This is a genomic window from Methanobrevibacter sp. (genome assembly GCF_045130115.1).
GTDB lineage: Archaea > Methanobacteriota > Methanobacteria > Methanobacteriales > Methanobacteriaceae > Methanocatella.
In genome coordinates this window covers 1-48,509 of record NZ_JBGUPC010000038.1, presented here as the reverse complement: position 1 = coordinate 48,509, position 48,509 = coordinate 1, and the positions used below count along the sequence as shown (strand labels likewise).

The window sequence follows — 48,509 nt, the reverse complement described above, 5'->3', positions numbered from 1 at the left end:
TTATCCAGTGTTGAATTACCGTCAACAGTGTGTCCGAATTCGTCAACTTCTTCCATGATGAGTGCATCAAGCTCTTCTTCTTCCTCTTCCTCTTCAACTTTTTCTCCTAGTAATTCCGCAAGTGCTCTTTTAGTAACTTTCGCTAAAACCTCTTGGTATTCAGGAACTCCAGTTTCTCCAAGTTTTGCAGCTTCTTCAATAATGACTGGAACATATTCTTCAAATACTTTAGAACGTTTTTCTTTTTCTTTTGCAGCTCTTTTAGCCCTAATATGTTTTTGTAGTTTACGGGCTAATTTCATGGTTGCCTGTCTGATTTCATGAACAATTTCTGGCTCTGGGGAGACACTCTGTTTACCTGTTGAAAGGTAAGGGACCTGAGTTGAGATAATATTAACGAATAATGTTAATGGAGTGTTGTCCATATCTTTAAGCCCATAACGTTTCCAATCAATACTTTTAAGAGCTTCTGTGATTGCACAACTTCCTGCATCGAATGTTAATGGAACTCTATTTGCAAATCTCATAATTTCGGATTTTCTTTGTTCATTGACAACCCTACCTGAATCTCCACCATATGCAAGACCTGCTTCTATGATGAATGAAACACCACCTGCATAGGTAACTGGTTTTCTTGTTATTGTGGCCACAAATTCAGGTTTTAATATTTGTTTCATACCTTTTTCAATTTGTTCTGATCCGATTGGTATAAGTCCGTCAGTAGGAGGGGCCATGAATTTCATTTTCTTAAAGCATTGAACAATAGCTTCTGCTTCTTGGAAAGTCATGTCTTTTGGACGTTTGTTCATGTCGATTCCAGTCATTTCTGCGATTTCATCAACTCTTTTTGCTGACATTCTTGACATTGATGAAGTTAACATGCTTTTGTATCTTCTGCTGTCAGTATTTTTCGCCATTGTCATTAAATCGTCAGCACTTACACCTTTAGGGTGTGGCAATACTTCTTTTGGTTGTACTGGAACAACATCTGCTGCTCTTTTGAAGATATATTTGTGTCCTGATGGGTCTCTGAATGTAATTTTAGCATGAGGATTTCCGATCATGGTTCTTCTGATGTATTCAAATGCACCTTGTTCTGCAAGTGAGTATGAAACATCTTTAAATTGTAATTCAATACATACTCCGGTACTTTCGGCAGGATAATCTTCACTTTCCATTAAAATTCCGCGGTTGTTTTCAACATCCATTTGGAATTTCATTTTTACTCCTTTAATTTCATCTCCTTCTTTGTAACATGAAATTACGTGAGCAGGTTTACCGGTGGTCATTTGTGATAATAGAACACAACCACTACAACCTAAACCTTGTTGTCCTCTTGATTGTATGTTTCTGAATTTTGATCCTGCAAACATCATACAGTATACCTGCATTACATAGTCTTCAGGAATGCCTGGTCCGTTATCCTTATGTCTTAAGATGTAATGTTCCTTGTCGACACGTTTTAATTCGATGTCGATGTCTGGCAATATTCCAGCTTCTTCACATGCATCAAAACTGTTTGTAATCAGTTCGTGGAAGACAATAGTCAATGAACGGATTTTTCCAGTAAATCCTAACATCTGTTTGTTCTTTCTAAAGAATTGGGACGGAGTCAATCTGTCGAAATCCACATCCCAATCAATTCCTTGTTGAGCCAAAATTTTTCCTCCTTCATAATTGGTATGGTTAAATGTATTATAGTTACTATATTTAAATAAAGTGAGAGAGCATTTGAAAAGTAATATTCATACCCTACCCTATCTATCTTATCTAAATTTATGGTAAAATAATAATTTAAAAAAATGTAAAAAATATAGTATTTACACTGCACTATCTATATATGTTGGTCACAGTATATAAAAGTTTTTAAGTATTAACATAATTTTTATAGGTAAGTATTATTTTAATTGATTCATGTTTGTAATATTTCTTTGATAAAAAAATGAGAAAAAAGTTAATGGTTCTAATGGTGATTATAGGATTAAAGAGTTATTTGATGAAATAATGATTATTTTCAATCCTGAAGCAGTGATATATGTTCATGATTATACGAAAAATAAGTGTTAGGAGTATTTAACTCCTAATAATCCTTCTCATCAAAGTCGATGCCGTCCTTGAACTCGATTTTATCGTCATTAATTCCGACAAGGTCTTTGAATTCTCTCATCTTCAGGTCTTCTTTTTTATGTTCTAAAAATCCGTAGACTGATTTGTGCCTTGATCCGTTAAGAATCATTTCAATGGCTTCCTTTGCAACCATGATGTTGTCCATTTCACCGATGAGTGAAACTGTTTTTCCATAGATTGCCATGTCAACTTCTGCCATTTCCATGATGATTTCACGTGTTTTTCCGTCTTTTCCAATAATCCTTCCTTTGTGTCTTGCAAGGGCCTTTTTGGATTTGCCGATGTATAATGGTAAACTGATCACTTCTAAATAAATGTCATCGCTAATGAGCTTGAGAGCAACTTCCGGATTGAATCCACGGGCTACCGCTTTAACAATATGATTTGCATTCCAGACTCCTAATGGGTCTTCCATGTCATCTCTAGGTGTAATATAGACTGTGCCTTCATCACTATCAATATCTAGGATGGTTCCAGTTGCTTTTTCAATGGATTTTTTAACGTTACCATTGCTTCCTATTAATGCCCCCACTCTATTTTGAGGTATTTTTAAATAATCTGTTTCTGGCATAAATATCACCTTATTAATATTATTTTATTTACCTTTAAATGTTTAAATGTTTTGATAGTTATGATTTTCGTTAAATTAAGTGGTCTTAAAGATAACATAACTTAAATAAGATAAAAAACTTATTTATATTTGATGGCGAATAATAAATTTTTAAACAATTCTAATGATAGGCATGCTGCGGTTACTGATGGCGTTTTTGCAATCGCCATGACCATTCTTGTTTTGGAATTTGCTGTTCCAACGATCAATGATATTTCATCAGGGATTGCTTTAAACCAATATTTCATTAATTATTTGGCGCCGTCCATTTTGATATATTTCGTAAGTTTTTATATTGTATATAATTTTTGGCAAAATACTGTAATCCTTTTTAATTTCAGTAAGATAAGCTATGGAATATTGATGTTGAACATGGTTACAATGGCCGCTGTCTGTTTGATACCATTTGGAACCGGATTTCTTTTCAAATTTTACCAATACACTAATGCAAACATATTCTTTTCATTATTGATATTGGGAATCAGTTTACTGTACCTAGTGTTATTCTTCTTTTTGGTTAGATTTAATTTTGCGGATTATTTCAAAAGCAAGGATTTAATAAAAACAGCCGTGCAGGATTCTTATGATGATGGAATTGAATTAACAAACTTGAAAATATATATAAGGGGTGTTACATTAACATTGTTCTATCTTTTGCTGGCTCCGGTCATAAGTTCATTGTTATCCCTTTTATTGGCATTCATATCTCCAATGGCCAGTATATTGTCTTTTTTATTGACTTTAATTATAGTATTCATAATTCGCACTAGACGTTTTACCAATGACAAATTGGTGGAAGTAGATTTAACTGATGATGAAAAGAAATTTCTTGAAAATATCCGAAGAAGTATCTATGGTGAATAATGCAGTCAAAATCTTGAATTGGTAAAAAACTTTTTGCATATTTCTAAAACTTTGGGTTCACATATTCCCAAACTTCTTCAAAGCTGGTTTTAACGCCAAGCTTGGTGTATTCACGAACAAGTGTGTTGATGTCTCGCTCAAGCAGTTCCTTTGAAATCGGATTGTCCAGAACCACGGACTGTGAAACGTCAATAATCACAGGTTTTTCATCCAAATTCAGGAGATTATAATTGGACAGGTCTCCATGAACGAGCTTTGCATCGTTTACAAATCGTTTTAAATCAACAAGCAAAAGGTTCCAGAATTCATCCGGATCTTGTGGAGGCTGGTTTCTGACAGGCTGTGCAGGGTTTCCATCCTCATCACCAATGAATTCGATTAGCAATACATTGTTTGCACTTGTTATAGGTTTTGGAACTCTGACTCCTGCATTTTCAAGTCTTGTCAGGTTTTTAAACTCCTTTGTCACCCAAGAGTAGATTATTTTTCTTTTGTTTTTAGTCTTGACATTGAATCTTGGGTCGCCCTTAAGGTAATAATCCATTTTTTTAAAATCAGATGTGGCTATCCTATAAATCTTGACCGCAACGAATTTTTCATCATCTGTGATTCCGGTTAAGACATTAGCCTCTTTACCGGTACTTATGGCACCGTTTAAAACATCAATGTATCCCTGATTAGCTAATTTGTATAATGTTTCTAGTGTGATTTTGTCAAAAACTTCATTTCCGGTTTTTCTCTCGGAACTGTCCTTTCTTCTTTTTTCGGAATGAATTTTTGCATGTTTGGCGTCTGCTTTAGCTATTTTTGGATCCATTATAATCAAAAAAATAAGTAAGTGAGACTACATTTTCAAGTAGCCTTTTCTTTCAAGCCAATTGGATTCTGTTTTGGTGTATCTCCAGATTACATCGGCTTTTTCATCAGATTGGAAATCCCATGGTTTTACTAAAATTACATCTCCTTCACGTATCCAAATACGTTTTTTCATTTTTCCAGGGATTCTAGTCATTCTGATATGGCCATCAGCGCAACGAACTTTTAATTTACCATGTCCCATAATTTGTTCAACTACTCCAGGTATTTCTCCTTTTTTAGGAGTTCTTACCCTTCTATACTCTTGTTGTTGGTTGTTGTTAGGCTTAGACAAATACTCTCCTCCAAAATAATAATATAATTTTATCCATTAGATTAAATTATTTATATTTATAGTAATATATTATATATTAATTTATTGGATTTTACTATATTGTGATATTATGGGAACAGAATTTTTAAAAATTAAGGAATGTGATGAAGCTATTGATATTATTCAGGAATTATTCGATGAAAATTTAAAGCCTCAAAGCGAAGAGATTGAAGTGAGTGAAGCTTACGGCAGAATCCTATTTGATGATGTTTATTCCAGAATGGATTTTCCGCCTTTCAACAAAGCCCTAAAGGATGGTTTTGCAGTCCTTTCAAGCGACAGTTTTGGAGCTTCAGAAGAATCTCCTAATACATTGGATGTCATTGACTTTTTGGAAGCTGGCGCCACCACCGATAAGAAGGTTGAAGAGGGAAAGTGCATTGAAATCAGTACCGGAGCTGCAATGCCTGAAGGTGCAGATGCTGTTGTCATGGTCGAATATGCCGAAAAAGGTGAAGGCGCTGTCAATCTTCTGACTACTGCAACTCCGTTTCAGGATGTTGCCAAAAAAGGTTCAGACATTGAAGAGGGAAAATTGATTCTTGAAAAGGGCGATTTCTTAAATCCCGGCAAAATTGGTGTCTTATTGTCACAGGGTTTTGAAACCATTGAAGTATTTAAAAAGCCTAGTGTAGGCATACTTTCATCCGGTAATGAAATAACTCTTCAGGGAGAGGACTTGGAATATGGTAAAATCTATGATGTGAACGGCGGAATGATTAAAAACGATGCGGTATCCTGCGGTGCAGATGCCCATTTTTTAGGTGTCATGAGAGATGACTATGATGAGGTCAAGCAAAAGATAACCGAATCATTAAAAGAAGTTGACGTATTGTTCTGTTCCGGCGGAACTTCAGCAGGTCTTGGAGATGTCCTGAAGCATGTTCTGGATGAATTGGGTGAAGTGCATATCCATGGAATTTCAGTTCAGCCTGGAAAACCGACAATAGTCGGAGTTATCGACGGCAAAATCGTAATTGGGCTTCCTGGAAATCCTGTGTCTGCACTGATGATATTCAACGCATTTGTAGCTGTGCCTTTAACAAGATTGGCTGGAATCGATAAGGACTTTGAGCTAAAAACCCATAAAGGTAAAATCACAAAAAGAATCCATTCACAGGTTGGAAGAATGCAATATCAATTGGTTAAGGTTGATGGGGACAATATACATCCGATATTCAAGGATTCCGGAGCGATATTTTCATTATCCACTGCGGATGGTTATGTGAAAATTCCAAAGTTGGTTGAACTTGTTGACGAAGGCGAAGAAGTCGAAGTATTTTTATTCAATTAATATTATAAATTTAATGTAGGTGTAATTATGGATTATGAAGTAAAAGTAATTCCAGAACAAAAGTTAGGAGTTATTAACTGTAAAACCCCAATTGGTGATTTAGATGTGTTTTTATCCATGCTGATGGATTGGGTTGATACTGAAGGAATTGAAACTGATGGAGAACCGTTTATCGTATATTTCTCACCAAGACATGAAGTGAATCAGGGTGATGTTGTTTATGATGTAAGTATTCCAATTAAAGATGATGCAGATGAAACAGACAGGATTCGCGTTGTCGACATGATTGAAAATAAGGTTTTGGCAGGCAAACATTTCGGCTCAACAGACAATATCATGGATACTTATGCTGGTTTGGTTGAAGTTGCCCAAGCGAACCATTATGACATTATTGGATCACCTAAGGAAGTTCTGATAAAAGGTGTCCACAACTGCGATGATGAAAAAGATTATATTACTGAGATTCAATTACCTATCATTGAAATGTAGGTGTTAACATGGCTAAAAAAGAAGTGGATATTGAAGAGGAAGTCCAAAGGCTTTCCCGCAAAACCAATGTGAATATTAAAAAAACAGAATATTCATTTTCAAAACAACTTGAAAGATTAGATAAAGAAGTAGACAAGGCTATAAATGATAAAATCAAGATGTTTGATGAAGATAAGCAAATGACTGAAAAATACTTGTCTATTGAATATAAACATGATACAATAGACAGATATAGAGAAAAATTGAAAAAAATCTAATTTTTCTCAATCTCTTTTTTTAACTATTGGCCAACAACCCTTAAATTATGCACCAATAATTTTGGAATGATGAATGACCCGTATTGTTTGATGTCGCTTTCAAGGCCTTCAACACTTTTCATGATTTCAAAAATGTTTCCTGAAATCATGGCTTTTGAAATAGGTTCGGTTAGCTCTCCATTTTCTATTTTGAATGCATTACTTGCTTCTACTGAGAAATCACCGGAAATAGGGTTTGCAGTGTGTGCTCCTAAAACGCTTGTTGTTAAAACGCCGCTGTCAATTTCACTCAAATTCTTCATTTCGCTGAACTTGAACTCAAGGTTTGTAGGACTGATCATAGGGGTTGAGAAATAGGAACCTCTAAGTCCGTTGGAGGTTGTTTTGACTCCTTCACAATTTGCAGTATATATATCATAAATAAATGAATTTAATTTCCCATCTTTTATCAAATCTGTTTTCTGTGATGCGCTTCCTTCACCATCGCATTTTGAGGAATACATTCCCTTTTCAAGCAATGGATTGTCAGTAATGGTCAATGACTCATTAGCTATTTCCTGACCGGTTTTGTCTTTTAGGATTGATCTTCCCCTGCGCACATTTTCACCATCAAAAGCGCCCAAAAATGTTTGAAGCAGTCCAACTGCAGCATAATAATCGAGCACAACGCTGTAGTCTCCAGTTTCTACAGGTTTTGTATTGAGTGAGCTTTTCGCCAAATCACAAACTTCATTTGCCAATTTTTCACCATCAATATCGAAAAATCTTGAGGATTGGGAGTTGTATGCAGTTGCAATCTTTCCGTCTTCCTGTATAATTACGGATAATCCTAAACCATATCCTGTTCCTTCATTTTCGATTGAAACTCCATTGGAATTCACAATCAGTGACCGTCCTTCGCTTGCACTGAAGCCGGAGCCTGTTACTTCACAACCGCTGTCATTTGCAATTGCTATTGTGTCCTTTAAAAATTCGACAGACTCATCAACACTCAGGTCACTGAATTTGCTGTCATAAACATTTTTGACTTCACTTACCTTTTCGACTTCTGCAAATGCATAGTTTTCATCGCTTTTGGTAAGTTTTGCATTTTCAATGGCTTTAAGGGCAGTTTGTGAAACTTGATTGATGTTTGATGTAAATGCAAAGCCCTGTTTGTTGTCCTTGATTACTCTTACTCCAAGGCCCAATTCAATTTCCTCTTTTGCAAAGTTCAATTCATCCTTGAGGGAATCCAGTTCGATTGTTCTTCCCTCATCAATGTAAATTTCGTAATCGTCACATTTGTTTTCAAGTGTCCTTTTAACGTCTTCCGCAATTTCATATATCATTTTATCACTATAGTGCAAATTTTTCAATGGCTTCGGCAACTCCATCGCCAAATAGGTTTTCACAGGTGTAGGTGCTTATCTCTTTTAGTTTGTCGTCCGCATTGCCGACAGCTATCTTATATCCTACCTCTCTTAGGAAGTCTTCGTCGTTTTGGCTGTCTCCAATTGCCATTACATTTTCCATATTTATTCCGTTTCTTTCACAAAGGTATCTAAGTGAAGTTCCCTTGTTGACACGTTTATCGGTAATGTGAAGCGCAAAGCCGCTGTCATAAATTTCAAGCTGGTCCAGGTATTCAAAGTCTTTCAGAGCATCCTCCAATTCTTCTCTTGGTATTGTCTTGTAGAATACTGTTTCAGTTAGCCTGTACATGTTGTCGTGGGATGCATGCTTGTCGAACTTTTCGCCTAACTTCTCTTTCAGATGATTTTCGGCTGATGTTACAAAGTCCCTTTCAACCATTGTTTCAACGGCATTGTTGTTTTCTCCTTCCTTAAAGACAACTCCTCCATTTTCACAGACAATTCCTCCGCTGCAGCCTATTAAAACTTCTGTTGCGTAGGCATAGTTAACAACGTTTCCAGTTACTATTATTGTCGGAATTCCTGCAGCTTCTGCCTTTCTTAAGGCTTTAATTGCTGAAATGCAGATTTGCCTTTTCTCGTCTGTTATTGTTCCGTCAATGTCCACGGCTATTGCTTCGATTGCCATTTTATCCCCTTGAATATCTGTGTGCAATGTTACATGTTCCTTCCTTACTTACCATGCATGCTCCGATTGGGTGAAGCGGATTGCATGCTTTTCTGAATAGCTTACAGTCTTCAGGTCTTGCAAGACCTCTTAAAATAGGTCCGCATATGCATCCTTTAGGAGCTTCATTAACATCCTTGACTTCTATGTCATATTTTTCACGGGCATTGAAGTCTGCAAATTCCTTTTTGACTTCAAGAATGGAATTAGGTATTTTAGGAAATCCTCTCCATTCCCTTGATGTAACGTCAAATACCTGGTCAATCATGTCTGTTGCTATTACGTTTCCCTCTTCCTTAACTGCTCTTTTGTATTCATTTTCTATTTTCGGTGTTTCGTTATGGATTTGTCTTAAAATCATGTAAACGGACATCAGTATGTCCAATGGGTTGAATCCGGCTACTGCCTGTGGAATTCCGTAATCTGTTGAGAAGTATTCGAAAGGTTTGGTTCCGATGATTGTGCAAACGTGTCCAGGTTGAATCAATGCATTCAATGTTGTTTCACCTGAATTTATCAAAAAGTCGATTGCAGGTGGAATCAGTCTGTGACATGACAATACTGAGAAGTTTTCGGGAGGTGTTGAGAGAAGTTCTGCAGCGGTTGTTGGTGCAGTTGTTTCAAAACCTGCTGAAATAAATGCGACATCATTGTCTACCTTTTCAGCTATTTCAATTGCCTTGTTGATACCATAAACAACTCTTACGTCTCCGCCTTCTGCCTTTGCATCTGCAAGGGATCTTTCTGAACCCGGAACCCTTAGCATGTCTCCAAATGTGGTTATTGTAACTCCCTTGTCAATGAGTTCCAATGCCTCATCGATTTCACGTGATGGAACCACACATACAGGACATCCCGGTCCTGCAATGATTTCAACTTCCTCAGGAAGCAGGCTTCTAATTCCATTTTCCATGATTGTGTGTTCGTGGGAACCGCACACGTGCATTATTTTAACGGGTGTTGCTAAGTCGTTAATTTTATCTATTAATTTTTTTGACATTTCTTTCATACTCATAATAACACCGAAGATTTAATATTATATCATTACTATATCTATTATTGTATTAATTAAATTTATTGATTTATAAGGGAGATTTATGTTTAACAATAATAAAATTTTAGTAGTTATTCCAGCAAGGGGAGGTTCAAAGGGCATTCCGCGTAAAAACATTCGTTTGCTTAATCATAAGCCCTTGATTTCCTATGCTATCAATATAGCCAAATCATCACAATACGTTGATGACATTGTGGTATCTACTGATGATTCTGAAATTGCATTGTTGTCAGAAAAGTTCGGAGCAAGTGTGATAAGGCGTTCTGAAGAATTGTCAGGCGATGATGTTCCGCTTGATCCGGTCATATACGATGCAATGGTTAAAAAAGAAAAGCAAGCTTTTGATGAGTATGACCTTGTAGTAACTCTTCAGCCGACTTCACCTTTACTGAAATCATCCACTTTGGATGCGGCAATTGAGAAATTTGAGGATTTTGCTGTTGACAGCGTGTTGTCAGTTGTGGATGACAGGCATTTGAGTTGGGGATATGATGAGAATCACCAAAGGTATTTTCCGAATTATATCGAGCGAAAAAACAGGCAGTACCTTCCAAAGGATTTCAGGGAAACTGGCGCAATTTTCATAACTCGCAGAAACTTTGTTCATGAGGATTCACGTTTGGGAACCAATCTTGACCTGATTGAGGTGTCCCGCCAGGAAAGCGTTGACATCGACAATTATGAGGACTGGTGGATTGCCGAGAATTACCTGCAGAAAAAGAAAGTTGCAATCGTTGTAAATGCCTACGATGAAATAGGAACCGGTCATGTTTACAGATGTCTTTCCATCGCTTCCAAACTTGTTTTCCATGATGTTCTTTTCTTGATGGATGAGCAGCGCCAGCTTGGAATTGACATTGTCAGCAACTATAATTATCCATTCAAGCTCTATGATGGCGAGGATGACCTGATAAAAATATTGAGGGAATACTCTCCGAATATAGTTGTCAATGATATTTTGGATACTTCCAGCGAGTATATCACTCAATTGAAAGAGGATGGTTATTTTGTAGTTAACTTTGAGGACTTGGGAACAGGTACTGAAGTGGCTGATGTGGTATTCGATGCATTGTACGAACATGATGTCAGTGAGAAGAATGTTTTCACAGGCCACAAATACTATATCCTGAAAGACGAGTTCTACTTCCAGCCCCAAAAAATCATCACTCAAAAGGTTGAAAATATCATGATTACCTTTGGAGGAACCGACCCGAACAATTTCACGGAAAAGGTCATAGATTCAATTTTGGCAACTAGCTATGACGGAAGGATTAACGTAATCCTGGGATTGGGATATGATGGCCTAGAGAGGTTAATCGATAAATATGAATCAAATAACTCCATTCAGATTTATAGGAATGTTTCAGACATCAGCGAATTCATGTTTAAGGCTGATTTGATATTCACTTCAGCTGGCAGAACAATGTATGAGGTCTGTTCACTTGGTGTTCCGACAATTTGCCTATGTCAGAATGAACGTGAGCTGACACATGTCTTTGCAAACGAGACAAACGGATTTATTAATATGGGGTTGGGTGTTGATGTTGGAAAACAGCAAATCATTGATCAATTTCTTAAGTTAGTAAACGATTATGAGTTACGTCTTGAAATGAATCAGAAGATGTTGGACGTTGATTTAAAGGATGGTTTTGAAAACATCTGGTCAATCATTCGTGAAGAATATAGGAAATTTGAACTAGAGAGGTTAAAACATGAAAATATTCAATAAATATCCATATTTGATTGCGGAAATTGGCGTTAATTTTTATGACATTGCCGAAAAGGAGGGAATGTCTGATATGGATGCTGCCAAATTCATGATTGATGAAGCAAAGGAATGTGGCGTAGATGCAGTTAAATTCCAATCATATAAAGCAGAAACAATTGCGTCAAGAAATTCTCCAGCATATTGGGATTTGTCCGAAGAGCCTACAACTTCCCAGTACGAATTGTTTAAAAAATTCGATAAGTTCGGTGTCGGAGAGTACAGGGAACTTGCAGAGTATTGCCAGCAGATTGGAATAAAGTTTTTGTCCACACCTTTCGACTTTGAATCTGTAGACTATTTGGATGAATTTATGGACGTTTACAAGATTTCTTCTTCTGATTTAACAAATATTCCTTTCATTAAATATATTGCAGGCAAGAATAAGCCTATTTTACTTTCAACAGGTGCAGCAACATTAAATGAAATAAAAGAGGCAGTCAATGCAATTGAAGAAGTTTCAACAGTGGACATTGCAATAATGCATTGTGTTTTGTCATACCCTACATTATATGAGGATGCAAATCTGTTGATGATTAAGGATTTGGCCGAAAATTTCCCGGATTATGAAATTGGTTATTCTGACCACACAAAACCTGACAAGGGCATGGCGGTTTTAACAACTGCTTATAATTATGGTGCTACAATTCTTGAAAAGCATTTTACACTGGATAAGACTTTGCAGGGCAATGATCATTACCATGCAATGGACCCTGATGATGTAATCAAATTCAGGCGGAATGTTAATTTCATATCTAAAATCAACGGTATGAAAAACAAGCAGCCATTGATTTGCGAATCCTCATCAAGGCGTCAGGCAAGAAGATCCATTGTTGCAGTTCGAGATATCAACATAGGAGATGTCATAACCTCAGATGATTTGACATTCAAGCGTCCGGGCACTGGAATTTATCCGTCAAAAATTGATGAAGTCATTGGGAAAACCGCCAAGGTTGATATTTCTGAAGATACATTACTTGATTTTGACATGTTTGAATAGATTGGTGTTTTAATGTCTGTTAGTGTTAGGGATATCTGTGAAGTTTTTTTTGCCCTTGAAGAGAAATATGATCTTAATTATCAGGAGATTCAAGGCTGTTATGCATGGCAATTAATCAGAATGCATCTTTATTATGACATTACTCGAAAAACAGAAATCTTTGGGGCTCCCCAGCAGAAAGCATTGTCACTTGCAGACAAATTTGCCACATTCTTACCGTTTTTCAAAAATTCATTGATGCACAACCCTTTCAGTGGAAAATATCAAAAGGACATTTTAATTTTTGACCATCCGCGCAAGGTAATTTTTAATGGACAATACTGTGATATCTACAGCAAGTTTTTGGTTGATTTTTTAAATGGAAGTTACTCTTTTGAAGTGTTGGAATCCCCTTATTTGAATCATCACTACACCAAAAAGCAGGATTACATTCGCTATACCGATGCAATTCAATTGGGGGCATATGTTCACAAGAAGTTCAATAAGGTCGAGTTCACCCAAAAAGAGGAAGAACTCATTTTAAAGGTTCAGAATGATTTGGAAAACGCTTTCAATATAAAGCTTAACATTTTATGGATGATGAGGACACATATCTTGAATTTCCAGTACGATTATAAGAAATACATTGATTTATTCAAAAAAAGAAAGCCTAAAATGGTTTTTGTAGTAGTGGCTTATGAAAATCATGCTATTGTGGCTGCGGCCAAACATTTGGGCATTGAAGTCATTGAGCTTCAGCACGGAACCATTACTCATTATCATTTGGGCTATTCCTATCCCGAAAAAACCAGATTGAATGGTGAAATTCCATATTTCCCAGATAAGATATTGTCCTTTGGCGAATACTGGATGAATGAGGACTTCTCACCAATTGCCATGGAAAATATCATTCCAGTAGGCTTTCCATATTTCGAATATCAGTCAAAGGATTTCATCGACCTTGAAGTCATCGACAATCAGGTTTTATTCATATCCCAGGGAGTAATTGGAAAATACCTGTCCAAGCTGGCATTTGAATTTGCAAAAAGTCATTCTGATTTAAAAATAATTTATAAGCTGCATCCCGGCGAATATGAAACCTGGAGGCAAAATTATCCGGAACTGGTTGAGGCTTCAGCTTTTGACAACTTTGAAGTCATTGACAATAGTGAAATTCCACTCTATAAGATGCTGGCGCAATCCAATTATCAGGTGGGTGCATTTTCAACAGCAATCTATGAGGGAATGATGTTCGGTTGCAAAACATTTATTTTGGATGTTCCGGGTGTTGAATATCTGGATGATTTGATTGAGAGGGGTTATGTTTTTAAAATCGAGGATGCTGATGATTTAAACGATAATCTTGAAAATTTCAAACCTACCGATTATGATAAAAATTTCTTTTTTAAGAATTTGGACAAAGAACTGTTGAAGAGAGTGGTTGACAATGGATGAATATGTCAAGTTCATCAAGAGAATGGGTGTAGTGGGAATTGCAAATATACTGATATCCCTCAGCGGGCTGATATTCATTCCAATTATCACAAAAAGTTTTTCAACAGCAGATTATGGTGTTTGGGCTCAGGTGAATACCTTTGTGTCACTTGTTCCAAATTTTGTTAATTTGGGCCTTCCATATACCATGGTTCGCTTTTTAGCGGCGGAAAAGGATAAGACGGTTATTAAGCAATCTTTTTATTCAATGATGTTGTTGGTTTTGGCGTCAACTGTAATTGTGTCTTTTGTATTCCTGATGTTTTCAAATCAAATCGCCAGTGCGTTATTTGATGGAAGCATGCAGATAATGTATATTGTTATAATAATGTCATTCTTCGCATGTTTGGATTTGATGCTTTTGAGCTATTTCCGGACATTTCAGCAGATTGTTCTTTACTCCACATTTTTAGTCTTGCAAACTTATATCGGTGTAGTGTTCAGTATTGTTTTGACTTGGATGCATCAGCCTATTGATGTGGTTGTTTTAGGACGTTTCTTTGGATTTTTCTTTGTATTTGTGGCAATGGCCATTTTGATTGTTCGGGAGTTGGGATTCACTACAAAACTCAAGAGCTTGAAGGATGAATTGAAATTTGCCATTCCGACAGTTCCGAATAACATATCATCATGGGTTGTTGATTCAAGCGACAAATTTGTAATAGGTATATTTCTTGGATCTGCTGCGGTTGGATGTTACTCTCCGGGATATGCATTGGGAAACATTATTCTGATGTTTTTGACTCCGTTTGCAGTTTTGCTTCCTGCAGTATTGCCAGAATATTATGAAAAGGGAGACATGGGTACTGTAGACACCTTTTTGACATATTCGATGAAATATTATCTGTTACTTACCATTCCTGCAACTGTGGGATTGAGTTTGCTTTCAAAACCTCTGCTTTACATATTAACTACTACAGTCATTGCAGACAATGGTTTCATGATTACTCCTTTGGTGGCATTGGGAGCGGTATTTATGGGAATTTATGGTATCGTTAACAATATCATTATTCTTGAGAAAAGGACAACAATCCTTGCACATATATGGATTGCAGTGGCTATTTTAAACATTGTCTTAAATATATTTTCTGTGCCATATATTGGAATTTATGGTGCGGGGCTTGCAACACTGGTCTGTTATTTCTTCGCATTTGCAGTTACCATATTTTATTGTAAAAAGTATGCCAGATTGCCGTTTGACTATAAATCAATTGCCAAGATATTAATCGCTTCAATAGTCATGGGTATATTTGTAACTTTTGCAAATCCTACAGGTATCATCAATATTTTAATTGTTGTTGGTGTGGCGGTGGTAATTTACTTTGCTGTGCTGTTACTGTTAAAGGGAATTGATAAAAAAGAGATTAATCTGATTAAAGGCATGATTTAGTGGAATCTTTTTTCTTTTTTTAGTTTTTCGTAATGGTCAATGTCCCTATACTTAAAGACTTCTGCAGGGTGTCCTCCTGCTATTGCATATTTTTCAACATCTTTGACCACAACGCTGCCTGCCTGGATTATTGCTCCCTCGCCAATCCTTACGCCCGGAAGTATTGTTACGCGATTTCCCAGCCATACGTTATCTTCAATAATCACGTCTTTTGAGATTATTGTGTCGTCATATGGTATTGCATTGCCCTTATCGTAATTGTGGATGCTTGTGATTATCATGCATTCTATGCCTGAATGGAAATTATCACCAATGGAAACATTACCATTTCCTTGAATTTTCATCCCATTAAAATTAACATTATTACCTAAAGTGGTATTTGGCGTAACGTAACTTTCACCATTTACCTTGAAGTTATTGCCATAGCTTTTTGCAACACTTTCACATCTATGTTGATAAAATTTTTTCTTAATTTTGCTAAGAATCATGGTATCTAAAAAAAAGAAATTAAATTTCTGCAGAACAATCTGCAGAATATTTGCTGAGTAAAACAGCGCATTTGTCAATAGTTTCTTGATCTAATTTAATTGTGCTATTTTTGATTTTATATAATAGCTCTTCAATAAATAGGTCTTCATCAGTCAAAGGCATATTTATTACAACAACTTCATTATTAATAAAACCAACTAGCGGTTCAACAAAGCAATTTTTGATATTATTATCATTTAAGAAGTTAATTAAATCTTCACCTAAAGACAATGATTTTTGTTTGATTTTATCATCTTGAGAAAATTTAGCTTGTTTTGTAGTGTATCTAAATCTTCTTTTGTTTCCATCTATCGGAATCTCTTCAATTTTGTCTTCATCTAATTCAGTAGATCCAATCAGACTTAAATTTTCATTTTCTGCTTCTAATCTTAGTTTAGGATTGTATTTCTGTGAAAGAAGAGCATAGATTCCAGTCGGACCTACAACTAAGTGGTTTATGCTTGAAGAAGATGTAGGAGTTTTTAAATTGTAGAATACATAGTAATCATTAGAAAGGGTTAATAAGTGTTCTCTAATAATTCTTGTTCTTTCTTCTACCTGTTTGTCATCTCTTGACTTATATAGTCCATAACAAAGCATTATGACTCCAATAAATATTGCAACAATACCTATACCACTATTGATGAGTAGAATTTCAATAATACTTATTACGAAAATACCTATACCTACAATTAGAATGATTGAATTGGTATCCATATTATTGATGTCAAATCCGATATCCGGCTCATAAAGGGAATTCTTCTCAGGCACCACTTCACCATTGTCAGGTTCTGCAATGCTTATTTTTTCCAGGAAGCTTCCAGATGATTTTTTAGAATATTCACTATCTTTTGGATAGTAATCATTCATGCTTTTGAAAAATTCAGTTTTGAGGAAATTCTTCAAAATATTGTAGTCATTTGTTTTTGGAATAGCAAATTCCTTACCAAATTTAGATAAAACTTCATCAGGAATTGTAGTTCTTGCAGTTTTAGCATTACTTGCTTCTTGTTCTTCGAGTTCCAGTTCTCTTTTCTCGTCATCTGCAATCTTTTGCATATGTTCTTCTGAAAAGAAATTTCCGAGCCTATCAGTAAATGATTTAAAAGAACGATCAGGTTCCTCATTTGTTAATTCTTCAGGTGTTTGGTTTTCAGTGTTAGAGTTTTGTCTAATGGTTTTTAACTCTTCTTGTCTTTCTTCAAGATACTTATCCAATTCCTTATTCATCTCGTCATCTAAATATCTTAAAGGACCTCCACAACTATCACATTCATAATCAAGTATGCTATCGCTACTTCTTATCTTATATTTTAATCCACAGTCTTGGCATTGCACAATATAGGAATTATCATATTTTAATGTAGTAGTATATGAAGAATTTTCGTTAGTTTCCTCATTAGAATAATCTTCTAAATATTCTAAGTCACCTGCACATGAAGAACACTCAAATGTTGTGATATCGTCATCATCATCGAGTTGGTATTTTGCACCACAGTTCTTACAGCATACAACTTTCATAATATCCCTTAAAATTGCTTTATGATATTAGTTATAAATTTTTTTTATTATATATGTTTCTAATAATTATTGATGCATTCATAGTAAATGTCTTCAATTTGCTTTGAAACTTTATTCCAATCATACTTTTCTTCGATTAACTTTCTTCCATTCTTTCCAAACTTGTTACATAATTCTTCATCATTTAATAATGTTTCAATACAATTGGATAAGTCATTTTCATCAAATTCGCAAACAAGGCCCACATTATCTTTTACCCATGTTTGTATATGATTGTTTTTTGTTAAAATCAACGGTTTAAAACAAGCCATGGCCTCAAGGCCGCTTGTGGTAAATGATTCATATCTTGAAGGCATGATAAAAATGTCACAATCAACCAATGCTTCAATTTTGTCATTTCCGGTTAAAACTCCCGGAAATATTATTTTATCTTTTAAATTAAGCTCGTCAATTAATTTTTCAAGTTCTTCTTTAAAACCATAATCTCCTCCGACAATGGCCAATTTGACATTATCGTCAGATATCCTGCTGAAGCTTTTAACCAATAAATCAAGTCCTTTTATTTCATGAATTCTTCCTAAAAACAGGATTAATTTCTCTTCACTGGCAATATTGTGTTTTGATTTGAACTTGCCTTTGTCCGGCAACTGTTCATATTCGGCCATATTAATTCCCAATGGGACAATTTCAATTTTGTCTTTGGACACTCCCATTTTCAGATATTGTTCTTTTTCGACTTCAGTCAGTGCAAAAACCCTGGATGCGTCATGCAATATGTTGAATCCCCAAAGATTATCAAAAACTTCCTTTAATTTTTCCTTTTGAAAAAAGGGGAGAACTGATCCATGAGCTTGTAGAACATATGGAACATTATTCTTTTGAGCATATCTGTGGGTTGCAATCGCTAAGGATTGCCTGTGCTCATGAATGTGGATTATATCGAAATCAGAGATTGTCTTTTTAAGGTAGTTGATTAAGCTGAGAGGTGTGTCAATGGTCATTTTGTTTTTAAATGAGTTTGACAAATTTTTAAAATAAAAAACCTTGATGCCCTCAACATCCACATTGTAATTGTTCTCAAATTTTAATCTTTTATCGCAGCTATCTGTGGTATAAACACAAACGTTGTGTCCATTTTCCACTTGCTTTTTTGCAATTTGATAAGATGCATTCACAACCCCTCCGTGTGAAAAACAGGGAGCGAATGAAGGCACGACATGTAAAATATTCATTTTAAACACTTTTTTCGTATATGTAAACATTATTTATATTCTTTATTTCAGTATAATTTGTCAGATTATTCTGGATTCGGTCGGAGATATAGTAAGTAACGTTGCTTGCATCAATCGTTTCGGTGTCATAGCTTTTTATTGGCAGGACATTTTCTCCTAACCACCAATTGTATGCTCTTACATTGTAAGTGCCGATTGAAATGTTTTTATAATCCGGATTATTGGTAATTATGTAATCTGAAACATCTTCTATTGTTTTAAATTTATTTGTTTCGTCAAAAGTGTATGTAAATGCGAAAGCTTGAATGATGAACAATGCAATCAGTATGATAGGGATTATATTTTCATTGATTTTGATGCGCTTATTTATTGTATCGATTGAAAGTAGGATAAAGTAGATTATGGCCGGAAATACTGGCAGTATGTATCTGTTTACTTTGATTGTGTAATAACTGAAGAATATTATGTTGGAAAATATCCATGCGAGCATGAAGTATTCCGCTTTATTTTCGCTATCCTTGCCCATGAAATAAATGCCCAGCAGAACCAGCAATGTTGTAATTACAGAGCTTATTCTGGTAAAACTCACTATTGCAGCTATAAAGAATACTAATGGAATGATGTCCTTTTTTTGAGGGGATCGTTTGTTATCATATAGCCACAAGCCTATTCCAATAATCATTATTCCGATAATTCCCCAAGCTAGCGGCGTAGGATTGTCTAAAACAGGATTTCCATCAATTACTGTATGTGAATTTGAGATGAAATTGATGAAATTTGTCAGATAGTAGCTTACATCAGTATTATATGCAGGGTCAGTTTGTGATCCCTGGGCGCCGCTGACTCCTGATGAAATCTGGTTCCCCGCACCAAAAGTCCCTCCTCCCAAAGTTATTATCGATGCCATGATAATGGATGTTAAAATCACACCAATAGCAATTCCTTTTAGGATATATTTCAAATCCTTTCTATCGATTTTGAATCCTTTCTGATAAACGTAATAAAGTGCAAGTGCAGGCAATGTCAATAAGATGGTGTATCTTGTAAAGATTCCTAATATGACGAATAATATTGCAAGCTGATAGTATTTTGGATTGTCATCTATTGCAATGACTGTAAATAATGCTGTCCAAATGGTCATGGATACGGCAGGAATGTCTAAAGTCCCGTTTGCCAGCCAGGTCAGGTAAAGAGTTAATGAACAGTAAATTATAGTTCCTGTCAAGCTTAAATTTTCATTGAAATATCGTTTAAGCAGAATATAAAAACCAATGTTTCCGAATACGGCAAATGCTCCTGTTACTATATAAATGGCCTGCAGGTCTACAAATCCCAAACGGAAGAATATTGATGTTAAATAACAAATTAATGGGGACAAATAAATCGTTCCTGTTGCACGAATATTTGTTCCGGTATAATAAAGTGCATTTAAAAGATAAACGTAAACGTCAGAACAGTAAATTCCAAGATTATTATTGAAATTTATGTAATATGCGACCAGAATAATGCTGTAAATCAGAATAAACAGCAAATAATATTTATCTTTTTGTTTTATATTGAATTCCTCAAACATCACTACTATTTTTTTTAATGATTTTATTTAAAGATTGTTAGAAAAATGATCCAAGTGCAAATGATAGGAAGGCAATTAGCATCCCAATCTTCAACAGTTTTGAGGATTTATGGGCAGTAGCTTCATCCTGTGATTTCAAAATTAAAATTGCGGAGTAAATAAATAGTACTACTGCAATTGCTATTATTACCAGGTATAATATTCCAAAAATATGGTAAATGTATAACAATGGACACAACGCACAGTCGATAATGATTAGAATTGTGGCAAGTATTGCAGGTGTCCTTTTACCGATTAAAATAGGCAAAGTTCTTGCACCGTCCTTTTTATCCCCTTCAACATCCTCTATATCCTTGATGATTTCACGTGCGGTTGTCATGACAAATGCAAAGAATCCTAAAAATATTGAAGTCATCACAATGTTGGGATTGTTAATGGTGAATCCTCCGAAAACAAATCCGAATCCTGTCATGAATCCCACTGCCAGGTTTCCAATCAATGGTGTTGCTTTTAATTTCCACGCATATAGATAAAGAATCACATCTGCAATCAGAACGATGGCAAAAGGAATCCAGTTGGATGTCAGATAGCTGATTAAAAATCCGCATAGTGTACCTGCCAGGAAGAGGAGATATGCATATTTTTTACCATTTTCACGTGAAATTCGTCCTGAAGGTAGTGGCCTTTCAGGCTTGTTAACCAAATCGATGTTATAGTCAAAATAATCGTTAATCACATTTCCAGCTGCTGTTTCAAAAAACACAGTTATCATTGCAAGTATAATAGGTATGCTGATTGTCTTATCAATTATTGCCACTAAGATGATTGATATTGCACCCATCACTGCATTTCCAGGTCTTAAAATTTCTATGTATGGATTCATATGACTTCCTCAAGGATTTTTGAAAAATTCTTTGCAGTATTCTTTAAAGAGTAATCCTGTGCAAATTCATTTCCACTATATTTCAGTTCATTTTTATTATATTTTGTGTAATAATCATAAATAGCTTTTTTGCATTCATCGACATTGGATACGTGGTATCCGATATTTGTCTTGTCAATCAGGTCTTTAAGGGAACCTTCCTTATATCCGATTGATAAAATCGGTTTTTTGCAGCCTATGCAATCATAGACTTTGCCGGGTATGAACATCTTTTCGGATTCGTTCATCCATGAGATTAAAAGCAATATGTCAGAGTTCATCTGATGCTGGAGGACTTCACTTTGTGTTATCCTTCCGTGGATATTGACATTGTCTTTGATATTGTATTTCTGGGAAAGCTCGGCCAGATTTGTTTCATCCCCATAAAAATCAACAACGATTTTATCTGAATCTATTTTATTTTCACCAATCAATTGACCGATTGCGTCAAACAATATTGATGGATCTCTTTTTCCACTGTAAAGTGATCCGGCATACATCAAGGTTAGTTTTTCACTGTTTTCCGTCTGGTTTGTTCTTTCAAAATCTTGCGGATCAAAACCTGAAACCACACACTCAATCCTTTTTGTTGGATGAATGCCTTTAAGTGTTGTTTTAGCCAATTCAGTCGTTGTTGTCAGGGCATCGACATTCTTGAATGTTTTCATTTCCAATCTTTTTTCAAAATATCTTCTAATGACATTATGGTTAATGTAAGGATTTAAATTCCATAAATCTCTCAAATCCGCTACCCACGGAATGCCGTACTTTTCCTTTAAATCATGTGCTATGATATGCGAGGTGATTGGAGATGATGTTGACAGTATCGCATCTATCTTCTCATTTTCGATGATTTCTGAAGCTGCTTCAACTGCAGGCTTTTTCCAGTATTTCATGCTATCCGGGTATGCAAAGATCTCTCCTGCAAGGGATAATGATTTTGAGACGAACTTATTTGTCTGGTCTCTGCCGCTAACTTCTCTCTTACGGCCGGTATTATTTGATTTTGGCATGAATTTTGAAATCATGTCTTGATAATCGGTTTCAATGACTCTGACATTATCAATTTTAACCGTATCGTTGGAAGTCCTTGGCACAATCACAATAGGTTGCCATCCAAATGAAGGCAGGTATTTAGAAACTCCCCTCAACCTTTTTGATGCGATTCCAGTATCATGATTATAGTTAAATGCGATATAAATGACCTTTTTCATGTATTATCCCGGTTATTTTTATTATTATAATTTTTATAGTTACTTTTAAAATAATTTTTCCCTAACTTTTATATTTCAGTATTTAAAAATATAATTTCAGTCAATGATTATTTCATAAAACGATTTTTAACTAAATATTGGGGAAAATATGACTTTAGAGGACTATTATCTTAAACTTCCAGGGTTTATAAAATTTAATCCGAAAATTCTGAAATTGAGTTTTGATGTTACAGATAGGATAAAGCAATCTAACGGAATCTCCACTCAGGATTATCTTTTAAAATTGTCTGAGGAATCTGAAGTTAACAATTTGCGCAGAAAATTCCGCCAATTATATGTTGAGCTGCTGATTTTTGTAGATAATGTCTGCAACAAGCATGATATTGATTACTGGCTCGGTTTCGGTACACTTTTGGGTGCTGTGAGGCACGGAGGATTCATTCCATGGGATGATGATATTGACCTGGTCATTCTTAGAAAGGATTACAAAAAGCTTATTGAAGTTTTGCCAAAGGAGATTGAAGAGCATGATTTGAAGCAATCCTGCGGGTTGACATTGCTTCTGGAAAACAGAAAAAATTACTTCAGCGATTTCAATAGCGTTTATGATGTTGAGGATAAGGGCGGAAACCGCATGATTGATGGAAAATATAACTTTCTGCAGATTGCTTGGATGAAACCCTTTGTCAAGATAGACATATTCCCTTTTGATTTTATAGAGGATGATAAGTTGGACGCAATCTATAGCAAGTTTGCCCCTGCCCAGTATAAGTTTTACGATGACATGTTGAGGAATAAGGTTAAATTCTTTGACAGGATTGATTCTGCACGCAGCGAAGTTGGATTTACGGATTCCAAAACAAGGCAGTTCTCAGACACCATTGAAGGAGTTCCCCATTGGAAAATAAGAATCTTTGACTATGACAAAACATTTCCATTGGAGTCTATTGAATTTGAAGGCCATAAATTTAAATGTCCAAAAGACTGCAATCATCATCTTACCAGCATGTTTGGCCCCGATTATATGGAATTTCCAAAAGTTATTGAAAATCACAATACCCTGGAATTGATTGAGGCTCAATTCGGTTCAACTGAAGAGATGGATGATGCTTTTGATGGGGCACTTGAATTCTTAAAAAATATCAATGAAACTTTTTAGGAAGGATAAATTATATATATTCTATAATTGATATCATAATATAGTATTATAAATTAAAGAATTACTTTTTATAATTTTTAGTTGGTGTTATAATTGAATAAGATTAAGATAGCCATTGTCGGATTAGGAAACTGTGCAAGTTCCTTAATTCAAGGTATACATTATTATGATGGTAAAAATCCAGAAGATGCAATTGGATTGATGCACTGGGATATTGGAGGATATTCTCCTAGTGACATTGAAGTGGTTGCAGCTTTTGACGTAGATGCAAGAAAAGTTGGAAAAACAATTGATGAGGCAATATTTGCCAAACCGAACTGTACAACTGTTTTCCAAAAGGACATTCCGAAATCTGATGTTAAAGTAAGCATGGGTCATGTTTTAGACGGTGTTGCTGAACACATGTCAAATTATGATGATGAGTACACATTTGTTGTAAGTGACGAAGAGCCTGTTGATGTTGTAAGCGTCTTAAAGGAAAGCGGTGCTGAAATATTGGTTAACTACTTGCCTGTAGGTTCTGAGGAAGCTGCAAGATACTATGCACAATGTGCTCTAGACGCTGAAATCGCATACGTCAATTGTATGCCTGTATTTATTGTAAGTGATGATGACTGGGATGCTAAATTCAGGGAAAAAGGAATTCCTATTGTTGGAGATGATATTAAAGCTCAAATTGGTGCTACTATCACTCACAGAACATTAGCTAGCTTATTCATGGATAGGGGAGTGAAATTAGATAGAACCTATCAAATCAATACTGGTGGTAACACTGACTTTTTAAATATGCTTAACCGTGAAAGACTGGACTCCAAAAAGGAATCTAAAACAGAAGCGGTTCAATCTGTATTGACTGAAAGAATGGATGATCGGGATATTCACATTGGACCTAGTGATTATGTCCCATGGCAAAATGACAATAAATTATGCTTCCTTAGGATGGAAGGTCGTACATTCGGTGATGTTCCAATGAACATTGAATTAAGATTAAGTGTTGAAGACTCTCCAAATTCAGCAGGATGCGTAATTGATGCTATAAGATGTTGTAAAATTGGTCTGGAAAGAGGTGTCGGCGGACAGTTAACCTCAATTTCATCATACACAATGAAACATCCTCCAATTCAATACACTGATGATGTAGCATATGAAAATGTTGAAAAATTCATTTCCGGTGAATTGGAAAGATAATTTTTCAATTTTTCACCACTTTTTTTCTTTATTAATTTTTATTTTTCAATAACTTTTTTTTTAAAATCACATTTAAAAGGGATTTATATATTCAATTTATATATTAATAAAAACATATATTATAGTTGGATAATTTATGATTATTTTATAAATTCAAATTAAAAGAGGTGTAATTAATGGCAAAAGTTAGATTTACAGAAACAGCACTTCGTGATGCTCACCAATCTTTGCTTGCAACCAGGATGAAGACTGAAGACATGGTTCCTATTGCAGAAGAGATGGATAAAGTGGGATATTTCTCTGTTGAAGCTTGGGGTGGAGCTACTTTTGATACTTGTATCAGGTATTTGAATGATGACCCTTGGGTAAGATTAAGGGAGCTCAAAGCAGGATTTAATAACACTCCAATACAAATGCTTTTAAGAGGACAGAATCTAGTGGGTTATAAGCATTATCCTGATGATATTGTAACTAAATTCGTGGAAAAATCCTATGAAAACGGAGTGGATGTTTTTAGAATTTTTGATGCTTTAAACGATATAAGAAATATGGAAAAAGCAATTAAGGTTGCAAAAGACCAGGGTGCACATGTTCAGGGAACAATTAGTTATACAATAAGTCCTGTTCATTCCTTGGATAATTTTGTAGATCTTGCAAAAAATTTAGAAGCGCTCGATTGTGATTCAGTAGCTATTAAGGATATGGCAGGTTTGATTACTCCTTCAGCAGCTTTTGAATTGGTTACAAAATTAAAAGAAGAAACTGATTTGCTTGTAGATTTACATTGTCATTGTACCAGTGGTATGACTCCTATTAGTTATTATGCCGCTTGTCAGGCTGGCGTTGATGTTTTGGATACTGCAATTTCACCTCTTTCTTGGGGTACTTCACAGCCGCCTACTGAAAGTATGGTTGCTGCACTTCAGGGAACAGAATTCGACACTGGTTTGGATTTAAAATTGTTGACATCTATCAAAAAATACTTTGATGAGATTAAAGCTAAATATGGTTACCTTCTTGACCCGATTTCAGAAAGTGTTGATACTGACGTATTGTTATATCAGATACCTGGAGGAATGCTTTCAAATCTTATTTCTCAACTTAAAGAGCAAAATGCTATGGACAGGTACAACGATGTATTGGAAGAAATGCCAAGAGTCAGAAAAGACATGGGATACCCTCCTCTTGTAACTCCAACAAGTCAGATTGTTGGTACTCAGGCCGTAAATAATGTGTTAGGCGGGGAAAGATATAAACAGCCAACCAATGAGGTAAAAGAATACCTTAAAGGAATGTACGGTAGGCCTCCAGCACCAGTTGACCCTGAGGTATCCAAGATGGTCATTGGTGATGAAGAGGTTATCACTTGCAGACCTGCAGACTTGATTGAAGATGAATTTGATAAATTCAAATCAGAAGGTGAAGAAGCAGGATTTGTCAAATCTGATGAAGATGCATTGACTTATGCATTATATCCATTGATAGCCCCAAGATTCCTTAAAGGCGAATTGAAAGAAAAAGGCGGCGTACCAGGAACCAGCACTGATAAAGATAAAGTTCCAACCGAATACGATGTTGAAGTTGATGGAGATATCTTCAATGTAAAAATCTTGCCTCATGGAACTGCAGGCGGAGGAGGCAAAAAATCCTCTAAATGTAAAGAAAAAGAGGGCGTTGTATTGTCTGCAATGCAAGGTATGGTAATCAGGCTCACAGTTGAAGTGGGTGATGAAGTCAAAGCAGGCGACACCATTTGTGTAATTGAAGCTATGAAAATGGAAAACGATATTGAATCAGAAGTTGACGGAGTCGTTGAGGAAATTTTCGTAGAAGATGGTGACGAACTCAAGAAAGATGACTGCATAATGGTAATCAAATAGATTACCTTTATTTTTTTCTTTTTTTTAGTAATTTTAAACTTACTTGTAAATTTATATGTTTTTAAAATTTAACTATTGTAGTGAGTAGTTATTTTGGTGATTATTATGAAGGATATTTTTGATGAATGTCAATTAGGAGATTTAAAACTTAACAGCAGAATTGTCAGAACTGGGACTTGGGAGACAGAAACCGAAGAGGGAGGATTTTTATCCTCAGCAATATATGACAAGTATGAAAAGATTGCAGGCAGCGGAACCGGTCTGATAATATCCGAGATGTTTGTGCTTGACCGCAAGGACCGCTTTGCACCATATTCAGCAAACCTGAATTATTTGGGTTTCGTTAAGGAATACAAGATGGTAACAGACATCTGCCACAATCATGATGTGCCTATTTTAGGGCAACTGGCATTCTTTTACTATGATGACGGTGACAATCAGAAGGCGGAACCGAATGATTTAACCTCTGAAGGAATAAGGAAACTGCAGGCCGAGGTTATAATGGCGGCCAAGAAATTCTCATTCGCAGGTTTTGATGGAATTCAAATTGACATGGGTAACAATTTCTATTTGGCACGTTTCATAAACCCTTACTTCAATCAAAGACAAGACAATTATGGTGGAAACACTGAAAATCGCGTAAGGATTGCATCAGAGATTATCAAGGTTATCAAAAAGACAATGCCTGGTTTTCATGTAAGCATCAGAATCAATCCGTGGGATGTGAGAAAGGACGGAATGACTGCTGAAGAAAGTATCAGAGTTGCACAGGAATTGGAAAAAGCGGGAGCTGACAGCATACAATTGACTGCACGCACAATATCCTATCTTTATGACGGCAAGGAAAAGAATCCATTTTTGGTATATGCCGATGAGCTGATTGGCTCTTTGGATATTCCGGTTATTCTCGGAGGATCTTTAAGGGACATGAAATCAATGAATGATGTTTTGAATCATAGTGAGGTCGAGTTCATGTCAATGTCCAAGCCGTTTGTGGCACAGGCGGACTTTCTGGCCGACTGGAAAGCTAATGGTGAGGGAGAATCAATCTGTCAAAGCTGCAATAACTGCTACTCTAAAAAAACCAGTACCTGTTTTAAGTACTAATCTGAACCGAATAATATTCATGTGATAGGCAGAATTCAACTCAATGGACTGAAGAGTATCAAAAGCACGTCGAGAGCATGTCAAGTTCTATCAAAGGCTTTGTAAAACTCAATTTCGATCGCCTAAGTTTGATGTTAATGTTAACTGAAATATTGATGAGTTTTTTAAATGGAGTGAATTGCATTTACACAAGGATTGAATGGCTAAGGACGGACACAAATCAATTCCTAATCGGTCATATTGATTATCTTTTCCAGTCTGCCTCTTGACAATAGCAATATTGCACCAAGAACCAATCCTAATATTGCAAACACGGAAAAGAATGAGAATAAGTCTGCAATAAGGATGAAACTTAATAATGTTGTTGGTCCTTCACCTGGAAAAGCGGCTGCAAATGAACCTGAACCCACTTCACCAATTCCCAATGTAGTGTAATATGCTCCAAACATCAAAGTAAGGTACTTTTGAGGGGTCAGCTTTGAAATCAGGCTCAATGTGGATGGTATTATCAGGAACTCTGAAATCACTATGAACAAGTTGAAAAATATCATCCAATCATGTGAATCTGCATGTTCTTGTCAAAAGTGCTTAGGGAAAGCATTAAAATTAGATATGCTATAGCTAAGGAAAACAATCCTATAATTATTTTAGTGATGGAGGAAGGTTCTTTATTCTTACTTGCCAAGATGTCATATATTTTAATCAGAATCGGGCCAAGCACCAGATGAAGATGGTGTTGATTGTCAAGTAAATTGTAGGCTGGATTTCAATGTTCAAAAGAGGTACGGTATTGTTAACATGATCCAGTGTAAAGAAAATCATGGAAGTGAATATCTGTTCATGGCCTATGAAAAATACAACAACAAACATCAATATCAAAATTAGTATTCTCAAATGCTTAATTTCTATCTTGCTTAATTTTTTGTTAGTTTTTTGCCCAATATCGTTGGAAATTTTTTGAACCACCCCACCCTCTTTTAGGGGGGGTGGTTCAATGGGTATGGCTAAACTTTTTTTCGTCTTTTCTTTGGTGCGGGAAGGTCTTCATACATTGCATTTAGGAGCTCTTCAAGAAATTCTCTGTTTTCAATATCATCAACGAGCAGCATTTCCTTTGCACCTTCATAAGGCAATTCCCTATCTGCATCAGGCATCATTTCAATTGCGGATTTTACAGGTTTAACGAGAAAACGGTCATCGTAGATGCCTCCAATAATCTTTCCGCGATAGTAGATAATGTATTCTCCCATCATTGCCCTATGTGATATGTCATCCAAATCGGACATCTGCTCGAGGACATATTCCAGATAATCTTTACTTGATGTCATTTTTTCACTCTTTTGAATGGTTTATTGAATGATTTTATTTATTAAAAAAAGTTATTGTATTCAGTATATTTGTAATTATAAAAATTAAAAAGAAAAAGTTCTTTAAAGAATTAATGCATAATCCTTTAAAGATTTATTTCATGTTTTATTTTCCTATGCTTTCGATTCCTTTTGTAGCAAGCAATTTTGTAAAGGAACCTTCTGGTTGCATTATGATATTTCCTTTATTGTATTCATCCAATGCAGTACTCATCATTTTGGCTTTCTTATCCGGATTTGCAGCTGCTTTTGCTAGTGCTTTTACTAATACCATAACTGCATCTCCTCTTGACATGGTTCCGGTCACGCCTTCATTACCTGCATATCCGGCGTATGCATCGTTTTCACGGATGATGTCTGCCGCACTAATGTTTTTCACTTCTCCATCAACTTTTAATGGTTTGATGGTATTGATAACATTGTCTACAGCTTCATCATAGACTACAACTACTGCATCTGGTGTGAAATTGGTATTTGCTTCTACAATCTCTTTTGCATATTGCATACCGTCTTCCACGCCATCATAAAGGCTGTCGTGCATGTACATCTTTCCGCCCCCTATCGCACTTGATGCGGGCTGTGTTGGGTGTGTCATGTCACCTGGATAAATTGGAGTGTAGTTTGCAAAGCTTCCATTCTCTAAATGAATCATGAACGCCATATCTACTCCTCCGTTGGATTGCTCATATTTGTCTGCAGCCAATATCAGGATATCGCTATCTTCTTGTGTTAAATCAGGGCCTGAGTTTAATGCTCCATAGATTGAAGCCAAGAGTCCCACAAGAATAACCAAAAGAATAGCTATTATTAATTTTTTTGTTCTGCTCATGATAATTCCCACGCGCTAATTTTAAAATTATGTTTTTAAAGATACAATTTAACTTGTACTCATTTATTATTTTTTAGTATTAAATTATATAAATATTATTGAAATTATGGTCATTTGAACTTAATTTTTAATTTTATTTTTTTTTAAAAGTTGAATAACTTGGTATTATGTTGATTTCAATTTCAGGCGATTAATTAAAAAGTTATTTATACACAAAGTGTTAATAAAATATAGTATGGCAAAGGATGACAGAAGCGGCATAAATCCATTTACCGGAAAATCACATTTCGACATTGTCAATGATGATAATTTTCTCCAGAGTTCATATAATGAGTATTATGCCATGATCAATAGGGCACAGCTGTTGGATAACACTCCAAATGGGCAGATTGTCAGAGGAGTGGCCATCAGGTTAATTCAGGCCGTTGAGAAGTATCTGACTGAAATCGGAAGGCATGATTATGTTGAAGATTACTATGATTGGGATTTTCATCTGGTCGCTGACAATACCGTAAATGCTTTTTGCATGCCTGGAGGTAAAATCGTGATGTTTTCAGGCATTTTGTCGATTGCAAACACTGAAGACAAGGTTGCATTTATTTTGGGTCATGAAATGGCTCATGCGCTTCTTGACCATTCAAGAACAAAGGCCAGTGCGCAGACTGCAAAAAATGCGATAACTTCCGCCGCTTGGATTGGCAGCATTGCTATGGATTTGGTTGGATTGGGTGGATTTGGTTCTCTGACTAGGGCAGCTACCTATGCGGCAGATATAGGTTCCGAATTTTTGTTAATGAATCCTTGGGGAAGGGACCAGGAACTTGAAGCCGACCGTTTAGGCATGATGATAATTCATTGGGCGGGTTATGATATTTCGCCGATTCCTGCATTCTGGCAGTCAATGGCTAATCAAAATTCCAATGAGCATGACTTTTTCTCGACACATCCTGCCGATTCAAAAAGGATTGCTGTGATGAATGAATTGATTAATGAAATCGAAAATGAGAGGGATTTTCACTCTCAACCAGTTTTAGGCGATTCTCCTGTGCCAAAAGAAGAGTTTGCCGATTCCCATTTGGTTGAAGAAAATACTGTCTGTTGTCCAAAATGTGGAGTGCCGATTGGAGAGGGTGACAAATTCTGCTTTAACTGTGGGGCAAAATTTGATGTTGAGTTAAGGTGCAGAAAATGTGGCAATTTGGTTGACCCCACAGATAAGTTTTGCATAAACTGTGGAAATAAACTTTAATGGTGATATGATGGATGAAACTACAATTAAATATGTTAACAGGTCCAAATATAGGGTCCGTACTTTAAAAGCTATTGGTAATGATGTAAAAATGCCTAAAGAAATTGCTGAGGACAGTGGTATTTTACAAAATCATATATCTAATGTATTAAGGCAGCTTAAGGAGAAAGACCTTGTAGAGTGCCTTAATCCAAGTGCCAGGAAAGGGCGTCTTTACAGATTGTCTGAAGACGGTTTGGATATGTTAAATGAACTCAAATAACTTTTTTTCATATTTTTTTTCACTTCATGGAAACCTTTATATACTACCTGATGTTAATATATTGTGTGTAAGTTATACACAACTTAAAAACACAAAATTAACGGAAGTGAAAAAACATGAAAGAAGTTCCATCAACTGAAAATTTGGATTTGATATTTGTAATGGACCGCAGCGGTTCAATGAGTGGCTCTGAAAGCGATACCATTGGAGGATTCAACTCCTTCATTCAAAGGGAAAAAGAGAAAGGTTTTAACACCCGTGTAACAACAGTCCTTTTCGACGACCAATATGAGGTGTTATACAAAAGAAAATCAATAGATGAAGTTGCTGAATTGACCGAAAATGAATACTGGGTAAGAGGATGCACTGCACTTCTTGATGCAATCGGAAAAACAATCAATACTCTCGACAAGGAAATCGACAACAAGGTTTTGTTTATAATAATGACTGACGGTTTGGAAAATTCTTCCCGTGAATTTTCAAAAGAAAAAATCCGCAATTTAATCAGCAACCACAATTGGGAATTCATCTACATCGGTGCAGACATCGATTCTTATTCTGAAGCGGGGAATATTGGAATCAAAAAAACTCATACTGCAAACTATAGGAAATCAAGAGAAGGTTTTGATGATGTGTACTGTTCAGTAAGTGATGCTGCAGATCATATGAGATTAAATCGGAAACTGGACGCTACTGGCTGGAACAGGAGACTTAAAAAATATGATGGCTAATCATATTTAATATTTAATTTTTTAAATGCTCTTTTCCGCCTCACACAACTTTCACAAACTCCACAGGGTTTGTCATCTCCTTTATAACAGGAATAACTCAACTCCATTGGAGCACCGACCTCAAGGCCAAGTTCAACAATTTCCTCCTTATTCAAATCAATGGCTGGTGCTTCAATTCTTATTTTTTCCGGTGAACCAACATCAATTAGTTTGTTGAATTCTTCCATATATTCTTTGGAATTGTCTGGAAAAGTGGCTCCTTCCTCACCATTCCATCCGACGATAATTATTTCGGCACCTATACTTTCGGCATAAGAAAGCGCAATTGATGTAAATACTGTATTTCTTGCAGAAACCCAAACGTTACCTGCGGTTTCGCTGCTCTTTTCTAGGTCATCCAAATCATTTTCCTCAATTTCGGGAATGTCTTCATCTGTATTTAAGCTTGAAGTGCTGATTTTTGAAAGCCATGGCAAATCGATTACCTCATGGGTCCAGCCCATCTTTTCACAAATCCTTTTTGAAGTGTTGATTTCCTGTTTGGCCGCTTTTTGACCATAATTGAATGTTATTGCATGAATCTCATACTCCTTGTCAAAAACACTTGTTGCCACAGCACAGTCAAGGCCTCCTGAAAAGACTGAAATTGCTTTTTTCATCGAATCATCTCTTTAATGTCTTTTAGTGCAAGTCCGCTGTCTTTTGCAATTCTTTTCAGGTCTTCATATTCCGGCCTTCTGGAAATGACTTTACCTGCAACATAACCTGTCTTGAATGTCACATCGTAATCTTTGCCGCCAATATTGAATGTTTCAACTTCAAATTCTCTTTTTGCAACTCCTCTGTGAATATTTGGAGTTATCCTGATGCCCAAACTGCCGGTTTCTTTGAAAATTATGTTTAAAATGTTTTCCCTATTTTCTTTTCGGGAAATGACCTTCAAAAGGTTTCCGGGTCTGTTTTTCTTCATGATGATTGGAGTAATTGACACGTCACTGGCTCCTGCATCTAAAATCACATCAAACAAATAGCCGATTTCTTCGCCAGTCAAATGGTCGATGTTTGTTTCGATTACATCTATTTCATTGCTGTTGCAGATGTCGGAACTTTCAATTATCCTTAAAACGTTAGGATGATCAAAATCTTTCTTTCCAGCACCATAACCGGTTTTTTCAGGTCTTGCCATTGGGATGAACTCTTTTATCTCATCACACAGTTCCATATAGATTGCACATCCTGTCGGTGTTGCAAGCTCACTTCTGACAGGCCCTCCAACAAGATTGGCATCTTTCAGAATTTCAACAACTGCAGGAGCTGGGACAGGTATCGTTCCATGAGCAGTCTTTACTCTGCCTCCCCCAACTGCAATCGGAAGCCCGATTATCTTTTGTGAATCAAAACCCAATTGATAATAAGCGTAAACAGAACCTATCACATCAGCAACGGCATCGCTGGCTCCAACCTCATGGAAATGAATTTCATCCAGTGATTTTCCATGGACCTTGCTTTCTGCTTCACCTATTCTTTTGAAAATATTGATTGAAGTTTGCATTACCTTTTCATCCAAATCCAGTCTTTCAATTCCTGAAATGAACTCGGGATAATTGAGCGGAGGTTTGTTTTCAAGCATTTCAACGTGACAGAATGTTGAGTCGATTCCATGCTTTTGAATCTTTTCGAAGGTCACGTCAATCTTTCCAAATTCGAGTGCTGATTTTTCCATTATCTCTTTTAATTCATTGGCATCTGCTCCCAAATCAACAAATGCTCCAATTATCATATTTCCTGCTATTCCACTGGATTGTGGGTCAATAATTACTGTCATAATGATAAGTCCTATTAAAGTGGTATAATATAACTTTAAATTAAATAATTAATATATATTATCTTATGAAATTTGATGTCGTCGAAAAGGATTATGGGATTTGTATCACCAATCCAAATCATTTTTTAGCATTCAGCGATTTCACTGTAGGCGATGGGATTGACATTATTGAAAATGTGAATATCTTAAAGGCAAAAGATGAATTCGAATCTACCGCCAAAAGGGCACAGGCCTTTAATCAATCACAGTCATCCTACATTGCTCAGGCAACAGAGTCTCTTGATTATTTTTCAAATGATTATGGGGATTTGATTATTTTCACATTCATGGCAAATGATGTTGTCATTGAAGATTTCACTGATGAATTGCAGGTTGCCAATTCATCTAAAGGTTTTGCCGATGCAAGAATCAATTTCAGCCATGTCATATATTTTGATAAGGCGATTTCACCAAAAGATTTGCTTAAGATATTCAAGCTGGTAACTGCTGTCAAGGCTAAAGTGTTGGCCGATATGGCACTGCCTTTGCATATTCAGAATATTTTGAACACAGATGATTTTTTAGCCGTTTTGGGAAATCTACCTGAAAATAACGGAAAATCCTTGGAAATAAACAATGCTGAATATGATAATATTGATTTCGATGATTTGAATGTCAGAATCTCTGAGGCTATTGAAATCAGCCTGGAGGACGCTTTTAGATATTACGGTTTGACATTTGGCATTCTGGATTATTTGGTTTCACAGGGCATACAGATTGGGGATCTGGTTGATGCAGGATTGGATCTTGTTGAGGGTGTTGAAATAACTCAGAGCCTGAAAGACAAATTAAAAGAACAGATTCTCAAATCATTGGCCGATGCAGATGTTGTTTCATTGATTGTTGGTGCAATGAGAACTGAACAGGACCTGAATGCCCATAGGATACGTGAAATTAATTCGAAAACAAACATTTACACAGGTAAGGTATTGGGCCTTGCGATTTCAAATCAGATTGCAGGCACAAAAGCGACATTTAATTTTAATCTGTATGATAAAGCAAAACCTGGAATCATTTGGGGTCTGCCGCCTATGATTGATGATATTTTTGCAGGCTTGATTGCAGGTTGTGTGACAAAAATTTTTGAGGAATGATTATGGAAGATGACAGCTACTTTGAAAACGAGGAATTCTCACCGATTAAATCGATATTGGGCCTTTTGACATTCTCGACAATACTGCCCATCAATGTTTTCACATCAATCGAATGCATGACCAAATTGACATGGTTCTGGCCGTTCATACATTTGTTCATTGGAATTCTAGCCGCAATCTGCGGATATGTGTCATTGGAAATTCTTCATTTAAACTCATTCTTTACAGCCACAATCGTTTATGCGTTTCTGATGATAATAACAGGATATAATCATCTTGACGGTGTGATGGACATGGCCGATGGTGTCATGGTTCACGGCGAACCAGAAAAGAAGATAATGGTGATGAAGGATTCGTCAGTCGGTGCCGGTGCAATGGCGACACTTTTCATAGTTGCAAGCCTTACGGTTGCCGGACTCTATAACATACTGGATTATCACTTCATATTGGGAATCATAATATGTGAAATGACTGCAAAGACATCTCTTCTGACCACTGCATTGCTGTCAAAGCCATTGGTTCCCGGAATTGGAAGTTATTTTATAAAGGAAACAAATCCCGCCAATTATTTTGCTTCAACTGTTATTGTAGCATTTATTTCATACTTGTTGGGTGGATTCGTAGGTATTTTGGGCGTAATTGGAGCAATTGTATCCGGAATCATCATAGCCACTGTTGCGCGAAGAAATTTTGTTCTGGCGAATGGTGATGTTTTGGGAATGAGCAATGAAGTTGGACGGTTGTTCTCATTATTGTTTATGGCTGTTGCTTTATTTTTCCTATAGACAAATTTTACACGTCTAAATCAATATTGAAGTCTTATTATACATTGTTTTAAATATTATGAGGTTTAATGTATACTTGATGAGATTTACCACTGTTTAATCATGTTTTGTTAAAATTTCCCGTTTCATATAAAACATTACATTTCATGAAGCATACATGTATCACCTCCACATTATTTCTAAAAAGGTGGTTTTTCTCATCAGATTTATATAATTCTAAGGAGTAATAATTAAACTGATTACTATGAATGTTAATGTTTTAAGATTGGACCACAGATTGAAAAGAGACACACGTATAACAACTCATGTGTGCCTGACTGCACGTGCATTTGGAGCAAGCAAAATATATCTGGCTGGCGAACGTGACAATCGCTTAATGGAAAACGTAAGGGATACCGCTTCAAGATTTGGTGGAAATTTTGAAATAGAATACACAGAAAGTGCAATGGGCGTCATTAACAGATGGAAAAGGGATGGCGGAAAGGTAGTGCACCTTACAATGTATGGAACACAGGCACATGAAACAGCGCCTGAAGTAAGGGAAGACGGATCAGATATTTTAATCGTTGTAGGAGGGGCTAAAGTTCCTGGAAAAGTATATAAGGCTGCTGACTGGAATGTGTCAGTAACAACACAGCCTCACTCAGAAGTGTCTTCTCTGGCAGTATTCCAGCACCTGTTGATGGACGGCAAGGAATTCGATTTGGAATTTGAAAATCCCGTTCTTGAGGTTATTCCAACAGCTCATGGTAAAAACGTTAACGTTCACAATGAAAATCGCTAGGATATGAAGTCATCCAGCCTTTTGATGGCTTTCATTTTTTCATCTTTTTTTATACGGGCCTGGTCGATTGCGTCCCTCATGGTCTGGATTGAATTGTCGTATACTTCACGGTCAACAGGGTATGGAAAACCGTCCTTTCCTCCGTGAGTGAAACTGTATTTTACAGGATCCTTCCAGCTTGCAGGCTCGCCATAAACCAAATCGGATATCAATGCAAGTGCCCTTATTTTTTTGGGACCAATTCCCTTAAGCAAAATCAGTTCCTCATAGTTTTCAGGCTGTATTTCCCATGCCTTGGTCAGCACCTCAAATTCCTGGTCGGAAATGTCCATGTCCAAGACGGGGTGATGGGCAGGCATGGTGAAGTCCTCCAAAAGCATCTGATTGTCTTTTCTTTTAAAATATTGCCTTAAATGGTTGGGATTGTCGTTAATTAAATCCACGCTGATTTTTTGAGCTTCCTCACTCTCCTTTGATGACATGTTCAGGGTGTTTGGAGTTTTCAGGTCACAGGATATTCCGCTGTGGGGATCATTCAACAGTTTGTCAACTTCACTGCCGAGCCAGTGGTAGCGGCGGGCATATTTATTGGCAGTGTTCAGGCCCTGCTGGACGACGGCCCAGTCCCCCTTTTCGGTTATGAAGAAATTGTGCTGATACAATGTGTATCCGTCCTGAATGCAGGAGTTGTCGATTTTGGCCGATAGTTTGCTTGTCTCAACAAGCTTTTCTGTTGTTTTTGTCTTTAGGTTGAATACTTCTCCGGCATGCTCTATTCCCTGTGGGGTCTTTCTGGATTTGGCTCCTTTGCCTCCTGTCAGATAGATTCCATGCTCTTCAGGTGTTAATGATGCTTTCAAAGCTCCAAGTGTGGTTGTAGTGGTCCCAGAAGAGTGCCAGTCAAAACCTAAAACGCAAGAGAATGCCTGAAACCAGTAGGGATTTGAGATACGATTTAGAAATTCCTCTAAACTATATTCTTCAATGATTACGGTGGCTAGCGCTCCGGATAACTTCACCATTCTTGAGAATAACCAGCTTGGAGGATGCCCTCCATGAAGCGGTAAGTTGACAGCCCCTCTTCTTTGCATGGATAATGTTATGTTTATTATAAATATTATCTTTTTACCGAGAGCATTTGAAAAGTAATTTTTTTAAAATATGTTACATTCCTATAAATATGCTTTTTAAACAAAACTTTATTAATGAATAACGAACATACTTATTAATGTTATAGTGCCCGAATTATCACTAACTAATGGGTCTTTATCAGCTCTCATCAAAAATCAGCCATCGAAACGGCCGGAGAGGCGTTTTAGAGCCAAAAGTTCGTGATATTCGAAAAACTATTAGTGTTATAATACTCATAATATCACCAACTTTTTTGATAAAATATTACTAATCAAATGCTCTCACACAAATTAATAAATATCGATTGAATAAATGTGATATTATGAATAGTGAGCAAATTTTAGATGAAGTGCACATGTCGTATAACCATGGCATAAGCACTCGGAAAATATACAAACTGGCCGTAAAAAAATACACCACATTTTGCAATATGGATTTATCCGAATTGCTTGATGAGGCAGAAGCTGAAGAAGATAAGGGTATTCGATGGAAACGCAGAAGCTTGAAAAGAAGGCTGATAAGTTACAGACAATATCTTGTTGAAAATTATTCTTTAAACACTGTCAAAACAATGTTTCAGCCAATTCTTGCAATATACAAATATTATGAGATTGAAATCCTTGAATTGCCAAAACTCAATCCGAAACAGGTTAAAAAATCAGAACCAGTACAGTTTAAAGATTTGCCTGACAAGGAAGTACTGCGTGAAGTAATAAGTGTTGCCAATGTTCGTATGGTTGCAATTATATTATTCATGTGTTCCAGCGGATGTGCAAGAAGGGAAACTCTTAATCTCAAAATAAAGGATTATATTGCTGCTTTGGGAGAATACACTGACAAAACAGATATTTATGAAATACTGTATGATCTCGGTGATGATGATGAAATTGTTCCTACCTGGAGCATATGGAGACAGAAAACCGACAAGTATTATACAACTTACTGCAGCCCTGAAGCAGTCCTTGCAATCAACAAATATTTGTTGACACGTGAGGATGATTTAACTCCTGAATCTGCACTGTTCCAGATAGACCCAGCATATCTCAACCATTCATTCAAAGATCTCAATAACTTGTTAGGTTTGGGAAAGGTAGGATGTTTTGTCCGTTTCAGACCACACATGCTTAGAAAATTCCATGCATCAGCATTATACAATAATGGAATGAGCATGGACAATGTCAATGACCTGCAGGGAAAAGCCAAAAACAAAACCGATTCAGCATATTTCATGACCAATCCTGAAGATTTGAAATATGAATACATCAAACATCTTCCTGCCGTTACAATAAGCAAGGAGATTGAAAAGCTGTCCGTCAAATCTCCTGAGTTCAAGAAAATGGAAGTCGAGAATGAAACATTGAAGACTGAACTTGGAGATATGAAAAGAGAGCTTGGAGATATTGAAAGAATCAAGCAGGAACTTGCAGGCATTAAGGAAAAGGTCGGCGATTAGCTGATATCATATAATGTTAATGCGGACATCCTTCATGTTTAATTGGATATGTGGGATGTTTTTCAAACTTTTCTTTTTTAATTTTTACTATTTTTTTCACAGTTATTTCAGGTCATAGTGTTTAGTCATTTTATACAGATGCATGTTTTTTACTTTTCCGGTTAAACACCGATTGTAGAAAATACGGTGTTTTATTTTTATGGATATACAAACTAATAGGTGAATAGTTTAATTTCTGTACAGTATTCAATAAAATATAAATCGTAATGTTTATATATTCATTTTGATAAACTATCAATTAGCCATCACATGATGACAACAATTTTACGAAGTGAAAACAATTTTTCACTCTTGTACAACTTTTTCTTGTGAGGCTTAAAAAATCAGTATGGGGAGGTAAAATATCAAAAAGAGCAATAAAAAAGAAGATCGAAAAACCACATTAAAAGGATTATAAATTAAAAAAATATTTTTTTGCATGAATAGTGAGCTAAAAAATTTTTTTAATATAATCCCTATAATGGGTCAGTAATGAAGAATAAAAATAGTGAACAAGGCCGCAAAACTTTGTTAAAAATTTATATTTTTCAAAACTTAACCCAATATCTAGTATATTTTAAGGAATATATAAAGATTTTCACATAAAAAAAGAGAAACTTATTTTATTCTAAATATTCGGTAAGTAATGGAAGATTAATTTCACAAAAAACTATTTTTATCTCTTCATAGTGTATGGCCAATAATCTCTGAGATTTCTCATTAACACTTGGCCTTGAGAATGCAATCACTAACAAGTGAAAAAAACAGGAGACAAAACACTATGTGTGAAATGATGCAATCCTTGCCGGGAAACGTAATTATTTTCAATAACTTCCAGGCACTTGAAGAAGCTATTGCTGAGATAACCGAAACAGAAAACATCAGCAATGAAAAGGAATTCTTTGATTCATATCAAATCAGGATACTGAAACTGGATTAAATAGCTTTGATCCATTAGATTGATGAAATGTGATTTATTAACATATAAAGGAGTCTGTAAGTTATGATGGAAATGGAAGTAAACGGAAAAACCCATATTTTAGTACCTAAAGACGTATGGGATGAAATATGGGATGTATTTAATCGAATTGAACAGATAGGTGAATAAAAATGGAATTTTATTCAGCATCCAGAAACTATGAGGCTGATGATGAGGCCTTGCCAAATCAATTCGAAGATAACTACCACGGCATATTAACTCACAAGGGTGAGATTAAAGTTGCCAAAGGTGACGTGGAGCAAACAATCCTCCATATTGATGATAACGGCACAGTACTGGTAAGAGGTAGGAAAAAAGCATATCCTACATTAATACATGCCAAACTGTTGCCTCTGATACATTATGCAGCCAAAGGTGATATCGGATTTGTAAAGTTCAGAAGAGGCGAAGCATTCATTGTAGGATTCAGGAAAAACAACCGAGGAGATTTGAATGTCTAAGCCTGCCCGATTATATCCTAAAGAAGAACCGATGAAATTGAATCCAAAAGTGATTTTTATTGGAAGCATGTTAGTTGCTTTGGTAATCGGATGGATTGGAATTGCAACTAGCACTGGAGGGTTATAGAAAACCCCCACAACATTAAGGTGATAAAATGGTTAAAGCGGAATTAATAGAAGAGCCCCAAACTTCAGGGGAAAATGAAATCATGAAAATTGATAACGTCCCGGATGTGGATGTAGCTATTGAACAATGGGACGCCTATCAAAAACTCTGTAAAGGATTATTGAATGATACTGACTATCAGGAAATAATTGTAAAAGAAAAGGATGAAAACGGAAACTATGTTAAAGTGAAAGGACACTTTAAGAAAAAATCAGCATGGCAAAAGCTGTCCCGTGCATTCAACGTTGATACTGAAATAGTGGATCGTGAACTTGAGCGAACAAAAATGGGCAGAGTCAGAGAAGCCTACTACTGCGTAAGGGCAACATTACCTAATGGCCGCAGTGTAGAATCAGATGCATTGTGCTCCCGTTCAGAAAAAGGAAAAGACAAAGTGAGTGACCACACTATAATGTCCACTGCAAAGACACGTGCAACCAACCGTGCAATAGCTGAACTGATTGGAGCCGGAGAAGTTAGTGCTGAAGAAATGTCAGCTGAAAAAATGGTAACACAAAACCAGTCAAAATTTTTAAAAGAGGACAATAGCTAATTCCTCTTTAATTTTTTTATTTAGGAGAATGTTAAAATGAGTTTTAATGATAAACAAACTATATTCACAGGTACTGAATTAGATTATGAAGAAATTGTAGAAATTCCAGACGGATATGAAAAAGCAGAGCTAAAAGACTTTGAAGATGGTAAACTCTTAACCGGTAGACCGGAAATGTCTTCTGTAACTTCATACACCTTTGATGATGATGGCGAAGAAAAAACCGTTAACAGATTCAAACTGTTCATCTTCCAGGACGATGACCAATTATACATTGAAATCAACATTAACCTTAAAAACGATGGAGATATCCATAAAAACGTTAGAAAAGGAAGTGTACTATTTGATTTCATTACTAGCATTCTTGAATTGGAAAATGCCGGTTCAGTTGGTAAATCCAATATCATCAGAAATGTCAACCTTGCTGAATACCGTGAATTCGTTAACAGATTAGGTGAGATGACCATTCAGGTTAAGGAAAAAACTGGAAGCTATGTATACTACAGTTTCATTGTACGTGATATCCAAGTAAAATAAGATTAATGCTGGAGCAAACTCACAATGGCAAGCGGTAAAGCACTGTTGAAAAAATACATTAAAGATAATCATATTGAAGAGATTGAAAAGCTCAAATCTCAAAATAAACAGTGTAAAGTCAGTATTGATTATGAAGACCTGAATCAATTTTTAATTGATCAGTCCGGAAAAGATTTCTGGAAACATCAGATTTATGAATTTATTGATCAGATGGAAGAAATTTTCAATACTGGCAATGTTACCCTGAAATTCATGAATGTGCCTGAAAGAGATAACCTCCATGATTTAGATGCCACAGACAATAACAAATGGATAAGCACCAAAGCCATGATTAAAAATATGACAGATGTTAGAGTTGATTTAAAACAAGCAAGCTATATCTGCAGAGAATGCGGAACACAAAATACCGTTAATATAGCCGACCCCAACCAATCTGAAACAATACCTGCATATTGTAGGAATCCTGATTGTGCGGGAACCAGTAAATCAATGTTTCTTGACAAGGACACCAGCATTTACAGGAATTATAAGTTATTGAAACTTGAAGAACCTCTAGAGTTAAGAAATGGTGGAAGCACTAGAGAATTCAAAGCTATAGTCTTGGATTATCTTGCATCCCCATTTCATAATCTCAAAGTTGGTGACGTCGTTAATGTATGTGGCACTTTCAAGATTGAACCTAGAAAAGCTAAAGGCAGAAGTGACGGATACGAGTTCATCATTCACGTTCACAATATTACTCTTGTAGATGACATTTTTGAAGATTCAAGAATATCTGAAGAGGATGTAGCTGAAATAATTGAGCTATCCAAACAGGATAATATTTTTGAATTGCTGTGCAACAGTATTGCTCCTGAAGTCTACGGCTATGAAACTATCAAGAAAGGTTTGATACTTCAATTGTTTGAAGGCAACAGACCAGCAAATGATACTTTCAAAACCAGCCAAATGGACAGATGGACAATACACACACTATTGATTGGAGATCCTGGAATAGGTAAATCCCAATTGATACAGTCTATGAAAATGCGTGCTCCTAAAAACATTACCATATCCGGAACAAATACATCACAGGCAGGATTGACAGTATCAACCGTTAAAGATGAATTGACCGGAACATGGACAATGGAAGCTGGAGCAACAGTACTTGCAGATACCGGCGTATTGTGTATTGATGAATATGACAAGCTTTCACCGTCAGCACAGAAATCACTTAATGAACCGATGGAACAGTCAACAGTATCATCAGCAAAAGCGGGACTGCTTCAGGTCATGTCAGCCAGAACATCAATACTTGCAGGTGCAAATCCGAAGTACAGTAAGTTCGATCCATACAAATTATATCGGGAGCAATTGGATATACCTGAATCCAATCTTTCCCGTTTTGATTTGATATTTGTATTGACTGATGATGTTGATGAAGAAAAGGATTCCAAGCTTGCAGATGCTTTGCTAAATAAGGATTTCATTCTTGATGAATCTGAAATTCTGGACATTGACATATTCAAAAAATACATCACATGGATTAAAGCTAACTGCTTTCCCGTTTTAAGCAAGGATGCAAAAATATTGCTTAGGGAATTCTATGTTGATACAAGAAAAACCGCTTTGGAAACCAGTGATGGTAAACCAATCACTCCAAGGGATTTAAAAGCTTTGGAGAGATTAACAATAGCTAGAGCAAAATGTGAATATAGACAAGAAGCTAACATTAACGATGCCATTGAAGCTATTGACCTTTACAAGGAAGCTTTAAGTGGTTTAGGATTAACATTAGCAACAGCAGGTGAGCTACATGGAGTTTATTCTGAAAATGAATTAAGCGTTATATCTGATATGGAAAATATGATTAGAAGTAACATGGACATTGAAGGTATTCCATTATCTGCTGAATCAATAAGGCATTTGGAAATGGAATGTGGAGTTTTATGTCATGAGAAGGGTATTAATCGTGAGGGTATTTTTGACATTGCATATTCGAATGTGAAAAAATCTCTATAGGGAAGTTTTTGAAATCGTGTGTATGTGTGTATAATACACAAGTGTGTATGATTTTCAAAAACCCCTGACACCTTTTTGAGAGTTGAGTATTACTAAAGGAGATTAAAAATATGACAAAGGAAAGAGTAAATATTTCAATTGATAGTGAAATATTAATAAAAGCAAAAAAACACATACCTAATCTATCTGGATTTGTTGAAGAATGTTTAAAACATTACTTCGGTTATGCAGATGGAATATTCCCTATTGGAAATGTTAATGAAATCACTGACAAGATAGGTAAATTGCAGGTAGAATTGTTTTTAATAAATCAAAATTATGATGCGGAAGAGAGTATGAAAAATGCAGCAAATGAAGAAAAAGATAAAGCCTGGAGATTCCTCTGGAATGATTTTAGACCAACTTTAATTCCGGATGAAACTCTATTGGAAAAAGCTATTGAAACATTAGAGATGAATAAGGAAGAGTTAGAAGATATTCTTGACTGGGTTTACTTAACTGATGTTAAAGTAGACACTAACTCCTGGCAAGAAGTATTAAAAGCATATAATGAGAATAAAGACAAATAATTAATCTAAAGTGTTTATGTGGAATACCATTTATCCACATTAACTCTTTTAGGTTGTTTATCTGTAGCTATTTTTTCATATCCTCCTGTGAATGCAACTACACAGTCATCGTGAATTGCTTCATTCGGGTATGCTGTAATTTTTTCGAGAAATTCCATAGCCCACTTTTTGGTGAACCCTGTCCTATCCTTGCCAACTAAGTATATTCCGTTCTTTTGAATATCTGCTGAAACTCGTCTTGCCCTGTCAACTTTGTTTTCTCTTGAGTTTCCAGTACCTGTTGTGAAACCTCTTCTGTTCAATTCATCTATGATTAATAAACCAAAGTTTTTTCCTGTGGAACCATCCAGTTCAATATATTGTACATCTGATCTGTCACGTGCAGCAGTATTTAGAATTTCATTGATTAGGTTTCTTGATTCCAGCTGAAACTCGTATGAATCCACAATGTAGATATTGCCGTTTATATCTTTAGCAAGCAATACTCCGGCAGTATAATCTGGATCACTGCCTTTCAGTCTGTCATCATTTAAGACTTCAGTAGCTGCAAGATCCCAATACCTTATGACTCTTATAATTGGAATTTTCAAAAAGTCGCTATTAGAAATCAGGTGGAAATCTGACTCATCGAAAAGTTGGCCTTTGACGGTTGCATACCAGTTCCCGTTCATAAGCTGTTCCCTGGTGACTCTGTCCAATCCCATCAGGTATTCCTCATAGTCATTTCTGTCCAAGTAGATATTATCCAAATAGCTGGAGCTAATGAACCTTATTTGTGACTTGTCCTGAATGTCCTCATCTATCTTTTCAATGAATCTTTCACGAACCCATTTGTTACCTCTTTTACCAGGATTACTGGAGCACATTAACTGTGTTGGAAGCTTGTTGTCTTTTGTTTTCCTTACCCTAGAGCGCATATAGATATATTTGAATCTCTCCAACTGTGTTAATTCATCAATGCCAATGAACTGGTATTCAGAACCCTGATAAGTATCCAAATCGTTAATGTTACGTAAATATCCGAATGTTAATGAGTTGCCGTTTGGAAATGTCCATGAATGTTCAGTACCATCCCACTTAGGCCTAATAACAGGGTTATTTTGAATCTCCTTCCGGTTAAGCCATTGGCTGGCCTTGTGAATCAGAGCACCTTTCCGTTTCAAATCAGATAATGTCCTTCTCAGGATCAACGCATGGTATTCATTAACATCATCTTCAACATAAAATAGTGCTCTCATTAACAGACTGGTTGATTTACTTCCGCCAGCTGCACCTCCGATTAACACTTCCTTTTCTCTTGCCAGTATCATCTCCGCCTGCTTTGGAAATGGAGAGAATGGTATGTATGGATTTTCATATACGCACTTTTGAAGAGTAGCTTTGTCCTTCCCGTCCAGATAGAATTTCCCGTTTTCATCATACATTATTATCATCAATCTGTTTTGCAAGAACCTCTATCTCATTCATGATATCCTTTTGAGACATCTCAATTCTTTTATCTTCCAATTCAAGAACACGGTTTTTGAATAGTCTGTCCATTTCATCTTTGAAGAGTTTGTTTTTGGCTTCAAATGCCCTGACGGATAATTCCAGATAACGGATTTTTAACTCTTCCAAATCCAACAGGTATCTTGGAAGACTTTTATCATTGGAATTGTGTCTTACTTCACGCTCCAGCTTTTCAAAGTCAATTTCAATACCGACAGCATTTTTGGTTATCTTGTCAAGGTTTTCAAGACCAGTTTTGATGTCTGTTACCTGCTGCTGAAGTATGGTATCAATAGCCATGTCGATATTGCCTTCATAAACGCTATTGTCTGTAATTTGCTTTTGTGCGATGGCTCTATTGGTTAGTGCTTCCTTGTTTCTTGCTCTTGAATCTTTTTCTCTGTCAACTAAATTGTATTTCTTTTTGAATCTTGAGAATGTTGCTCTGCTTACTTCGAATTCATGTTCTTCAGCAAGCCATCTTCTCACACTTGCATCTGTCGCTCCGGATGTCTTCATAGCTATTATTTCATCCAGCATTGTTTCCAGGAAATCATTTTTTGTCAGATTTAATTTGGCCTTGAACTTTCTATAGGTGCTGTCTGCTACATTCCTTTCATATTTTGTTTTTAGAAGTTCTCTGACTTCGTTGTTGCTCATTCCTTTTCTGCAGCAGTTTATTATTTCCTGTTCGTGACGTTCTAAAAAATATATGACGTCTGAATTTCCTCTCCCCATGGTGACGGTCCTCCTATAAATTTCTCAGTTCCCTTTCAAGCTCTTGTTTTCTTGCTTCAATTAAATGGTATTCGGTTTCTCTCATTATTCTTTTAAATTCAGGATTGGTGTTTATCAGCGCTAAAGTGTCTTGTGCATTTCCCATAGCTATTAGCTTTGCTCCGAGTTCGTATGCGTCTTTATGTGTGAAGGCTGAATCTTCAACAATCTTTTTGAGTGTAATTTCCACTCTTGCACTGATGTTGGTTTTTTCTTGTAACATAATACATATATTTATTATGTTATATATATAAAATTTTATTATATAAAAAATATAAAAGTAATAATAAATTTATTATTGCCTTTTACAATCAAAAATAGTTTCTGTTAAGAGCAATATCCTGGAGATATATTTTTGAAGTCTTATTCATCGCCCATTTCTTCAAGTTCTTTTTGAAGGTCTGCAATCTGCATTTCCTTATAGAACCTTTCGAACCTTCCGGTTTCAATGAGAAAAGCTGAAACTTCAAGAGCATCTCTATAGGTATAATTTGACTCTTTGATAATTTGTTTTTTACCCTCGTCCATGTAGGATGAGGTATTATTTATATTGGCCATAGCTATTACAACCTGTATATAATAATTAATATAATATTTTATTATTTCACTTATATAAAATTATCATTAAATTCATGGCCACCATATTCTCAAGATTAATGTTGAAAATTTCAAAAATAAGAATTAATCGCCCAAATAGATTTAGTTGAATTAATATGGAGTTTTTTTAGAAAAAAAGTTTGAATAACGAGCTGATCTCCATAATAATTCAACTGACCTTCACCAATATCTAGCCACTCAAATATTTTTGAGCGGTAATAATTAATCTTATTTTAAACATATTTAAAGAAAGTGTGAGAGAGCAAATGATAAGTTATCATTGATGGTGATATTGAATTATTTCATTGTCAATGTTTCCATCAAGATATGATTGATATAATTAATAGGTGATTTTTTCTTTTCATTTATTTGGATGACTTTAACATTAACGGTAGGTTTTTCTGGAATAGAATCTGATTTTAAACCCCGATATATATGTAAGTGTCCCAGAAAGTGAGTTTTGAATAGCAAATGGTCAATGGTAATGTGTTTATTTGAAAAAAATATTAAAGTGTATCATTTGAGATGATAATTTTATCAAATCAGATAATACACAGAAATTATAATCTTTGTGTTTATTTTTTAGCTTTTCTGTAATCCTTTCTTGAAATTTTATAATTCACAAGAGTTGAGGAATAAATGATTACAATTACTGATCCGATATTGTGAACCAATGCTCCTGCAATTGGATCTAAAACACCAAGAATAGCTAATATCATTGCAATTATATTTAAAGCTAGGGAGAATGTAATGTTTAAATTAATTGTTCTCAATGTTTTTCTTGCAATGGCTATCAGGTGAGGTATGTCACCTATATTGTCATTGATTAAAGCGATGTTTGCTGCTTCTATGGAAACGTCACTTCCAATGCTTCC

General features: G+C 35.8%; 51 protein-coding genes and 1 pseudogene. 26 read left to right on the top strand and 26 right to left on the bottom strand.

The window, feature by feature from the left end; translation table 11 throughout:
- On the bottom strand, positions 1-1,658 hold a 1,658-nt coding region (gene top6B, locus ACJMML_RS06465; protein ID WP_405306524.1), incomplete at its 3' end, for a DNA topoisomerase VI subunit B.
- Between the two features lie 422 nt (positions 1,659-2,080).
- Positions 2,081-2,698, bottom strand: a complete 618-nt coding sequence (locus ACJMML_RS06460; protein ID WP_405306523.1) for a KH domain-containing protein — start codon at positions 2,696-2,698, stop codon at positions 2,081-2,083.
- A 132-nt stretch (positions 2,699-2,830) separates the two neighbouring features.
- Here ACJMML_RS06460 and ACJMML_RS06455 point away from each other — a divergent pair, with 132 nt between their 5' ends.
- Positions 2,831-3,601, top strand: coding sequence for a TMEM175 family protein (locus ACJMML_RS06455; RefSeq protein ID WP_405306522.1), 771 nt, complete (start codon positions 2,831-2,833; stop codon positions 3,599-3,601).
- Positions 3,602-3,644: 43 nt separating this feature from the next.
- Here the strand turns inward: ACJMML_RS06455 and ACJMML_RS06450 are convergent, their stop codons facing one another.
- Both ACJMML_RS06450 and eif1A read right to left on the bottom strand, forming a co-directional pair.
- Positions 3,645-4,418 (bottom strand): serine protein kinase RIO, encoded by a 774-nt coding sequence (locus ACJMML_RS06450; RefSeq protein WP_405306527.1) that lies wholly within the window; start codon positions 4,416-4,418, stop codon positions 3,645-3,647.
- A gap of 27 nt (positions 4,419-4,445) precedes the next feature.
- Positions 4,446-4,751: a translation initiation factor eIF-1A gene (gene eif1A, locus ACJMML_RS06445; protein ID WP_292600781.1), complete on the bottom strand. Its 306-nt coding sequence runs from the start codon at positions 4,749-4,751 to the stop codon at positions 4,446-4,448.
- 109 nt (positions 4,752-4,860) lie between these two features.
- On the opposite strand from eif1A, the gene glp reads away from it, so the two are divergent.
- From glp to ACJMML_RS06430, 3 genes are read left to right on the top strand one after another with little or no spacing between them, the layout of a single operon-like run.
- Complete coding sequence (gene glp, locus ACJMML_RS06440; protein WP_405306521.1) at positions 4,861-6,084, top strand: gephyrin-like molybdotransferase Glp; 1,224 nt, start codon at positions 4,861-4,863, stop codon at positions 6,082-6,084.
- A 27-nt stretch (positions 6,085-6,111) separates the two neighbouring features.
- A complete protein-coding gene (locus tag ACJMML_RS06435) occupies positions 6,112-6,573 on the top strand; it encodes a GyrI-like domain-containing protein (protein WP_405306520.1) in 462 nt (153 codons plus the stop codon).
- A gap of 8 nt (positions 6,574-6,581) precedes the next feature.
- On the top strand, positions 6,582-6,830 hold the full coding sequence (locus tag ACJMML_RS06430) for a hypothetical protein (RefSeq protein WP_405306519.1): 249 nt from the start codon (positions 6,582-6,584) through the stop codon (positions 6,828-6,830).
- Positions 6,831-6,853: 23 nt separating this feature from the next.
- Here ACJMML_RS06430 and ACJMML_RS06425 read toward each other — a convergent pair whose 3' ends face one another.
- Genes ACJMML_RS06425 through hypD form a run of 3 tightly spaced genes read right to left on the bottom strand, consistent with a single transcriptional unit; the run spans position 6,854 to position 9,921 of the window.
- Positions 6,854-8,161, bottom strand: a complete 1,308-nt coding sequence (locus ACJMML_RS06425; protein ID WP_405306518.1) for a TldD/PmbA family protein — start codon at positions 8,159-8,161, stop codon at positions 6,854-6,856.
- 7 nt (positions 8,162-8,168) lie between these two features.
- Positions 8,169-8,873: a phosphoglycolate phosphatase gene (locus ACJMML_RS06420; RefSeq protein WP_405306517.1), complete on the bottom strand. Its 705-nt coding sequence runs from the start codon at positions 8,871-8,873 to the stop codon at positions 8,169-8,171.
- A 1-nt stretch (position 8,874) separates the two neighbouring features.
- A complete protein-coding gene (gene hypD, locus ACJMML_RS06415) occupies positions 8,875-9,921 on the bottom strand; it encodes a hydrogenase formation protein HypD (protein ID WP_405306526.1) in 1,047 nt (348 codons plus the stop codon).
- A gap of 88 nt (positions 9,922-10,009) precedes the next feature.
- Between hypD and ACJMML_RS06410 the strand changes: the two genes are divergently transcribed.
- The 4 genes from ACJMML_RS06410 to ACJMML_RS06395 are packed head-to-tail and all read left to right on the top strand — an operon-like array spanning position 10,010 to position 15,594.
- Entirely contained in the window at positions 10,010-11,695 is a 1,686-nt protein-coding gene (locus ACJMML_RS06410; RefSeq protein ID WP_405306516.1) for a cytidylyltransferase domain-containing protein, read from the top strand.
- Positions 11,679-12,731, top strand: coding sequence for an N-acetylneuraminate synthase family protein (locus tag ACJMML_RS06405; RefSeq protein WP_405306515.1), 1,053 nt, complete (start codon positions 11,679-11,681; stop codon positions 12,729-12,731). Before ACJMML_RS06410 ends, ACJMML_RS06405 begins: the two co-directional genes overlap by 17 nt.
- 12 nt (positions 12,732-12,743) lie before the next feature.
- Positions 12,744-14,165, top strand: coding sequence for a sialyltransferase (locus ACJMML_RS06400; RefSeq protein ID WP_405306514.1), 1,422 nt, complete (start codon positions 12,744-12,746; stop codon positions 14,163-14,165).
- Positions 14,158-15,594, top strand: a complete 1,437-nt coding sequence (locus ACJMML_RS06395; protein WP_405306525.1) for a lipopolysaccharide biosynthesis protein — start codon at positions 14,158-14,160, stop codon at positions 15,592-15,594. Before ACJMML_RS06400 ends, ACJMML_RS06395 begins: the two co-directional genes overlap by 8 nt.
- Here ACJMML_RS06395 and ACJMML_RS06390 read toward each other — a convergent pair.
- The 6 genes from ACJMML_RS06390 to ACJMML_RS06365 form a co-directional block, all read right to left on the bottom strand.
- Positions 15,591-16,082 carry an acyltransferase gene (locus ACJMML_RS06390; RefSeq protein ID WP_405306513.1) on the bottom strand — a complete coding sequence of 164 codons (492 nt, stop codon included), beginning with the start codon at positions 16,080-16,082 and terminating at the stop codon, positions 15,591-15,593. The genes ACJMML_RS06395 and ACJMML_RS06390 overlap by 4 nt on opposite strands.
- Before the next feature lie 19 nt (positions 16,083-16,101).
- Positions 16,102-17,460: an NERD domain-containing protein gene (locus tag ACJMML_RS06385; protein WP_405306512.1), complete on the bottom strand. Its 1,359-nt coding sequence runs from the start codon at positions 17,458-17,460 to the stop codon at positions 16,102-16,104.
- A gap of 242 nt (positions 17,461-17,702) precedes the next feature.
- Positions 17,703-18,875: a glycosyltransferase gene (locus ACJMML_RS06380; protein ID WP_405306511.1), complete on the bottom strand. Its 1,173-nt coding sequence runs from the start codon at positions 18,873-18,875 to the stop codon at positions 17,703-17,705.
- A gap of 1 nt (position 18,876) precedes the next feature.
- Entirely contained in the window at positions 18,877-20,448 is a 1,572-nt protein-coding gene (locus tag ACJMML_RS06375; protein WP_405306510.1) for a glycosyltransferase family 39 protein, read from the bottom strand.
- Between the two features lie 37 nt (positions 20,449-20,485).
- Positions 20,486-21,331, bottom strand: coding sequence for a UbiA family prenyltransferase (locus ACJMML_RS06370; protein ID WP_405306509.1), 846 nt, complete (start codon positions 21,329-21,331; stop codon positions 20,486-20,488).
- Complete coding sequence (locus ACJMML_RS06365; protein WP_405306508.1) at positions 21,328-22,584, bottom strand: glycosyl transferase GT4 family protein; 1,257 nt, start codon at positions 22,582-22,584, stop codon at positions 21,328-21,330. The genes ACJMML_RS06370 and ACJMML_RS06365 overlap by 4 nt, the downstream gene beginning before the upstream one ends.
- A 148-nt stretch (positions 22,585-22,732) precedes the next feature.
- Between ACJMML_RS06365 and ACJMML_RS06360 the strand changes: the two genes are divergently transcribed.
- From ACJMML_RS06360 to ACJMML_RS06345, 4 genes are all read left to right on the top strand, one after another.
- Positions 22,733-23,743, top strand: coding sequence for a phosphorylcholine transferase LicD (locus ACJMML_RS06360; protein ID WP_405306507.1), 1,011 nt, complete (start codon positions 22,733-22,735; stop codon positions 23,741-23,743).
- A gap of 93 nt (positions 23,744-23,836) precedes the next feature.
- Entirely contained in the window at positions 23,837-24,931 is a 1,095-nt protein-coding gene (locus ACJMML_RS06355; RefSeq protein WP_405306506.1) for an inositol-3-phosphate synthase, read from the top strand.
- 176 nt (positions 24,932-25,107) lie between these two features.
- Positions 25,108-26,811 carry a sodium-extruding oxaloacetate decarboxylase subunit alpha gene (oadA, locus tag ACJMML_RS06350; RefSeq protein WP_405306505.1) on the top strand — a complete coding sequence of 568 codons (1,704 nt, stop codon included), beginning with the start codon at positions 25,108-25,110 and terminating at the stop codon, positions 26,809-26,811.
- A 105-nt stretch (positions 26,812-26,916) separates the two neighbouring features.
- Positions 26,917-27,918 carry an NADH-dependent flavin oxidoreductase gene (locus tag ACJMML_RS06345; protein ID WP_405306504.1) on the top strand — a complete coding sequence of 334 codons (1,002 nt, stop codon included), beginning with the start codon at positions 26,917-26,919 and terminating at the stop codon, positions 27,916-27,918.
- Positions 27,919-28,145: 227 nt separating this feature from the next.
- On the opposite strand, the gene ACJMML_RS06340 is transcribed toward ACJMML_RS06345, so the two are convergent.
- From ACJMML_RS06340 to ACJMML_RS06320, 5 genes are all read right to left on the bottom strand, one after another.
- The gene (locus ACJMML_RS06340) at positions 28,146-28,454 is read right to left on the bottom strand and encodes a hypothetical protein (RefSeq protein WP_405306503.1); all 309 of its coding nucleotides are present in this window, start codon (positions 28,452-28,454) and stop codon (positions 28,146-28,148) included.
- Between the two features lie 11 nt (positions 28,455-28,465).
- Entirely contained in the window at positions 28,466-28,603 is a 138-nt protein-coding gene (locus ACJMML_RS06335) for a hypothetical protein (protein WP_405306502.1), read from the bottom strand.
- 17 nt (positions 28,604-28,620) lie between these two features.
- Positions 28,621-28,788: a hypothetical protein gene (locus tag ACJMML_RS06330; protein ID WP_405306501.1), complete on the bottom strand. Its 168-nt coding sequence runs from the start codon at positions 28,786-28,788 to the stop codon at positions 28,621-28,623.
- A 134-nt stretch (positions 28,789-28,922) separates the two neighbouring features.
- On the bottom strand, positions 28,923-29,246 hold the full coding sequence (locus ACJMML_RS06325; protein WP_405306500.1) for a TfoX/Sxy family protein: 324 nt from the start codon (positions 29,244-29,246) through the stop codon (positions 28,923-28,925).
- A gap of 145 nt (positions 29,247-29,391) precedes the next feature.
- The gene (locus ACJMML_RS06320) at positions 29,392-30,114 is read right to left on the bottom strand and encodes a DUF4012 domain-containing protein (RefSeq protein WP_405306499.1); all 723 of its coding nucleotides are present in this window, start codon (positions 30,112-30,114) and stop codon (positions 29,392-29,394) included.
- Between the two features lie 235 nt (positions 30,115-30,349).
- Here ACJMML_RS06320 and ACJMML_RS06315 point away from each other — a divergent pair, with 235 nt between their 5' ends.
- The 3 genes from ACJMML_RS06315 to ACJMML_RS06305 all read left to right on the top strand — a co-directional run bounded on the left by ACJMML_RS06315 (position 30,350) and on the right by ACJMML_RS06305 (position 32,356).
- A complete protein-coding gene (locus ACJMML_RS06315) occupies positions 30,350-31,363 on the top strand; it encodes a M48 family metallopeptidase (protein ID WP_405306498.1) in 1,014 nt (337 codons plus the stop codon).
- A 10-nt stretch (positions 31,364-31,373) separates the two neighbouring features.
- A complete protein-coding gene (locus ACJMML_RS06310) occupies positions 31,374-31,625 on the top strand; it encodes a transcriptional regulator (protein ID WP_405306497.1) in 252 nt (83 codons plus the stop codon).
- A gap of 116 nt (positions 31,626-31,741) precedes the next feature.
- Positions 31,742-32,356: a vWA domain-containing protein gene (locus tag ACJMML_RS06305; RefSeq protein ID WP_405306496.1), complete on the top strand. Its 615-nt coding sequence runs from the start codon at positions 31,742-31,744 to the stop codon at positions 32,354-32,356.
- Here the strand turns inward: ACJMML_RS06305 and queC are convergent.
- Both queC and larC read right to left on the bottom strand, forming a co-directional pair.
- Entirely contained in the window at positions 32,353-33,015 is a 663-nt protein-coding gene (gene queC, locus ACJMML_RS06300) for a 7-cyano-7-deazaguanine synthase QueC (RefSeq protein WP_405306495.1), read from the bottom strand. The genes ACJMML_RS06305 and queC overlap by 4 nt on opposite strands.
- A complete protein-coding gene (gene larC / locus ACJMML_RS06295) occupies positions 33,012-34,181 on the bottom strand; it encodes a nickel pincer cofactor biosynthesis protein LarC (protein WP_405306494.1) in 1,170 nt (389 codons plus the stop codon). The genes queC and larC overlap by 4 nt, the downstream gene beginning before the upstream one ends.
- Before the next feature lie 65 nt (positions 34,182-34,246).
- Here larC and ACJMML_RS06290 point away from each other — a divergent pair, with 65 nt between their 5' ends.
- The 3 genes from ACJMML_RS06290 to ACJMML_RS06280 all read left to right on the top strand — a co-directional run bounded on the left by ACJMML_RS06290 (position 34,247) and on the right by ACJMML_RS06280 (position 36,883).
- Positions 34,247-35,314 (top strand): phosphatidylglycerophosphatase, encoded by a 1,068-nt coding sequence (locus tag ACJMML_RS06290; RefSeq protein ID WP_405306493.1) that lies wholly within the window; start codon positions 34,247-34,249, stop codon positions 35,312-35,314.
- A 2-nt stretch (positions 35,315-35,316) separates the two neighbouring features.
- Positions 35,317-36,099 (top strand): adenosylcobinamide-GDP ribazoletransferase, encoded by a 783-nt coding sequence (cobS, locus tag ACJMML_RS06285; RefSeq protein ID WP_405306492.1) that lies wholly within the window; start codon positions 35,317-35,319, stop codon positions 36,097-36,099.
- A gap of 244 nt (positions 36,100-36,343) precedes the next feature.
- Positions 36,344-36,883, top strand: coding sequence for a tRNA (cytidine(56)-2'-O)-methyltransferase (locus tag ACJMML_RS06280; protein ID WP_405306491.1), 540 nt, complete (start codon positions 36,344-36,346; stop codon positions 36,881-36,883).
- Here ACJMML_RS06280 and ACJMML_RS06275 read toward each other — a convergent pair.
- On the bottom strand, positions 36,880-37,974 hold the full coding sequence (locus tag ACJMML_RS06275) for a DUF763 domain-containing protein (protein ID WP_405306490.1): 1,095 nt from the start codon (positions 37,972-37,974) through the stop codon (positions 36,880-36,882). The genes ACJMML_RS06280 and ACJMML_RS06275 overlap by 4 nt on opposite strands.
- A 362-nt stretch (positions 37,975-38,336) precedes the next feature.
- Here ACJMML_RS06275 and ACJMML_RS06270 point away from each other — a divergent pair, with 362 nt between their 5' ends.
- The 8 genes from ACJMML_RS06270 to ACJMML_RS06235 all read left to right on the top strand — a co-directional run bounded on the left by ACJMML_RS06270 (position 38,337) and on the right by ACJMML_RS06235 (position 44,772).
- A complete protein-coding gene (locus ACJMML_RS06270) occupies positions 38,337-39,467 on the top strand; it encodes a site-specific integrase (protein WP_296872826.1) in 1,131 nt (376 codons plus the stop codon).
- Between the two features lie 820 nt (positions 39,468-40,287).
- Entirely contained in the window at positions 40,288-40,446 is a 159-nt protein-coding gene (locus ACJMML_RS06265; protein WP_405306489.1) for a hypothetical protein, read from the top strand.
- Positions 40,447-40,616: 170 nt separating this feature from the next.
- Entirely contained in the window at positions 40,617-40,946 is a 330-nt protein-coding gene (locus ACJMML_RS06260; protein WP_296786176.1) for a hypothetical protein, read from the top strand.
- On the top strand, positions 40,939-41,073 hold the full coding sequence (locus tag ACJMML_RS06255; RefSeq protein ID WP_296786172.1) for a hypothetical protein: 135 nt from the start codon (positions 40,939-40,941) through the stop codon (positions 41,071-41,073). Before ACJMML_RS06260 ends, ACJMML_RS06255 begins: the two co-directional genes overlap by 8 nt.
- A 28-nt stretch (positions 41,074-41,101) precedes the next feature.
- Positions 41,102-41,665 carry a hypothetical protein gene (locus ACJMML_RS06250; protein WP_405306488.1) on the top strand — a complete coding sequence of 188 codons (564 nt, stop codon included), beginning with the start codon at positions 41,102-41,104 and terminating at the stop codon, positions 41,663-41,665.
- Between the two features lie 36 nt (positions 41,666-41,701).
- Positions 41,702-42,202, top strand: coding sequence for a hypothetical protein (locus tag ACJMML_RS06245; protein ID WP_405306487.1), 501 nt, complete (start codon positions 41,702-41,704; stop codon positions 42,200-42,202).
- 24 nt (positions 42,203-42,226) lie between these two features.
- On the top strand, positions 42,227-44,203 hold the full coding sequence (locus ACJMML_RS06240) for an AAA family ATPase (RefSeq protein ID WP_405306486.1): 1,977 nt from the start codon (positions 42,227-42,229) through the stop codon (positions 44,201-44,203).
- Positions 44,204-44,313: 110 nt separating this feature from the next.
- A complete protein-coding gene (locus tag ACJMML_RS06235; RefSeq protein ID WP_296872818.1) occupies positions 44,314-44,772 on the top strand; it encodes a type II toxin-antitoxin system CcdA family antitoxin in 459 nt (152 codons plus the stop codon).
- A 14-nt stretch (positions 44,773-44,786) separates the two neighbouring features.
- Here ACJMML_RS06235 and ACJMML_RS06230 read toward each other — a convergent pair whose 3' ends face one another.
- The 5 genes and pseudogenes from ACJMML_RS06230 to ACJMML_RS06210 form a co-directional block, all read right to left on the bottom strand.
- On the bottom strand, positions 44,787-46,196 hold the full coding sequence (locus ACJMML_RS06230; protein WP_405306485.1) for a phage terminase large subunit: 1,410 nt from the start codon (positions 46,194-46,196) through the stop codon (positions 44,787-44,789).
- The gene (locus ACJMML_RS06225; RefSeq protein ID WP_405306484.1) at positions 46,189-46,998 is read right to left on the bottom strand and encodes a hypothetical protein; all 810 of its coding nucleotides are present in this window, start codon (positions 46,996-46,998) and stop codon (positions 46,189-46,191) included. Before ACJMML_RS06225 ends, ACJMML_RS06230 begins: the two co-directional genes overlap by 8 nt.
- A 13-nt stretch (positions 46,999-47,011) precedes the next feature.
- Positions 47,012-47,260 (bottom strand): hypothetical protein, encoded by a 249-nt coding sequence (locus ACJMML_RS06220; RefSeq protein ID WP_405306483.1) that lies wholly within the window; start codon positions 47,258-47,260, stop codon positions 47,012-47,014.
- Between the two features lie 140 nt (positions 47,261-47,400).
- Entirely contained in the window at positions 47,401-47,595 is a 195-nt protein-coding gene (locus ACJMML_RS06215) for a hypothetical protein (RefSeq protein WP_296872808.1), read from the bottom strand.
- A gap of 614 nt (positions 47,596-48,209) precedes the next feature.
- Positions 48,210-48,509, bottom strand: a pseudogene (locus ACJMML_RS06210) (cation-transporting P-type ATPase); the annotation flags it as partial.

Bases quoted from the DNA above. Each gene is read 5' to 3' on its own strand.
- ACJMML_RS06460 (WP_405306523.1), bottom strand. From the start codon at position 2,698: ATGCCAGAAACAGATTATTTAAAAATACCTCAAAATAGAGTGGGGGCA.
- ACJMML_RS06455 (WP_405306522.1), top strand. From the start codon at position 2,831: ATGGCGAATAATAAATTTTTAAACAATTCTAATGATAGGCATGCTGCG.
- ACJMML_RS06450 (WP_405306527.1), bottom strand. From the start codon at position 4,418: ATGGATCCAAAAATAGCTAAAGCAGACGCCAAACATGCAAAAATTCAT.
- glp (WP_405306521.1), top strand. From the start codon at position 4,861: ATGGGAACAGAATTTTTAAAAATTAAGGAATGTGATGAAGCTATTGAT.
- ACJMML_RS06435 (WP_405306520.1), top strand. From the start codon at position 6,112: ATGGATTATGAAGTAAAAGTAATTCCAGAACAAAAGTTAGGAGTTATT.
- ACJMML_RS06430 (WP_405306519.1), top strand. From the start codon at position 6,582: ATGGCTAAAAAAGAAGTGGATATTGAAGAGGAAGTCCAAAGGCTTTCC.
- ACJMML_RS06425 (WP_405306518.1), bottom strand. From the start codon at position 8,161: ATGATATATGAAATTGCGGAAGACGTTAAAAGGACACTTGAAAACAAA.
- ACJMML_RS06420 (WP_405306517.1), bottom strand. From the start codon at position 8,873: ATGGCAATCGAAGCAATAGCCGTGGACATTGACGGAACAATAACAGAC.
- hypD (WP_405306526.1), bottom strand. From the start codon at position 9,921: ATGAAAGAAATGTCAAAAAAATTAATAGATAAAATTAACGACTTAGCA.
- ACJMML_RS06410 (WP_405306516.1), top strand. From the start codon at position 10,010: ATGTTTAACAATAATAAAATTTTAGTAGTTATTCCAGCAAGGGGAGGT.
- ACJMML_RS06405 (WP_405306515.1), top strand. From the start codon at position 11,679: ATGAAAATATTCAATAAATATCCATATTTGATTGCGGAAATTGGCGTT.
- ACJMML_RS06400 (WP_405306514.1), top strand. From the start codon at position 12,744: ATGTCTGTTAGTGTTAGGGATATCTGTGAAGTTTTTTTTGCCCTTGAA.
- ACJMML_RS06395 (WP_405306525.1), top strand. From the start codon at position 14,158: ATGGATGAATATGTCAAGTTCATCAAGAGAATGGGTGTAGTGGGAATT.
- ACJMML_RS06390 (WP_405306513.1), bottom strand. From the start codon at position 16,082: ATGATTCTTAGCAAAATTAAGAAAAAATTTTATCAACATAGATGTGAA.
- ACJMML_RS06380 (WP_405306511.1), bottom strand. From the start codon at position 18,875: ATGAATATTTTACATGTCGTGCCTTCATTCGCTCCCTGTTTTTCACAC.
- ACJMML_RS06375 (WP_405306510.1), bottom strand. From the start codon at position 20,448: ATGTTTGAGGAATTCAATATAAAACAAAAAGATAAATATTATTTGCTG.
- ACJMML_RS06370 (WP_405306509.1), bottom strand. From the start codon at position 21,331: ATGAATCCATACATAGAAATTTTAAGACCTGGAAATGCAGTGATGGGT.
- ACJMML_RS06365 (WP_405306508.1), bottom strand. From the start codon at position 22,584: ATGAAAAAGGTCATTTATATCGCATTTAACTATAATCATGATACTGGA.
- ACJMML_RS06360 (WP_405306507.1), top strand. From the start codon at position 22,733: ATGACTTTAGAGGACTATTATCTTAAACTTCCAGGGTTTATAAAATTT.
- oadA (WP_405306505.1), top strand. From the start codon at position 25,108: ATGGCAAAAGTTAGATTTACAGAAACAGCACTTCGTGATGCTCACCAA.
- ACJMML_RS06345 (WP_405306504.1), top strand. From the start codon at position 26,917: ATGAAGGATATTTTTGATGAATGTCAATTAGGAGATTTAAAACTTAAC.
- ACJMML_RS06330 (WP_405306501.1), bottom strand. From the start codon at position 28,788: ATGTTTGTTGTTGTATTTTTCATAGGCCATGAACAGATATTCACTTCC.
- ACJMML_RS06325 (WP_405306500.1), bottom strand. From the start codon at position 29,246: ATGACATCAAGTAAAGATTATCTGGAATATGTCCTCGAGCAGATGTCC.
- ACJMML_RS06320 (WP_405306499.1), bottom strand. From the start codon at position 30,114: ATGAGCAGAACAAAAAAATTAATAATAGCTATTCTTTTGGTTATTCTT.
- ACJMML_RS06315 (WP_405306498.1), top strand. From the start codon at position 30,350: ATGGCAAAGGATGACAGAAGCGGCATAAATCCATTTACCGGAAAATCA.
- ACJMML_RS06310 (WP_405306497.1), top strand. From the start codon at position 31,374: ATGGATGAAACTACAATTAAATATGTTAACAGGTCCAAATATAGGGTC.
- ACJMML_RS06305 (WP_405306496.1), top strand. From the start codon at position 31,742: ATGAAAGAAGTTCCATCAACTGAAAATTTGGATTTGATATTTGTAATG.
- queC (WP_405306495.1), bottom strand. From the start codon at position 33,015: ATGAAAAAAGCAATTTCAGTCTTTTCAGGAGGCCTTGACTGTGCTGTG.
- larC (WP_405306494.1), bottom strand. From the start codon at position 34,181: ATGACAGTAATTATTGACCCACAATCCAGTGGAATAGCAGGAAATATG.
- ACJMML_RS06290 (WP_405306493.1), top strand. From the start codon at position 34,247: ATGAAATTTGATGTCGTCGAAAAGGATTATGGGATTTGTATCACCAAT.
- cobS (WP_405306492.1), top strand. From the start codon at position 35,317: ATGGAAGATGACAGCTACTTTGAAAACGAGGAATTCTCACCGATTAAA.
- ACJMML_RS06280 (WP_405306491.1), top strand. From the start codon at position 36,344: ATGAATGTTAATGTTTTAAGATTGGACCACAGATTGAAAAGAGACACA.
- ACJMML_RS06275 (WP_405306490.1), bottom strand. From the start codon at position 37,974: ATGCAAAGAAGAGGGGCTGTCAACTTACCGCTTCATGGAGGGCATCCT.
- ACJMML_RS06270 (WP_296872826.1), top strand. From the start codon at position 38,337: ATGAATAGTGAGCAAATTTTAGATGAAGTGCACATGTCGTATAACCAT.
- ACJMML_RS06265 (WP_405306489.1), top strand. From the start codon at position 40,288: ATGTGTGAAATGATGCAATCCTTGCCGGGAAACGTAATTATTTTCAAT.
- ACJMML_RS06260 (WP_296786176.1), top strand. From the start codon at position 40,617: ATGGAATTTTATTCAGCATCCAGAAACTATGAGGCTGATGATGAGGCC.
- ACJMML_RS06255 (WP_296786172.1), top strand. From the start codon at position 40,939: ATGTCTAAGCCTGCCCGATTATATCCTAAAGAAGAACCGATGAAATTG.
- ACJMML_RS06250 (WP_405306488.1), top strand. From the start codon at position 41,102: ATGGTTAAAGCGGAATTAATAGAAGAGCCCCAAACTTCAGGGGAAAAT.
- ACJMML_RS06245 (WP_405306487.1), top strand. From the start codon at position 41,702: ATGAGTTTTAATGATAAACAAACTATATTCACAGGTACTGAATTAGAT.
- ACJMML_RS06240 (WP_405306486.1), top strand. From the start codon at position 42,227: ATGGCAAGCGGTAAAGCACTGTTGAAAAAATACATTAAAGATAATCAT.
- ACJMML_RS06235 (WP_296872818.1), top strand. From the start codon at position 44,314: ATGACAAAGGAAAGAGTAAATATTTCAATTGATAGTGAAATATTAATA.
- ACJMML_RS06230 (WP_405306485.1), bottom strand. From the start codon at position 46,196: ATGTATGATGAAAACGGGAAATTCTATCTGGACGGGAAGGACAAAGCT.
- ACJMML_RS06225 (WP_405306484.1), bottom strand. From the start codon at position 46,998: ATGGGGAGAGGAAATTCAGACGTCATATATTTTTTAGAACGTCACGAA.
- ACJMML_RS06220 (WP_405306483.1), bottom strand. From the start codon at position 47,260: ATGTTACAAGAAAAAACCAACATCAGTGCAAGAGTGGAAATTACACTC.
- ACJMML_RS06215 (WP_296872808.1), bottom strand. From the start codon at position 47,595: ATGGCCAATATAAATAATACCTCATCCTACATGGACGAGGGTAAAAAA.